At 66.8% G+C, this 55839-nt stretch carries 56 protein-coding genes (1 of these 56 only partly in view); 20 read left to right on the plus strand and 36 right to left on the minus strand.

The genetic code is table 11. The features are described from left to right. From CRM90_RS21290 to CRM90_RS21320, 7 genes are all read right to left on the minus strand, one after another. The coding region (locus tag CRM90_RS21290) for an SDR family NAD(P)-dependent oxidoreductase (protein ID WP_102808928.1) at positions 1-825 on the minus strand (825 nt) is incomplete at its 3' end. A gap of 30 nt (positions 826-855) precedes the next feature. Continuing rightward, a complete protein-coding gene (locus CRM90_RS21295; protein WP_102808929.1) occupies positions 856-1647 on the minus strand; it encodes an SDR family NAD(P)-dependent oxidoreductase in 792 nt (263 codons plus the stop codon). Positions 1648-1737: 90 nt separating this feature from the next. Beyond that, a complete protein-coding gene (locus CRM90_RS21300; RefSeq protein WP_102808930.1) occupies positions 1738-2307 on the minus strand; it encodes a TetR/AcrR family transcriptional regulator in 570 nt (189 codons plus the stop codon). A gap of 35 nt (positions 2308-2342) precedes the next feature. Continuing rightward, positions 2343-2654, minus strand: coding sequence for an NIPSNAP family protein (locus CRM90_RS21305; RefSeq protein ID WP_142391415.1), 312 nt, complete (start codon positions 2652-2654; stop codon positions 2343-2345). Positions 2655-2683: 29 nt separating this feature from the next. Then, positions 2684-3541 carry a 4,5-DOPA-extradiol-dioxygenase gene (gene ygiD / locus CRM90_RS21310; protein ID WP_102808995.1) on the minus strand — a complete coding sequence of 286 codons (858 nt, stop codon included), beginning with the start codon at positions 3539-3541 and terminating at the stop codon, positions 2684-2686. 32 nt (positions 3542-3573) lie between these two features. Further along, complete coding sequence (locus CRM90_RS21315) at positions 3574-4461, minus strand: phytanoyl-CoA dioxygenase family protein (RefSeq protein ID WP_102808932.1); 888 nt, start codon at positions 4459-4461, stop codon at positions 3574-3576. A 56-nt stretch (positions 4462-4517) separates the two neighbouring features. Beyond that, the gene (locus CRM90_RS21320) at positions 4518-5231 is read right to left on the minus strand and encodes a LysR family substrate-binding domain-containing protein (protein WP_102808933.1); all 714 of its coding nucleotides are present in this window, start codon (positions 5229-5231) and stop codon (positions 4518-4520) included. A 28-nt stretch (positions 5232-5259) separates the two neighbouring features. Between CRM90_RS21320 and CRM90_RS21325 the strand changes: the two genes are divergently transcribed. Beyond that, positions 5260-5640 (plus strand): DUF5997 family protein, encoded by a 381-nt coding sequence (locus tag CRM90_RS21325; RefSeq protein WP_102808934.1) that lies wholly within the window; start codon positions 5260-5262, stop codon positions 5638-5640. Positions 5641-5645: 5 nt separating this feature from the next. Here the strand turns inward: CRM90_RS21325 and CRM90_RS21330 are convergent, their stop codons facing one another. Next, positions 5646-6038: a VOC family protein gene (locus CRM90_RS21330; protein ID WP_102808935.1), complete on the minus strand. Its 393-nt coding sequence runs from the start codon at positions 6036-6038 to the stop codon at positions 5646-5648. Positions 6039-6214: 176 nt separating this feature from the next. On the opposite strand from CRM90_RS21330, the gene CRM90_RS21335 reads away from it, so the two are divergent. After that, positions 6215-6739 (plus strand): hypothetical protein, encoded by a 525-nt coding sequence (locus tag CRM90_RS21335; protein WP_102808936.1) that lies wholly within the window; start codon positions 6215-6217, stop codon positions 6737-6739. Positions 6740-6745: 6 nt separating this feature from the next. Here CRM90_RS21335 and nrdE read toward each other — a convergent pair whose 3' ends face one another. The 4 genes from nrdE to CRM90_RS21355 form a co-directional block, all read right to left on the minus strand. Then, positions 6746-8914: a class 1b ribonucleoside-diphosphate reductase subunit alpha gene (nrdE, locus tag CRM90_RS21340; RefSeq protein ID WP_102808937.1), complete on the minus strand. Its 2169-nt coding sequence runs from the start codon at positions 8912-8914 to the stop codon at positions 6746-6748. After that, the gene (gene nrdI, locus CRM90_RS21345; protein WP_102808996.1) at positions 8881-9363 is read right to left on the minus strand and encodes a class Ib ribonucleoside-diphosphate reductase assembly flavoprotein NrdI; all 483 of its coding nucleotides are present in this window, start codon (positions 9361-9363) and stop codon (positions 8881-8883) included. The genes nrdE and nrdI overlap by 34 nt, the downstream gene beginning before the upstream one ends. Positions 9364-9391: 28 nt before the next feature. Then, positions 9392-9631, minus strand: coding sequence for a redoxin NrdH (locus CRM90_RS21350; protein WP_102808938.1), 240 nt, complete (start codon positions 9629-9631; stop codon positions 9392-9394). A 447-nt stretch (positions 9632-10078) separates the two neighbouring features. After that, positions 10079-10621, minus strand: coding sequence for an NAD(P)H-dependent oxidoreductase (locus CRM90_RS21355; RefSeq protein ID WP_102808939.1), 543 nt, complete (start codon positions 10619-10621; stop codon positions 10079-10081). 87 nt (positions 10622-10708) lie between these two features. Between CRM90_RS21355 and CRM90_RS21360 the strand changes: the two genes are divergently transcribed. The 3 genes from CRM90_RS21360 (at position 10709) to phoA (ending at position 13976) form a co-directional block, all read left to right on the plus strand. Beyond that, positions 10709-11311 (plus strand): TetR/AcrR family transcriptional regulator, encoded by a 603-nt coding sequence (locus CRM90_RS21360; protein WP_199189986.1) that lies wholly within the window; start codon positions 10709-10711, stop codon positions 11309-11311. After that, complete coding sequence (locus CRM90_RS21365; RefSeq protein WP_102808997.1) at positions 11308-12354, plus strand: DNA polymerase IV; 1047 nt, start codon at positions 11308-11310, stop codon at positions 12352-12354. Before CRM90_RS21360 ends, CRM90_RS21365 begins: the two co-directional genes overlap by 4 nt. A gap of 95 nt (positions 12355-12449) precedes the next feature. After that, entirely contained in the window at positions 12450-13976 is a 1527-nt protein-coding gene (phoA, locus tag CRM90_RS21370; RefSeq protein ID WP_102808941.1) for an alkaline phosphatase, read from the plus strand. A gap of 26 nt (positions 13977-14002) precedes the next feature. Here phoA and CRM90_RS21375 read toward each other — a convergent pair whose 3' ends face one another. Continuing rightward, complete coding sequence (locus CRM90_RS21375) at positions 14003-14872, minus strand: SDR family oxidoreductase (RefSeq protein WP_102808942.1); 870 nt, start codon at positions 14870-14872, stop codon at positions 14003-14005. A gap of 3 nt (positions 14873-14875) precedes the next feature. Further along, positions 14876-15514: a TetR/AcrR family transcriptional regulator gene (locus CRM90_RS21380; protein WP_102808998.1), complete on the minus strand. Its 639-nt coding sequence runs from the start codon at positions 15512-15514 to the stop codon at positions 14876-14878. Between the two features lie 138 nt (positions 15515-15652). On the opposite strand from CRM90_RS21380, the gene CRM90_RS21385 reads away from it, so the two are divergent. After that, positions 15653-17134, plus strand: a complete 1482-nt coding sequence (locus CRM90_RS21385; protein ID WP_102808943.1) for a cytochrome P450 — start codon at positions 15653-15655, stop codon at positions 17132-17134. A 7-nt stretch (positions 17135-17141) separates the two neighbouring features. On the opposite strand, the gene CRM90_RS21390 is transcribed toward CRM90_RS21385, so the two are convergent. Further along, positions 17142-17609, minus strand: coding sequence for a homocitrate synthase (locus CRM90_RS21390; protein WP_102808944.1), 468 nt, complete (start codon positions 17607-17609; stop codon positions 17142-17144). A gap of 201 nt (positions 17610-17810) precedes the next feature. On the opposite strand from CRM90_RS21390, the gene CRM90_RS31580 reads away from it, so the two are divergent. Continuing rightward, positions 17811-17948, plus strand: coding sequence for a DUF8730 family Cys-rich protein (locus CRM90_RS31580; protein WP_502693297.1), 138 nt, complete (start codon positions 17811-17813; stop codon positions 17946-17948). On the opposite strand, the gene CRM90_RS21395 is transcribed toward CRM90_RS31580, so the two are convergent. The 5 genes from CRM90_RS21395 to CRM90_RS21415 form a co-directional block, all read right to left on the minus strand. Continuing rightward, positions 17945-19018, minus strand: a complete 1074-nt coding sequence (locus tag CRM90_RS21395; protein WP_199189990.1) for a phosphotransferase family protein — start codon at positions 19016-19018, stop codon at positions 17945-17947. The genes CRM90_RS31580 and CRM90_RS21395 overlap by 4 nt on opposite strands. After that, entirely contained in the window at positions 19015-21183 is a 2169-nt protein-coding gene (locus CRM90_RS21400; protein WP_102808946.1) for a SpoIIE family protein phosphatase, read from the minus strand. Before CRM90_RS21400 ends, CRM90_RS21395 begins: the two co-directional genes overlap by 4 nt. An 85-nt stretch (positions 21184-21268) precedes the next feature. Continuing rightward, entirely contained in the window at positions 21269-22285 is a 1017-nt protein-coding gene (locus CRM90_RS21405) for an NAD-dependent epimerase/dehydratase family protein (protein ID WP_102808947.1), read from the minus strand. Between the two features lie 181 nt (positions 22286-22466). Continuing rightward, positions 22467-24632: an acyl-CoA dehydrogenase family protein gene (locus tag CRM90_RS21410; protein WP_102808948.1), complete on the minus strand. Its 2166-nt coding sequence runs from the start codon at positions 24630-24632 to the stop codon at positions 22467-22469. 79 nt (positions 24633-24711) lie between these two features. Continuing rightward, on the minus strand, positions 24712-25470 hold the full coding sequence (locus tag CRM90_RS21415) for an SDR family NAD(P)-dependent oxidoreductase (protein WP_102808949.1): 759 nt from the start codon (positions 25468-25470) through the stop codon (positions 24712-24714). A 162-nt stretch (positions 25471-25632) separates the two neighbouring features. On the opposite strand from CRM90_RS21415, the gene CRM90_RS21420 reads away from it, so the two are divergent. Next, entirely contained in the window at positions 25633-27186 is a 1554-nt protein-coding gene (locus CRM90_RS21420; RefSeq protein ID WP_102808950.1) for a molybdopterin-dependent oxidoreductase, read from the plus strand. 51 nt (positions 27187-27237) lie between these two features. Next, entirely contained in the window at positions 27238-28773 is a 1536-nt protein-coding gene (locus tag CRM90_RS21425) for an ATP-dependent DNA ligase (protein WP_102808951.1), read from the plus strand. Here the strand turns inward: CRM90_RS21425 and CRM90_RS21430 are convergent. The 3 genes from CRM90_RS21430 to CRM90_RS21440 form a co-directional block, all read right to left on the minus strand. Further along, positions 28770-29444 carry a maleylpyruvate isomerase N-terminal domain-containing protein gene (locus CRM90_RS21430; protein WP_102808952.1) on the minus strand — a complete coding sequence of 225 codons (675 nt, stop codon included), beginning with the start codon at positions 29442-29444 and terminating at the stop codon, positions 28770-28772. The two genes, CRM90_RS21425 and CRM90_RS21430, sit on opposite strands and share 4 nt — an antisense overlap. A gap of 13 nt (positions 29445-29457) precedes the next feature. Further along, positions 29458-31080, minus strand: coding sequence for an NAD(P)/FAD-dependent oxidoreductase (locus tag CRM90_RS21435; RefSeq protein ID WP_233209440.1), 1623 nt, complete (start codon positions 31078-31080; stop codon positions 29458-29460). 190 nt (positions 31081-31270) lie between these two features. Then, positions 31271-32548: an ATP-binding protein gene (locus CRM90_RS21440; protein ID WP_102808953.1), complete on the minus strand. Its 1278-nt coding sequence runs from the start codon at positions 32546-32548 to the stop codon at positions 31271-31273. Positions 32549-32743: 195 nt separating this feature from the next. Here CRM90_RS21440 and CRM90_RS21445 point away from each other — a divergent pair, with 195 nt between their 5' ends. Beyond that, positions 32744-35038, plus strand: a complete 2295-nt coding sequence (locus CRM90_RS21445) for a carbon starvation CstA family protein (protein WP_199189987.1) — start codon at positions 32744-32746, stop codon at positions 35036-35038. Then, positions 35038-35175: a CstA-like transporter-associated (seleno)protein gene (locus tag CRM90_RS21450; protein WP_502693298.1), complete on the plus strand. Its 138-nt coding sequence runs from the start codon at positions 35038-35040 to the stop codon at positions 35173-35175. Before CRM90_RS21445 ends, CRM90_RS21450 begins: the two co-directional genes overlap by 1 nt. On the opposite strand, the gene CRM90_RS21455 is transcribed toward CRM90_RS21450, so the two are convergent. Beyond that, positions 35172-35792 carry a nucleoside/nucleotide kinase family protein gene (locus CRM90_RS21455; RefSeq protein WP_233209441.1) on the minus strand — a complete coding sequence of 207 codons (621 nt, stop codon included), beginning with the start codon at positions 35790-35792 and terminating at the stop codon, positions 35172-35174. The genes CRM90_RS21450 and CRM90_RS21455 overlap by 4 nt on opposite strands. Positions 35793-36025: 233 nt before the next feature. On the opposite strand from CRM90_RS21455, the gene CRM90_RS21460 reads away from it, so the two are divergent. Further along, positions 36026-37258 (plus strand): acyl-CoA dehydrogenase family protein, encoded by a 1233-nt coding sequence (locus CRM90_RS21460; RefSeq protein ID WP_102809001.1) that lies wholly within the window; start codon positions 36026-36028, stop codon positions 37256-37258. After that, on the plus strand, positions 37258-38394 hold the full coding sequence (locus CRM90_RS21465) for an acyl-CoA dehydrogenase family protein (RefSeq protein WP_102808956.1): 1137 nt from the start codon (positions 37258-37260) through the stop codon (positions 38392-38394). Before CRM90_RS21460 ends, CRM90_RS21465 begins: the two co-directional genes overlap by 1 nt. Here CRM90_RS21465 and CRM90_RS21470 read toward each other — a convergent pair. Further along, entirely contained in the window at positions 38391-39230 is an 840-nt protein-coding gene (locus CRM90_RS21470; RefSeq protein WP_102808957.1) for an SDR family oxidoreductase, read from the minus strand. The genes CRM90_RS21465 and CRM90_RS21470 overlap by 4 nt on opposite strands. A gap of 120 nt (positions 39231-39350) precedes the next feature. Here CRM90_RS21470 and CRM90_RS21475 point away from each other — a divergent pair, with 120 nt between their 5' ends. Further along, complete coding sequence (locus CRM90_RS21475; protein WP_102808958.1) at positions 39351-39983, plus strand: SOUL family heme-binding protein; 633 nt, start codon at positions 39351-39353, stop codon at positions 39981-39983. Between the two features lie 19 nt (positions 39984-40002). On the opposite strand, the gene CRM90_RS21480 is transcribed toward CRM90_RS21475, so the two are convergent. Next, positions 40003-40485: a hypothetical protein gene (locus CRM90_RS21480; RefSeq protein ID WP_142391416.1), complete on the minus strand. Its 483-nt coding sequence runs from the start codon at positions 40483-40485 to the stop codon at positions 40003-40005. 313 nt (positions 40486-40798) lie between these two features. Between CRM90_RS21480 and CRM90_RS21485 the strand changes: the two genes are divergently transcribed. Both CRM90_RS21485 and CRM90_RS21490 read left to right on the plus strand, forming a co-directional pair. After that, a complete protein-coding gene (locus tag CRM90_RS21485) occupies positions 40799-41488 on the plus strand; it encodes a PAS and ANTAR domain-containing protein (RefSeq protein ID WP_102808960.1) in 690 nt (229 codons plus the stop codon). A 1-nt stretch (position 41489) separates the two neighbouring features. Further along, complete coding sequence (locus CRM90_RS21490) at positions 41490-42158, plus strand: M15 family metallopeptidase (protein WP_102808961.1); 669 nt, start codon at positions 41490-41492, stop codon at positions 42156-42158. Between the two features lie 11 nt (positions 42159-42169). Here CRM90_RS21490 and CRM90_RS21495 read toward each other — a convergent pair whose 3' ends face one another. The 4 genes from CRM90_RS21495 to CRM90_RS21510 are packed head-to-tail and all read right to left on the minus strand — an operon-like array spanning position 42170 to position 46959. Next, positions 42170-43360 (minus strand): cytochrome P450, encoded by a 1191-nt coding sequence (locus CRM90_RS21495; RefSeq protein WP_102808962.1) that lies wholly within the window; start codon positions 43358-43360, stop codon positions 42170-42172. Then, on the minus strand, positions 43353-44894 hold the full coding sequence (gene mhpA, locus CRM90_RS21500) for a bifunctional 3-(3-hydroxy-phenyl)propionate/3-hydroxycinnamic acid hydroxylase MhpA (protein WP_233209442.1): 1542 nt from the start codon (positions 44892-44894) through the stop codon (positions 43353-43355). The genes CRM90_RS21495 and mhpA overlap by 8 nt, the downstream gene beginning before the upstream one ends. Then, positions 44891-45829, minus strand: coding sequence for a fumarylacetoacetate hydrolase family protein (locus tag CRM90_RS21505; RefSeq protein WP_102808963.1), 939 nt, complete (start codon positions 45827-45829; stop codon positions 44891-44893). Before CRM90_RS21505 ends, mhpA begins: the two co-directional genes overlap by 4 nt. Further along, positions 45826-46959 (minus strand): VOC family protein, encoded by a 1134-nt coding sequence (locus CRM90_RS21510; protein WP_102808964.1) that lies wholly within the window; start codon positions 46957-46959, stop codon positions 45826-45828. Before CRM90_RS21510 ends, CRM90_RS21505 begins: the two co-directional genes overlap by 4 nt. 112 nt (positions 46960-47071) lie before the next feature. Here CRM90_RS21510 and CRM90_RS21515 point away from each other — a divergent pair, with 112 nt between their 5' ends. Next, positions 47072-47734, plus strand: coding sequence for a TetR/AcrR family transcriptional regulator (locus CRM90_RS21515; protein ID WP_502693301.1), 663 nt, complete (start codon positions 47072-47074; stop codon positions 47732-47734). Here CRM90_RS21515 and dmpG read toward each other — a convergent pair whose 3' ends face one another. The 4 genes from dmpG to CRM90_RS21535 are packed head-to-tail and all read right to left on the minus strand — an operon-like array spanning position 47735 to position 51139. Beyond that, positions 47735-48766: a 4-hydroxy-2-oxovalerate aldolase gene (dmpG, locus tag CRM90_RS21520; protein WP_502693299.1), complete on the minus strand. Its 1032-nt coding sequence runs from the start codon at positions 48764-48766 to the stop codon at positions 47735-47737. Next, positions 48757-49725: an acetaldehyde dehydrogenase (acetylating) gene (locus tag CRM90_RS21525; protein ID WP_102808966.1), complete on the minus strand. Its 969-nt coding sequence runs from the start codon at positions 49723-49725 to the stop codon at positions 48757-48759. Before CRM90_RS21525 ends, dmpG begins: the two co-directional genes overlap by 10 nt. After that, positions 49722-50510 (minus strand): 2-keto-4-pentenoate hydratase, encoded by a 789-nt coding sequence (locus CRM90_RS21530; RefSeq protein ID WP_102808967.1) that lies wholly within the window; start codon positions 50508-50510, stop codon positions 49722-49724. The genes CRM90_RS21525 and CRM90_RS21530 overlap by 4 nt, the downstream gene beginning before the upstream one ends. Beyond that, positions 50507-51139: a TetR/AcrR family transcriptional regulator gene (locus tag CRM90_RS21535; protein ID WP_102808968.1), complete on the minus strand. Its 633-nt coding sequence runs from the start codon at positions 51137-51139 to the stop codon at positions 50507-50509. The genes CRM90_RS21530 and CRM90_RS21535 overlap by 4 nt, the downstream gene beginning before the upstream one ends. A 106-nt stretch (positions 51140-51245) precedes the next feature. Here CRM90_RS21535 and CRM90_RS21540 point away from each other — a divergent pair, with 106 nt between their 5' ends. Genes CRM90_RS21540 through CRM90_RS21550 form a run of 3 tightly spaced genes read left to right on the plus strand, consistent with a single transcriptional unit; the run spans position 51246 to position 54681 of the window. Further along, on the plus strand, positions 51246-52820 hold the full coding sequence (locus tag CRM90_RS21540) for a bifunctional 3-(3-hydroxy-phenyl)propionate/3-hydroxycinnamic acid hydroxylase (protein ID WP_102808969.1): 1575 nt from the start codon (positions 51246-51248) through the stop codon (positions 52818-52820). Beyond that, positions 52817-53683 (plus strand): alpha/beta fold hydrolase, encoded by an 867-nt coding sequence (locus CRM90_RS21545; RefSeq protein ID WP_102808970.1) that lies wholly within the window; start codon positions 52817-52819, stop codon positions 53681-53683. Before CRM90_RS21540 ends, CRM90_RS21545 begins: the two co-directional genes overlap by 4 nt. Beyond that, a complete protein-coding gene (locus CRM90_RS21550; RefSeq protein ID WP_102808971.1) occupies positions 53680-54681 on the plus strand; it encodes a VOC family protein in 1002 nt (333 codons plus the stop codon). The genes CRM90_RS21545 and CRM90_RS21550 overlap by 4 nt, the downstream gene beginning before the upstream one ends. Positions 54682-54714: 33 nt before the next feature. On the opposite strand, the gene CRM90_RS21555 is transcribed toward CRM90_RS21550, so the two are convergent. Together CRM90_RS21555 and CRM90_RS21560 are read right to left on the minus strand one after the other, a co-directional pair. Next, on the minus strand, positions 54715-55563 hold the full coding sequence (locus tag CRM90_RS21555) for an alpha/beta fold hydrolase (RefSeq protein ID WP_102808972.1): 849 nt from the start codon (positions 55561-55563) through the stop codon (positions 54715-54717). Beyond that, positions 55560-55839, minus strand: partial view of a flavin-containing monooxygenase gene (locus CRM90_RS21560; protein ID WP_102808973.1) — the 3' portion only. The gene runs 1247 nt beyond the window's last position; only the last 280 of its 1527 coding nucleotides appear in the window; the start codon falls outside the window, past its right edge; the stop codon is at positions 55560-55562. Before CRM90_RS21560 ends, CRM90_RS21555 begins: the two co-directional genes overlap by 4 nt.

The raw sequence follows: 55839 nt of genomic DNA on the forward strand, positions 1-55839 counted from the left end.
CACCGGCCAGTCAGGCCGCGTGACCGAAACTGTCACCTGATCGTGCAGCAGACCCAGATCACGACCGGCAGCGGTGGCATAACGGTAGGCGTCGGGGCCGACCAGCAATCGAGCGGGCGGCGCGTCCATGTCGACGATATCGAGAAGCAGGGCAGCGACTTTCACCGGATCACTGGCGCCGAGATTCGCGGACTGGCTCAGCTCGGCGGCAGCGCCCACGGTTGCTTCGTACTCGGGGCGGACCGGTGCGATGCGCATCGACGAGCCGGCCCAATCGGTGCGCATTCCCCCCGGTTCCAGAACGGTCACCTTGATGCCGAGCGGGGCGACCTCCTGGGCGAGGACCCCGGAGTAACCGGTGACAGCCCACTTGGCCGACTGATAGGCGGCCAGCCCAGGTCGCGCCAATCGACCGCCGACGGAGGAGATTTGAATGATGTGGCCCGTGTGCTGTCGACGCATGACGGGCAGCACGGCCTGTGTGAGCCGGACGACGCCGAAGAAGTTCGCCTCGACCTGTGCGCGAAAGTCGTCGAAATCGACGTCTTCGGCGGCAGCCATGTTGGCGTATCCGGCATTGTTGACCAGAACGTCGAGGCGCCCCCACCGTTGGATCGCGGTGTCCACGGCGGCGCGGACCTGCTCGTCGTTGGTGACGTCCAGTTCGACGACGGCCAGGCTCTCGGGTGCGCCGGCCGCGAGGTCGTCGAGCGACGTTGTGGAACGAACACCCGCGACGACGCGATGCCCGGCGCTCAGAGCCGCCTCGGTGATGGCGCGCCCGAGCCCGCGAGATGCTCCGGAGATGAGAACGACGTGCGACATGACGATGACCTTTCGTTGCAGTGGTGGGGTTCAGTTGACGTTGCGGATGGTGCCGCCGTCGACGCGAAGGTCGGCACCGCTGATGTATCCGGCATGCGTGCTGGCGAGGAAGCACACCGCGGCCGCGATCTCCTCAGGCCGCCCGAGCCGGCCGATGTCGTTGGGGAACCACGTTGTGGCCGCTGCATTTTCGATGTCCGGCCAGGTGGGTCCCCAGCCGTTGGTGGCCGCAGCCTGCAACACCATGTCTCGGGTGCTGTCGGTGAGGATCACTCCCGGAGCGACGATGTTGGCTGTGACGCCGGTGCCGGACAACTCCCGCGCGAGCGACACGGTCAGGTTGTGCCTAGCGGCCAGAGTGGCACTGTAGTGAGGCTGCTCCGCGACCGGTTGAACGGCCAGACCGCCGCCGATCTGGATCACCCTGCCCCAGCCCCGTCTCCGCATGCCAGGTACCACGTGAGCGATCATCCGCACGACGGATACGACGTTGCTCTGGTGGATGCGAGTCCACTCGTCGGCCGGGAGGTCTGCCCACGATGCAGCGTCGTAGTAGCCGGCATTGTTGACCAGGATGTCGATGTCCCCCGCCGCTTGCGCGACCGCGGCAGCCCCCTCGTCGGTCGAAAGATCACCGAGTACGGCGTCGGCATCGCCGTGGTTCGCACGGATGGCGGCCACCACGGCGTCGGTTCGGTCGGCGTCGCGCCCGTGCACCACAACGGACACGCCCTCGGCAGCAAGCATCTCGGCGATCGCGCGGCCGAGGCCGGCGCTCGAGCCGGTCACCAGCGCCCGCTTGTGGGCCAATCCCAGTTCCACCGCGGCCTCCTTGTCTACACCTGTATACCTTCCGATGTATACGAACGTAGACTTACGCTGGTTGATTCCCGGCGTCGCGGTTTGGGCTTGCTAACCTTCGATCAGCGCGGCGATTACCGGCTCGACCAGCTTCTCCAGCTCCGCAGACTTGCTGGTGCGCAGCGCGCGGGTTCCGATCAGCCCGCGCATCATGAGCAATCCACTGATGACCGCGAGCAGCATCTCGCTGCGAAGCTCGCGATCAGCCGAGTCGAGTTGCCGGGCCAGGCGTGCGCCGACGTGGCGTTCGATGGCCTTCCGCACGATCGCCACGGCGACCGGATTCGACGCAGACTTCAGCATGATCAGGAACGGCTGCGGCGCCTCGGCCCGCGGCGCGCTCTTCGCCACCAACGCCTTGACGGTGTCACCGATCAGGTCGTCAGACTGCTCACCGATGAACACTGGTGTGGCGAAGGCAGTTTCGACGGCCTCGGTGAACAATCCCTCCTTCGAACCGAAATATCTGTTCACCAGCATGGCGGTGACTCCGGCGTCGTGAGCGATCTGACGCACTCCCACGCCGTCATAGCCGGCGCGGGCGAAGTTGTCGATCGCCGAGCGCAGAATCGCCTCGCGGGTCGCCGCCGCGTTGCGTGTCGGTGACGTGGACGCCGTCATGAGAAGTCTCCGTCCTGTCGAGGAGCTGAGGGTTGCTACTGCAGCGGGGAACCCGCGATGGGTTCGAGGGTTCGCGTGTGAGTCGCGACGATGAGCGATGGGTCGAATTGCCGGTGGTCTTCGATGAAGTCCTCGCTGTTGGCATAACGCTCCGCCAGAGCGCCCGGGTCGCCGCTCGAATAGTCGACGAGCGCGAGGACGCGTGGCTCTGCGACAGACGGTTCGGTCCACACGCCGTGCACAATGATGCCGTACTTGCCCAGCGTGCGAATGTGGCGAGGCCAGAACTCGGAGACGTAACCCTCCAGGGCCGCGGTGTCGGCCAATGCGTACGTTCGCAGCTCCATCACGGTGCAAGTCTACGGGCGTAGATCGGCTAGATGTTCGACTCGTCAACCGGAACGCCGCGGGCCGGCGCGGCGGCGCCACCGTCGTCATCCACTGGCGGCACGACGTCGAGGCCCAGTGTGTACGACGTCATCGACAGCGAACCGTAGGCGCAGCCATCGGTGAGCACGCCGACCTTCTCCGCGTGATCGGCAGCCACTCCCGCGAAGTACAACAGCGGCAGAAAGTGGTCTGGCGTCGGCACCGCGGCCGCGTAGTCCGGGTGCTCGCGCAGCCGGACCGCGTCGGCCGGATCGGTCAGCACCTGCGCCCGCGACTGATCGTCGAAGCGCTGCGCCCAGTCAAAAGCCCTGTCCTGCAGCGTCGGATCCATCCCGGCCAGGTTATGCACGACGTTGCCGCTGCCCAGGATCAGCACTCCCCGCTCACGTAGCGCGGCAAGCTTGGCGCCCAGCGCGAGGTGATACTCCAGCGGTTTATAGGCGTTGATCGCCAATTGCACGACCGGCACCGATGCCTCCGGGAAAGCGTGCACGAGCACCGACCAAGTGCCGTGGTCGATCCCCCAGCTGTCGACGTCGGCTCCCACCCACGTCGGCTCCACGACATCGGCGATCTCCTCGGCAAGCTCCGGCAGGCCCGGTGCCGGGTACTGCACGTCGAAGAGTTCGGTGGGAAAGCCGTAGAAATCGTGGATGGTCCGCGGCACCGCCATCGCGGTGACGGCGGTGGCGTTGATGTACCAGTGCGCACTCACGACGAGGATCGCCCGCGGCCGCCCGGCTGATGCGTGCACCGCCCGTCCGAACGCCTGCCACGCCGAGGTATAGCGGTTGAGCTCCAGGGCGTTCATCGGACTGCCGTGCCCGATGAACGCGGCCGGCATGAGTGCGGACATGGCTCTAGTTAACCGCGATATCACTCACTGTGGGTGAGCTGGTCAGCGAAGGCCGCGCCCGCATCGCCGGTCAGCTTGGCCGCATCGAACGCGTAGGCAACACGGTCACCGCGAATCGCGCGCAACGGATCCTCGAAGTCACGGAAGTACCCCATGGCCCACGCGCCCTCCTGATAGCCGATCAGCTTCAGCAGATCGTCCTCGAGGTCGCGTGCGACTTCCAGTGGTACCGAGAGGAATTGGTTCTCCTCCTGACGGACCCAGCCGACGCTGTAGTTCACGTTGATGGCGCGCCGCACCTGGTCACTGCGGTTGGCGGCACCGCTGTGCACGATCTTGCCGGAGTAGAGCAGCACCGACCCCCGCGACATCTCCGCCTGCACGCATTCGTCGTCGGCATAGTCGGTCGGCTTCTTGTCGCCCACCTGACTGCCCGGCACCACCCTGGTCGCGCCCATCTCTGCGGTGTAGTCGGTCATCGCCCACAGCGTGTTGCACTGCACGTGGTAGTCGTCCGGGAATGGGTAGAAGTCGAAGGCGTTCTGGTCGCGGTGCAGTGACTGGTCGGTTTCGCCCGGCTCGATCGAGATCACCTGGGTGAGCATCAGCTGAAATGCGCTGGCATGGCCGAGGAAGTCCTCGCAGACCCCGAGGATGGACGGATTCTGGATCAGCGTGCGGCAAGCCGGGGACCGGGCGATCAGCGCACCGGTTCGCCGGGTCTTGCGACCGATCATCGCGTTGTAGCCCATCGGCGTCGCGTCGAGGTAGGGCGCGAGTTCGTCGCCGATCGTGTCCATCAAGGAGTCCGGAACCAGGTTGTCGACGATCACGTAACCGTCGCGGCGCAGATGGTCGGCAAGGTCCGCCGGGGATGTGGTGGCCGGAACATGCGTCAGCACGGTCATGGTTCGAGTATCGGGGAACGTATGTGTTGACCAGGTAAAAAGGCGTCACACGACGGTTAAGGCCGCCGCCGCTTGGGGGCGTCCGGCTTACGGGCGACCTTTCCGGCGGCGGCGCGAGCGGCTTGCTTGGCGAGCGTCTTCTCTCGCGCGGTGCGCTTCGGAGTCGGCTGCGTCTGCCCGCGCGACGAACCCGGTTTGCGCCCCCGCACGATCCCGGTGAACTCTTCGACCAATGCCGACGGTTGTCCCGCTGGGAAGGCAAGCGCCACTGGACAAGTCGGCGCGTCGACAATCAGGCGGTACGTGAGGTCGCGACGGTGGTACAGCCGGGCCAGCGACTGCGGGACGATCAGCACGCCCAACCCCGCGGCGGCGAGTTCGATTGCAGCCTCGGTGGTTTCGGGGCGGTGATCGATCGCAGTGCCCGGAGTGTCCGCCCAGCAGACGACGTCGTCGAGTGGCAGCAGTATCGGTTCGTCGGTGAGGTCGGCCGCGGTGATCTCGTCGGCGGCGCTCAGGAGGTGATCGGTCGGCACCACGGCCACCGTCGTCTCCTTGTAGAGCGGGATGATGGACAGTCCCGAGGTGTCGGCCCGCGGGCGCAGCAACGCGACGTCGACGGTCCCGTGGCGCACCCCGGCGGCCGCGTCCGCCGCGGTGACGGCACGCAGCGTCAGCGGAACATCGGGATGGCGCTCGGCCCAGGTCCGCGCCCACTTCGCCGGCGTCGCTCCGGGCACATACCCGACGGTGAGCGAGGACTGGGTCACCGACTCAGGCTACCGATAGGCTCGTGCCATGAGCAGGCCGAACGCGCAGTCGATGAAACCCGCCACCGCGGCGAAGAAGCTGGACGTGTACCTGCCGGCGACGCCCGCGGAGTTCCAGGCGAATGCGATCACCCGCGACGAGCTGGCAGCTCTACAGGCCGACCCGCCGCAGTGGCTGACCGATCTCCGCAAGAACGGGCCGCACCCGAAGAACCTGGTGGCGGCCAAGCTGGGCGTGTCGATCGCGGGGCTTGCGCGCGGTGGAGTGACCGATGCGCTGACCACCGAGCAGATCGATGCGCTGCTCGCCGAGAAGCCGGACTGGCTGGTCGCCGAACGCGAGAGCTACCAGAACGTGCTGGCCGAGCAGCGGCGGCTGAAGGCGCTGCACGCGGACAAGGCCCGCTGAAGGCGTCACGCCGCGTCGTCGGTCCAGAAGATCTGCCAGGAATGGCCGTCGAGGTCGTTGTAACTGCGTCCGTACATGGACCCATGATCTTCGGAATCCCCGTCGGTCCCGCCCGCGGCGATCGCTCGATTCACCAAAGCATCCACCGCGCCACGACTGTCGACGCCGAGGCAGACCACGCATTCTTTGACCTTGGCCGCGTCGGCGGTCTCTAGCGGGTGCAGCGAGTCGAAGGCGTCGCGCTGCAGCAGCATCGCGAACTGGTTGTCCCCCAGTACGAGCGTGACGGCGGTCTCCCCACTGAACTGTTCGTTGATCGCATATCCGAGGCCGGCGAAGAACTTTCGCGAGCGCTCGACGTCGGCGACGGGCAGGTTGACGAACAGCATTGAGTGCATGGGTGCCTCCGGGGCGTCTGCGGGATCCGGCTGAATGCCGTCGGAGACTTAGACCGGCCGGGCGCGCGAAACTCATCGTGGATGGAACGTCGTCGATACAGAACTGAGAGCGACGATGTCGCCGTCAGTCTCGCTCTCAGTTCTGAGTCGATGCGACGAGCCGTACCCTGCCCTCCATGACCTACCTTCCAACGTGGGTGCGTGAGCACCCGATCGCAGTGGCCACCGCGGGCTATGTGGGCTATTCCGCGGTGATGCTCCGGTTGGATCGTCAGATGCAGGCCACCGGCGGACCCGGCATCATCCCGTTCGAACTCGCGGGCTCAGCCGCCAAGGCGGAAGGCATCATGGCCCGGTGGGGCGAGGAGGGCATACACGCGGCCCGCAGGTCGATGTGGCTCGACTTCGGCTACATGACGAGCTACGGAATCCTGTTGGCATTGCTCGTCGACCGTCGGCGTCGACGCCGGGGTCATCCGGCCTGGCTATCAGCCCTGGCCGCCGGTGCGGTCGCGGGCGATGCGGTCGAGGGCGTCGCGCTGCTGCGAGTGCTCGACCACCGGGACGTCGCCGTCAACGCGCGGCGCGCCCAGGTGGCAGCGTCGATCAAGTTCGCCATCCTCGTGGCGACTCTTGGATACACCGTCTACCCGGGAAAAAGTCAGGCCAGGGGTAATACCCCTGGCCTGACTTTTACTTAGCTCAGCTTACAGCATGCAGCTGACGCAACCCTCCACTTCAGTCCCCTCCAGCGCCATCTGGCGAAGGCGGATGTAGTAGAGCGTCTTGATCCCCTTGCGCCAGGCGTAGATCTGCGCCTTGTTGACCTCGCGGGTATCGGCGGTGTCCTTGAAGAACAGCGTCAGCGAAAGCCCTTGGTCCACATGCTGAGTGGCGGCGGCGTACGTGTCGATGATCTTCTCGTAGCCGATCTCGTACGCGTCCTGGTAGTACTCCAGGTTGTCGTTGGTCATGTAGGGCGCCGGGTAGTAGACGCGGCCGATCTTGCCTTCCTTGCGGATCTCGACCTTGCTCGCCACCGGGTGGATCGACGATGTCGAGTGGTTGATGTAAGAGATCGATCCGGTCGGCGGCACCGCCTGCAGGTTCTGGTTGTAGATGCCGTTCTTCTGCACCGATTCCTTGAGCCGCAACCAATCCTCTTGGGTCGGAATGCGAATGCCCGCCTTGGAGAAGAGCTCGCGCACCCGCTCGGTTGCCGGCTCCCACACCTGATCGGTGTACTTGTCGAAGAACTCACCGCTGGCGTACTTCGACTTCTCGAAGCCCTTGAACGTGGTGCCCCGCTCGATGGCGAGCTTGTTCGACGCGCGCAGCGCGTGGTAGAGCACCGTGTAGAAGTACATGTTGGTGAAGTCGATGCCCTCTTCAGATCCGTAGAAGATCCGTTCGCGCGCAAGGTATCCGTGCAGGTTCATCTGGCCCAAGCCGATGGCGTGCGAGTCGTTGTTGCCCTGCTCGATCGAGGGGACCGACCAGATGTGCGTCTGATCGCTCACCGCGGTCAACCCGCGAATGGCCACCTCGATGGTCTGCGCGAAGTCCGGTGAGTCCATCGCCTTGGCGATGTTCAGCGAACCCAGGTTGCAGGAGATGTCCTTGCCCACCTTGGAATACGACAGATCCTCGTTGAACACCGACGGCGTCGACACCTGCAGGATTTCCGAGCACAGGTTGGAGTGCGTGATCTTGCCATCAATGGGATTAGCTCGATTGACCGTGTCCTCGAACATGATGTAGGGGTAGCCCGACTCGAACTGCAGCTCGGCCAGCGTCTGGAAGAACTCGCGAGCCTTGATCTTGGTCTTGCGGATCCGCGCGTCGTCGACCATCTCGTGGTACTTCTCGGTGACCGAGATGTCGGCGAACGGAACGCCGTACACACGCTCGACGTCGTACGGCGAGAACAGGTACATGTCCTCGTTCTTCTTGGCCAGCTCGAAGGTGATGTCGGGAATCACCACACCCAGCGAGAGGGTCTTGATGCGGATCTTCTCGTCGGCGTTCTCCCGCTTGGTGTCCAGGAAGCGGTAGATGTCGGGGTGATGCGCGTGCAGGTAGACCGCGCCGGCACCTTGACGGGCTCCGAGCTGGTTGGCGTAGGAGAACGAGTCCTCCAGCAGCTTCATGATCGGGATGACGCCCGAGCTCTGGTTCTCGATGTTCTTGATCGGTGCGCCATGCTCGCGAATGTTGGTCAGTAGCAGGGCAACTCCGCCACCGCGCTTGGACAGCTGCAGCGCGGAGTTGATCGAACGGCCGATCGACTCCATGTTGTCCTCGATGCGCAGCAGGAAGCAGCTCACCGGCTCGCCGCGCTGCGCCTTGCCCGAGTTCAGGAATGTCGGGGTGGCCGGCTGGAACCGTCCGTCGATGATCTCGTCGACCAGCTTCTCGGCCAGCGTGGTGTCACCGGCGGCCAGCGTCAGCGCAACCATCACCACGCGGTCCTCGAACCGCTCGAGGTAACGCTTCCCGTCGAACGTCTTCAGCGTGTACGAGGTGTAGTACTTGAACGCGCCGAGGAAGGTCGGGAACCGAAACTTCTTGGCGTACGCGCGGTCGGTCAGCGTCTTGACGAAGTTGCGCGAGTACTGATCGAGAACCTCACGCTCGTAATAGTTCTCGCGAATCAGGTAGTCGAGCTTCTCGTCCTGATTGTGAAAGAACACGGTGTTCTGGTTCACGTGCTCGAGGAAGTACTGACGCGCGGCCAGACGATCCATGTCGAACTGGATCTTGCCGTCGGCGTCGTACAGATTCAGCATCGCGTTGAGCGCGTGGTAGTCGGTCTCCCCCGGCAACGCGTGCCCTGACGTCGTTACAGGCTCAGCAGCTGTGACTGTAGGTGGCACGTGTCCTCGTCCTTCCAGAATTTCGTTAACTCCGCACGGACGGCTTCGACGTCCTCAGCGGTGCCCATCATTTCGAAGCGATATAGATTCGGCACCCTGCACTTGTGCGCGACCAGCGTCGCCGCGAAGCAGTATTCGGCACCGAATTGAGTGTTGCCTGCCCCGATCACGCCGCGGATCAAGGACCGATTGTGCGGATTGTTTAAAAACTTGATGACCTGCTTGGGGACGTATCCCTTGGCCTCGAGGTGTGGGCTGTCCCCCCGCCCCCTGCCGTAGGTCGGCAGGAGCAGGACGTAGGGCCCGTGCACCTCGATGTGCTCGTGAAGGGGAATCCGGATGGCCGGCACGCCCAGCTTCTGCACGAAGCGGTGGGTGTTCTCCGAAACGCTCGAGAAGTACACCAACCGCTCCGGGCCCGCCAGGCTGGGGCCGCCATCCGGATTCATCACATCTCTTTCCGTGGCGCCCAGACCGCTAAGCGCTCAGTGCGGCACCGGAGAGGGCCTTGATCCGATCCGGCCGGAAGCCCGACCAGTGATCGCCGCCGGCAACGACGACCGGAGCCTGCAGGTAACCCATCGCCATCACGTAGTCGCGGGCCTCCGCGTCCTCGGTGATGTCGACGACGTCGTAGGTCAGACCCGACTTGTCCAGGGCCTTGTAGGTCATGTTGCACTGCACGCAGGCGGGCTTGGTGTAGACGGTGATGGTCATCTGCGGTATGGCTCCTCAGCGAAACATAGAGATGTACTCAGGCGGACTGGCTGTGCGCAGGCACTCATGAACATTCAGCGAGCTGTCGGACCGTGAAATTCCTGACCGGCGGAGCCGCTCGGACCGACATCTCAGCTTCGGTTCCGGCGATCCGGCGGACCTGTGACTTTTTGGTCTGTCGGCCTGTCGAACACTACACCTAGTGTCCGACAGCACGAAGAGATACAACATGTTCTGAATAACAATTCTGAAATTCCCTGGTCGTAAGCCCTTCACCCCTTCCCCGCCCGGCGTGTCGCATGTCACAACACGCCGTACGGCACCAACGAGGCCTAGATGTACCACTGGGCACCGACACCGCGGCCGGGCGCGGCCATGACGGGACGTCGAATAGCAAAAGGCCACCGGTGCACAGCACCGGCGGCCTCGTGCGAGCGGGGTGGTGTATCAGCCCACCTCGGCGGCGAGCTTGCCGACCACGTCACGCACCGCGGCGGACACGTCGGAGTTCTCCCGCGGATGCTTGCCGTCGAAGGTCGTGGACGGCACCGACAGCTTCAGCGACTCCACCACCCTGGGGCCGGCGATACCGAACGACTTGCGGGTCTCGTCGTGCGCCCAGACCCCGCCGTATTGACCGAGGGCCGACCCGATGACCGCCAGCGGCTTGTCCTTCAGCGCGCCGTTGCCGTACGGACGCGACAACCAGTCGATCGCGTTCTTGAGCACACCGGGAATGCTCCCGTTGTATTCCGGGGTCACCACCAGTGCCGCGTCGGCCTGCGCGGCCGCGGCCCGCAACGCCACCACGGGAGCGGGGGCATCCTCGGTGTCGAGGTCCTCGTTGTAGTGCGGCAGGTCTCCCAGCCCGTCATACACGGTGACGGTGACACCGTCCGGCGCCGCTTCCGCCGCGAGCTCTGCCAGCTGGCGATTGACCGAGGCCGCCCGCAAGCTGCCTACGAGTGCCAGCACATTGATGTCCGCCATGTCGCAATCCCTTCAGTCGTTCGCGATCCTCCCACGGCAGAACCGGACCATGGTCCGGTTTATTTCCCGCTGAGCTAAAGTGTGAGAGTGAGCGCGATCTCCGGGGCCAATGAGCTGCCCCTGTCCGCGCCGCAGGAACGGGGCGACGCCGCCCGAAACCGGCTGCTGCTGCTCGACGCGGCCCGCACCCTGATCGCCGAACGAGGCGCCGATGCGGTCTCCATGGACGACATCGCCGCCGCCGCGGGTGTCGGCAAGGGCACGTTGTTCCGGCGCTTCGGCAGCCGCGCCGGGCTGATGATGGTCCTGCTCGACGAGGACGAGCGCGCGATCCAGCAGGCCTTCCTGTTCGGGCCGGCTCCACTGGGCCCGGAGGCCCCACCGCTGCAACGACTTCTGGCCTTCGGGCGCGAACGGCTGCGCTTCGTGCAAACCCACCGCGACCTGCTTCTCGACGCCAACCGCGATCCCGATTCCCGTTACAGTGCGCCGTTCGCGGTGATGCACACCCACATCCGGGTGCTTCTGCAGGCCGCAGGCAGCACCGGCGATCTCGACGCGCAGGCCGATGCGCTGCTCGCGCTGCTCGACGCCGACTACGTCAGCCGCCAGCTCCTCGATCGGGGCCGCTCGCTGGACACCCTGGGCGATGCGTGGGACAGCGTTGCGCGCAAGCTGTGCGGGACGTGACTGCACCACCCGCCCGCGACTGGGTCCTGCACGTCGACCTCGATCAGTTCCTGGCCTCGGTCGAACTGCGCCGCCACCCCGAACTCGTGGGCCTACCGGTGATCGTCGGCGGCAGTGGCGATCCCACCGAGCCACGCAAGGTCGTGACCTGTGCGTCGTATGAGGCCCGCGGCTTCGGCGTGCACGCGGGGATGCCGTTGCGTAGCGCAGCACGCAAGTGTCCGGATGCGACGTTCCTGCCCTCGGATCCGCCCGCCTACGACGAAGCCTCCGACCAGGTGATGGGTCTGCTCCGCGATCTCGGCCACCCGGTCGAGGTGTGGGGCTGGGACGAGGCCTACGTCGGCGCCCGGGTCGCCGACCCGGTGGAGCTGGCCGAGCGGATCCGCACCGTGATCGCCGCCGAGACCGGGCTGGTCTGTTCGGTGGGCATCAGCGACAACAAACAGCGGGCCAAGGTCGCGACCGGCTTCGGCAAACCGGACGGCGTGTACACCCTCACCGATACCAACTGGATGGAGCAGATGGGCGCCCGCCCGGTGGACGCGCTGTGGGGTGTCGGACCGAAGACCACGAAAAAGCTTGCCGCCCTCGGTATTACGACGGTGCGAGAGCTCGCGTCAGCCGATGCCGAATTGCTCACCGCGACGTTCGGACCGCGCACCGGCCTCTGGCTGTTACTGCTGGCCAAAGGCGGCGGCGACACGACGGTCAGCGCCGAGCCGTGGATTCCGCGGTCCCGCAGTCACGTCATGACATTTCCGCGCGACCTGACCGAGCGCGCCGACATGGACGCCGCGATCGTCGATCTCGCGCGCCACGCGCTCACCGACGTCGTCGCCCAGTCGCGCATCGTCACCCGGGTGGCGGTCACGGTGCGCACCAACACGTTCTACACCCGCACCAAGATCCGCAAACTCGACGAGCCGACCGTCGCCGGCGAGGTGATCACGACCGCTGCACTGCGCGTGCTCGACCTCTTCGACCTCGACCGGCCGGTGCGCCTGCTCGGGGTGCGCCTGGAACTGGCCTCACCCGCGTAGCCAAACCTGGCCGAACCGTTTGCTTCCTGGTCGATCGGCGTTCACCTGAACCCCGTTGAATCCCCAGGCAATACACAGCAGACAAGGAGCATCGGGTGGCCGCCAGCAGATACGGGAGAGTGACAGCGATCGTCGGCGTCGTGGTGGTCCTACCACTGGCGGCATGCGCCGGCACCGATCAGAAGAGTTCCGTCGGGGACACGGTCAGCCGTGCCGCCCACGGTGACATCGCGGCCCCTGGTGGGGCCCGCAGGTTGTCCGGCGACCAGTCGAAAGCCCTGAGCGCGAACATCTCTGACGCCAAGGCGAAAAACATCATCCTTCTCATCGGCGACGGTATGGGCGATTCGGAGATCACCATCGCCCGCAACTACGCGAAGGGTGCCGCGGGCGCTTTCGACGGTATCGACGCACTCCCGCTGACGGGGCAGTACACCACCTACGCCTTACACAAGAACGGCAAACCCAACTACGTCACCGACTCGGCGGCAAGTGCCACCGGCTGGTCCACCGGCGTCAAGACCTACAACGGGGCGCTCGGCATCGACATCAAGGGCGCCAAACACGCCACCATCCTGGAGCTGGCCAAGGCCCAGGGCTTCGCCACCGGCGACGTGAGCACTGCCGCAATCCAGGATGCCACCCCTGCGGCGCTGTTCTCCCACATCAGCGAACGGGATTGCTACGGGCCCGAGGAGACGGCGAAGGACTGCAAGACCGAGACGCTGGAAAGCGGCGGCCCGGGATCGGTGACCGAGCAGATGCTGGCGGCGCGGCCGGACATCACCCTCGGCGGTGGCTTCGAGACGTTCAACCAGACCGCGGCCGGAGGAGATTTCGCGGGCAAGACGCTCGAGGTCCAGGCAAAGGAGCGCGGTTACCAGATCGTCCGCACCGCAGCCGAATTGGCCGCCGTCACCAAGGCGGACAAGGATGCACCGGTGCTGGGGCTGTTCGCCGACGGCAACATGCCGGTGAGCTGGACGGGTGGACCGGCCGTGCGGCAGGGCTACCTGCAGCCCGCGTCGACATGCACTGACAATCCCAAACACACTGCGAGCGTGCCGAAGTTGGCCGATATGACGCAGAAGGCCATCGACGTCTTGTCGACGAACCAGGCCGGCAAGGACAAAGGCTTCTTCCTCCAAGTGGAAGGCGCATCGATCGACAAGCGCGACCACGCCGCCGACCCGTGTGGCCAGATCGGCGAGACGGTCGACCTGGACGCCGCGGTGTCCAAGGCGCTCGACTTCGCGCGCAAGGACGGAAACACACTGGTCATCTTGACCGCCGATCACGGGCACACCAGCCAGATCGTCGAGGAGTACAGCGAGGACGACCTGCGGGCCTTGTCGGAGGATTCCAAGCAGCCCATCGAGCGGGTGCGCGACGTGATGTATCCGGGCCTCACCAGGGTGCTGACCACTGCCGACGATGCACCGATGATCGTCAGTTATGGCACGTCGGCGGATGTCGGCGTCGAGGACGAGACCCACACCGGCACCCAGGTGCGGCTGGCCGCCTACGGTCCACGAGCAGGCAACGTCGCCGGGCTGACGGATCAGACCGATCTCTTCGTCACAATGACCGACGCACTGGGAATCGACCGGAACACCAAGTAGGACAGTCCCGCTCGGATGACGCCGGTTCAGCCCGGCGGACTCGATGTCGCTCCACGCGGGCGCAACACGCGCGTGAAGAACACGTTCACCCGTCGCATCGCGACGCTGTACGGCCACCACGCCAGCCGTTTGAACGCGTAGAAGGCGCGAATATCGACCGAGGTGTAGATCAGGAAACGGTTCTTGGTCACACCGACCAGGATCTTGTCGGCGACTTTCTCCGGCGAGACAGCGTGCCCACTGAACCGCTTGACCCACCGCTGCACCTTGGGATGGTCGCGATCCACGCCGGCGATCTGGACCGTCTGCACCAACGGGGTGTCGACGGCGCCGGGCACCACGAGTGAGACCCCGATGTCGTGGCGGGCCAGATCGAAACGCAGTACCTCCGAAAGTCCGCGCAGGCCATACTTGCTCGCGCTGTAGGCGGCATGCCACGGCAGTGCGACCAGTCCCGCTGCCGATGACACGTTGACCAATTGGCCGCCGCGGCCGGCGGCCACCATCGGCGGCAGGAACGTCTCGATGACGTGGATCGGGCCCATCAGGTTGACGTCGACCATCGACCGCCAGTGGTGGTGGGTGAGCTGATCGACGGTCCCCCACGCCGAGATCCCGGCGATGTTCATGACGATGTCCATCGCGGGCCGGCGGGTGTGGATGTCGGCGGCGAACCCGGCCACCGCGTCGTAGTCGGAGATGTCCAGCGCGCGATGCTCGGGAACCTCGGCGCCAAGCGCACGGGCCTCGGCAACGGTCTGTTCCAGGCCGTCGGCGTTGATATCGGTCAGATACAGCTCGGCCCCGTCGCGGGCCAGCCGAAGAGCGGTGGCCCGGCCGATGCCGCTGGCTGCGCCCGTGATGAACACCCTCTTGCCCGCGAAGCCGTCAGCCATCGATCAGTCGCCGACCCGTCCGCCCCACAACGCGTGCAGCCACAGCTTTTCCAGGATGCGCACCGCTTTGTCGAGGTCGCGGTGCGGTCCGACGAATGCGGTCTCCACGGAGAGCGTCATCGCGGTTGTCGCCGTGAGGATCCGGACCAGCCCGTGAATGTCGTCGCTGATCGGGTCGGCGGTGCCGTTGCGGATCTCGGCTTCGACGATCGGCACGATCTGATCGATCACCGCGTCGTTGTAGCGGTCCAGGATCTCGCGGATCTCGGCGTCGGTGTGGCGGGCGGCGTTGCAGGCCGACATCACCGGATCGTTGTGCGCATAAACCACGGCGGCGCTGCGCACCATGCGTTCCGCGAACGCCGTCGGGGTCTCGGCGGGTCCGCGCGGGGCGAACGAGTGGGTGAGTTCCTCGAGTTCGTGGGCGGCCTCGCCGACGATGTGGGCCAGCACGGCGTACTTGGAGTCGAAGTAGAAGTAGAAGCCGGAACGCGCGACCCCGGCCCGATCGCTGATCGTGCTGACCGAGAGCTCGGCGAACGGCTTCTCTTCGAGCAGCTCGCGAACCGCCTGGACGATGGCGTGCCGCTGCTTGTCGCCACGGCGACGCGGCGCCTCGACGGGGTCTTGCTGAGCGGTCACCCGTTCACCTTGCACCACGCCGGGGGCGAAGTGAAACTTGACATGCGTCAAGAAAGTTGGCCAGGATGGAGCAAACCTGTGGTGCCGGCCACATCCGGCCGGCAAGAATGCCTGTTCTCTGTTTCCCGAGGAGCGTCGATGGCGACCATCAGTACCCCCCACTACCTGCTGGATCAGGCTCGTCGCCGATTCACGCCCACCCTCAACACCATCCCCGGCATGGGTGCGGTCGAAAAGCGGCTCCGTGAGCGCGATTGGCCGCAGTTCGAGCTGGCCAAGGCGCCCGCTGGCAGCGGCCTCAAGACGGTCATGGGCGATTCGGGGCTCCCGCTGCTCGGCCACATGATCGAGACCTTTCGCGGCGGCCCCGAATATCTGATGCAGGTCTACCGCAAGTACGGACCGATCCACTACGCCTACTCCCCGGCCCTGCCCGCGGTCACCGCATTGGGACCCGACGCCACCCAGGCGGTGTTCTCCAACAAGAACAAGGACTTCTCCCAGAAGGGCTGGCATCCGGTCATCGGGCCGTTCTTCAACCGCGGCCTGATGATGCTCGACTTCGACGAGCACATGTACCACCGGCGCATCATGCAGGAGGCGTTCACCCGCACCCGGCTGTCCGGCTACGTCGAGCACATCGACCGGGTCGCCTCGCAGGTCATCGCCGACGACTGGGTGGCCAACGACCCGCGCTTCCTGTTCCACCCGGCGGTCAAGGAGCTCACCCTGGACATCGCGTCGGTGGTGTTCATGGGCCACGAGCCCGGATCCGACCATGACCTGGTGACCAAGGTGAACGCGGCGTTCACCATGACCACCCGCGCCGGTGGGGCGATCATCCGCACCTCCGTTCCGCCGTTCAAGTGGTGGCGTGGACTGCAGGCCCGCAAGGTACTGGAGGACTACTTCAGCGAGCGGCTCAAGGAACGCCGCAACGCCGAGGGCACCGACATGTTGACGGTGCTCTGCCACACCGCCGACGACGACGGCAACACGTTCACCGACGACGACATCGTCAACCACATGATCTTCCTGATGATGGCCGCACACGACACTTCGACGTCGACGCTGACGACGATGGCCAACCAACTCGCCGCGAACCCCGAATGGCAGGAACGCTGCCGCGACGAGTCCGACCGGCTCGGCGACGGGCCGCTGGATATCGAGGCGCTGGAGAAGCTGGAAACCCTCGACCTGGTGATCAACGAGTCGCTGCGGATGGTCACTCCGCTGCCGTTCAACGTGCGCCAGGCGGTGCGCGACACCGAACTGCTGGGCTTCTTCATCCCGGCCGGCACCAACGTCAACGTCTGGCCCGGACTGAACCACCGGCTGCCCGAGCTGTGGACCGATCCGGAGAAGTTCGACCCTGATCGCTTCGCCGAGCCGCGCAACGAGCACAAGCGGCATCGCTACGCGTTCGCTCCGTTCGGCGGCGGCGCGCACAAGTGCATCGGGATGGTTTTCGGGCAGCTGGAGATCAAGACCGTCATGCATCGCCTGTTGCGCAAGTACCGCCTCGAGCTCCCGCACCCGGGCTACCAGCCCCACTACGACTACGCGGGCATGCCCGTGCCGATGGACGGCATGCCGATCGTGCTGCGTCCGCTGCACTGATCGGCGGTCAGCCGATCAGCCGGTTCGCGCAGGCGATGACGGCGCGCAGCGCCGACTGGGTGGGATCCTCCGCCCAGCCCATCGCCCATTCCCGGCGTCGTCCGTCGCTGCCCTGCACAAAGGTCGCGGTGTGCGACCCGGCGGCCAACTGGTGGAATCGGGTCATCTCGACGCCGATACCCCGGTCGTAGAGCATCGCGGTCAGCGCTGCGACCGGACCACTGGCGTGCACGGTCGCACTCTCGATGCGGTCGCCCACGGCAAGCGTCGCGCAGAATCGGTGCGGCTGCGGACCCGACCGGGAGGAGCGGTTGTCGCACTCCCACGACCCCAGCCGAACGGGTCCGCCGCTGGGGCTGAATGTGTCGGTGAATGCGCTCCACGACATCGTTTGGGCGTGTTGGCGCAGTTCCGCGGGCAGCGGAGCGCAGAAGCGCGGAGCAGGTTCAAAGATTGTGGTGCTGTGCGGACTCATGTGAATCGGTCTTCTCGTCCAGAGGAGGCTGACCGACGGCGTAGTTTTCGACCCACAGCGGGGGGTCGGTCTGGATCAGACCCCGCTGCGGGCGGTTACTACGGCAAGCACACGGTGCATGGTCGCCAAGGTTAGACCTGCCCGGGCAGGCGACGCAAACGGGTTATCGTCGCCCTAAGCTTTCACCCCAGAGGAGTTGATATGTGCTATCCCGTCGAATGCCCACGCTGTCACAAAACCACTTGGGCGGGTTGTGGCGAGCACGTCGACCAGGTGATGCGCGACGTGCCACCCGCCCAGCAGTGCACCTGCGGGCAGGGCAGCCAGCCCGGCCGCTAGACGAACGGGTTGTCGCCCGTCGCGACCTGTACGCCGAGGGTGATCAGCCGGCTCGCCGAATCATGCGGCCGCTCACCGGCTTCGCGGTGTGCCTGGCCGGCCAGATACCGCGAGTACGTGCCCTCGATGACGATCGCCAGCTTGAAGCACGCCATTGCGATGTACCAGTTCAGGTGTCCGGTGGGGCGGCCTCCGGCGTCGGCGTACGCGGCGACCAATTCGGTGCGCGACGGCAACCCGCCGAGTGCAGCCAACTCCCGGCCGGCATTGATCGGGTCCGGATCGTCGGGCCAGCACACCAGGATCCAGCCCAGATCCAGCAACGGATCACCGATGGTGCACATCTCCCAGTCCACGAACGCCGCGACCTCGGGGGCGTCGCGACGTAGCAGCACGTTGTTGAGGTGTGCGTCGCCGTGCATGATGCCTGGCTCACCGTCGGGCGGCCGGTGTTCACCGAGCCAGTCCGCGAGGCGGCTGACCTCCAGCATCTCCGGCCGGTAGCTCTCGTGCCGGTAGCTGTCGAGCAGCGCGAGGAAGTTCGGAACCTGGCGCGCCAGAAAGGAACCCGGACGGTGTAGCTGCTGCAACGGGCGACCCCGCCACGGCGCTGCGCTCAGGCGGGCCAGGTCTGCCGCGTAATTCAGACCCACCTGATGCCGCAGCCGTGGGTCGGCGGCGTACGCGGGGGCCACCTCGGTCGCCGGGTTGAAGCCGTCGACATCCTCCATCAGGTAGAAGACCACACCCAGCACGCCGAGGTCGTCGCAGCCGGCCACGAATTCGGGATGGGGCACCGAGCTTCCGGCCAACGTCTGCAGCACCGCGATCTCGCGCTGCATGGTGCGGTTGCTGTTGGGACGCGGGTGGGGCGGCGGCCTGCGCAGCACAAGGCGGCGGTCGTCGACACGCATCCGCACCACCACGTTCTGGGTTCCGCCGGCCAGCGGTTCGACATCGCTGACCCGCGAACCGATTCCGTTGTCCCGCGCCCAGGTGGTCAGCGCACCGACCGCGGCCGAGTCAAGCGTTCCGGGAACTTCGGCGGCCCGGTCCTCGATGTTGCTCAACGGTCGGTTGATTCCCGAAAAGCATTGCTGCTCATGCCAACTCCAAAGCGGATCGCGACGGCGCAGACATCGTCGTTGCGGGGCGGCGGCGCGAGGGTCTGGGTCAGTTCCCGGCATGCCGACGGCAGAGCCTCGTCTCCCCGCCAGTCGGCGACGATGCGCTCGACGCGCACCATTCCTGATTCGATGTCCTGGCCGCGACGTTCGATGAGCCCGTCGGTGTACATGACGAGGAGGTCACCCTCCCCCACCTCGACGTCGCCCTCGCTGTAGGACGCCCGCTCGATCGGGCCCAGTACGGGGCCGTGCGCACCGGCCAACCGGATGACCGTCCCGGTCGACGCCCGCCGCAGCAACAGCGGCGGATGCCCGGCCGAGGCGTAGCACAAGGTCGACGAGGACGAATCCAGCAGCGCCACAGCCATTGTCGCGAATTTTCCGTTGCTGGCGTGACGGGTGAACGCGTTGAGTGCCGACAGCAACTGTGCCGGCGCCAACCCCTGTAGCGCCAGCGCCCGCCCGGCGCTGCGCAGTTGAGCCATGTCCTCGACGGCGGGCAGCCCGTGGCCCACCACATCGCCGACCGCCAGATAGGTTCGGCCGTGCGATAATTCGAGCGCGTCGTACCAGTCGCCGCCGAGGCCCTGCACCAGATCGGCCGGTTCGTAACTCACCCCGACGTCGACTCCGTCGATCCGAATCGGGCTGGTCGGCAGAACAGCCGCCTGCAACACCGCCGCGCGGGCGTGTTCGTCGGCGTACATGCGTGCCCGCACCAGCGCCTGACCGATCATCGTCGCGACTGCTGAGGTGTACGCGAGTTGCGCGGTGTCCAGCGGTTGGGTGTCGGCCCAGGCCAATACCAGCGCGCCGATTGCCTTGCCGCCCACGGTCAGCGGCCAGCTCGCTACGGCCGCGCCGCCGCTTGCGACCATCCACTTGGCGTTGTCGGGGTATCGCCGGCGATATTCGGCGACGGTGCGGATCACCACCGGCTGCCCGGTGCGGACCGCGTCGGTGGCCGCTGTGGACTCACTGACCGCCACACGTTCGTGGAACTGATTGACCACGAATTCGGGATAGCCACCCATCGCCACCCACTCGAGGTCGGCGCCTTCGTCACTGACCAGGCCGACCGCGACTGCTTGCGCGCCTGCGTCATTGATCACCTGACTGATGACCGCGTCACCGATCTGTTTCTGGGTGAACGCCCCCGACAGCAACCGGCCGAGGTTGGCGAGCGTCTCGAGGCGGGCCCGTTCACGCTGTTCGGCCTGGTGTCGCCTGACCGCAGTGACACGCCCCCCGGCTTCCTGCGCGGTCAACATCGCGACCAGCACCACCACCGCGATGAACGCCTGAGCGATCGCCAACTGGCCCGGGCGGTGCAGATCGAGGTTCTCGAAGGTCGAGTATCCGGCGTTGGCCATGCCGTTGGCGGTGAACGCCAGCGCGCCGCCGCAGAGGGCCGCGCCGATCATGTCCAGACGTAGGGCCGCCCACGCCATCACCGGTAGCAGGAACAGCGCGGGGGGAAGCGAGAGGCGGAACGAGACCACGGTCAGCACGGCCATGCCGGTCAGGACCAGCACGGTCTCCAGCATCCGCGATCGAAGGATGTGGGATTGCACTGGCCACAACAGGATTGGTGCGCCGATCATCAAGACACCGACCCCGTCGCCGGCCCACCAGTGCAGGACAGCCATGCCCCAGTCGACCTGGGTGCGCAGAGAGCTGGTCAGCCCGCCGACCACGCCGCCCGCCAGCGGGCCCAACACCATGGCTCCGGCCACGAATCGTGCGAGGTCCTCACGCTTGCGCAGATCAGGCGGTCCCTTGCACCACGCCAGCACCAATGAGGCCCCGACCAGCGGCTCCACCGAGTTGGCCACCGCGAATCCCACCGCCGATTGCCACCCCGCTCCGTAGCGAAGGTCGACGGCGAGCTCGGCGACCACGATCGCTGCGACGATCACCGGCCACATCGTCCGGCGGGTCAGCAGCATGGCCGCCACCGTCACCCCGGCCGGCGGGAAGAACGCGGGTCCGATACCGGCACCAAAGGTCTGCCACGACAACACCGACCCGGCCAGGTAGGGCAAGGCGACCCAGCCGAACAAGCCGGCGGCGAATCCGATCCGGTCGCGAGTACGCGAGACGCTCACGCGGCCCCGCTTCGTGATCCGTGGATCAGCCGGGCCGCAGGCACGTCACGAGCGTAGTCACCCGTCGGCAAACACGAGGGATTCTTCAGCGAGCCCGCTGGCGTCGTCGCTGATCGAAGAACTCGACCGCTTCCCGGATCGACTCGTGTACGTCGCGCGGGTGCCACCCGAGTTCGCGGGTTGCCTTGCCGTGATCCATCGGTGCCATGACCCCCATCAGCCGCACGGTGGTCGGATTCAGCGGCAGGTCACGTCGGCTGAGCGCGGCGGCTGCACCGCCGAGGACCCCGATCGCGTTCATCACCGGTTTGGGGATTCCCACCCGGGGCGCCCGCCGACCGGCCGCGCGGGCTGCCGTCTCGTAGAGCTCGCGGTAGGGCAGATAGCGCTCGGAGATGATGTAACGCTCCCCCACCCGGCCGTGGTCGGCGGCCAGCAACAGTGCTCGGGCGGCGTCGGTGATGCCGACTACCTCCGTCGCCATCCCGGCCATATAGAAAGGCAACTTGCCGGCCGCGGCGGCGGCCACCAGCGACCCGTGCGGAGTGGGCTGCCAATCGCCTGCGCCGTACGTGTTGGATACGCACAGCGCCACCGCAGGCAACGCCTTGTCGCGGCTGTAGTCCAGTACCAACTTCTCGGCCGCGATCCGCGAGCCGATGTAGCCGCCGCCCTTGCCGCCCCAGTTGACCGGGGTGTCCTCGTTCACGACTCCACCGGTGCCCAATCCGATCGTCCCGATGGTGCTGGTGAAGACGAACTTGCGCAGATCGGCGTTCACGGCGGTATCGAGAACGTGACGTAAACCTTCGACGTTGGTGCGGTACAGCGGTGCCGGATCGCGCAGGTGTGCCCGGGTGTCGACGACGCAGTAGTAGACGACGTCGCAGCCGTCCATCGCCTCCTTCAGCGCGGCGTCATCGAAGATGTCGCCGTAGAAGCGCCGTACGGGCAGGTCGTCGATGCCGCGCGTGGAGCTGGACTTGCGGAGCATGACGCGGACGCTGTCGCCGCGCTCCACCAACTGCCGCGTCACATGCGAGCCCAGGAAACCGCTCGCGCCCAGAACCAGTGAGTCGGTGCCTGCCACGCCCCGCAGCATGCCCGAAACCGGTCTCGGCGGACAAGATTGCGGATCTGTTCACCGGGACATCGCGGTCGGCGCTGGCAGCCGATCGCCGCGAAATCGACATCATGGTCGCGATTGAGGCGCAACCATGACCATGAGGTAGATCTCGGCGGTTGCCCGCGGCACGCTCAGTCCCTCAGGCAGGTACCCGCGACTACTTGATCAGCGGGTCACGCGGCATGCCGAGGATGCGCTCGGCGATCTGGTTGCGGGTGATCTCCGAGGTGCCGCCGGCGATGGACAGTGCACGCGACCCCAGTGCCGCCCGGCCCGCCAATTCACCCTCGCCACCGTCGAGCGCCGCCTCCGGCCCGACGAGGGCAGCGGCGATGGTGCCCTGCTCCTGGAACTGCTCGGCCAGAATGAGTTTGGTGATGTTGCCTTCCGGGCCGGGCCCGGCGCCCTCCAGCGCGCGAACCACGCGGCGCAGGTTCAGCAGGCGCAGCGCCTGGTCCCGAGCCAGGAACCGGCCGACCCACTGGACCGCGCCGGCGACCCGGTCGCCGTGAGCCTTGGTCAGCGACACCAGCCACGCCGCCGCGGGCGCGATCGTGCCTGCGCCGCCGCCGATGCTCACCCGCTCGTTGCCCAGCGTGGCGCGCGCGACGGTCCACCCGGCGTTCGGCTCGCCGACGACATCCTCGTCGGGGACGAACACGTCGTTGAAGAACACCTCGTTGAAGTCCGCGCCGCCGGTGATCTGACGCAGGGGCCGGACCTCCACGCCCGGCGCTTCCATGTCCAGGATCACCGTTGTGATGCCGGCATGCTTGGGCACGTCGAAATCGGTACGCACGGTGGCCAAGCCGCGCTTGCAGTAGTGCGCCCCGCTGGTCCATACCTTCTGGCCGGTGATCTTCCATCCGCCGTCCACGCGGGTGGCCCGGGTCTTGACCGCCGCGGCGTCCGAACCCGCCGACGGTTCGGAGAACAGCTGGCACCAGATCTCATCTTTGCGCAGTGCCTTCTCGACGAATCGCTCAATCTGAGAGGGGGTTCCGTGCTGAACCAGGGTCAGGATCACCCAGCCGGTGATGCCGTAGTCCGGCCGCTTGACCCCGGCGGCGGCGAACTCCTCTTCGATCAGCAGCTGCTCGACGGCACCGGCAGCACGACCCCACGGCTTGGGCCAGTGCGGCATGACGTAGCCGGTGGCGATCAGCTCGTCGAGCTGCGCCTTGTCGTCCAGCTTGGCGAGTTCGGCTGCATCAGAGCGGATTTGAGTGCGCAGCTCGTCGGCCTCGGGTGGCAGGTCCAGGCTGTTGGCGCGGCCGTGGCCGGCGTCGGTCAGGGTGAACACGTCGGTGGCCGGTCCGTCCCCGCCGAGGATCGCCTGCACGGTCAGTGCCCGACGCAGATGCAGATGCGCGTCGTGCTCCCAGGTGAAGCCGATGCCGCCGTGCACTTGAATGTTCAACTCCGCGTTGCGAACATAAGCCGGGAACGCCAATGCAGCCGCCGCGGCGGCGACCAGTTCGAACTGCTTCGGATCGTCGGTGAAAGCACGGGCGGCATCCCACACGACGGCGACCGCAGACTCGGAGCCGACGACCATGTCAGCGCAGTGATGCTTGATCGCCTGGAAGGTCGCGATGGTACGGCCGAACTGCTCACGCACCTTGGCGTATTCGACGGCGGTGTCCACACAGTCCGACGCTCCGCCCGCGGCCTCTGCCGCGAACAGGGTGCGCGCCAGGGCCAGCGCCGCGGTGCGCGCCCCGGCCAGCACATTGCCGGCCACCGAGACGTCGCGCAGCGTCACCCGCCCGGAGCGGCGCGCCCGGTCAAGGCTGCCCGGCAGTTCGACCGAGACCCCGTCGGCGCTTCGCTGCACCAGCAGCACGTCGTCACCGGCGACGAGCACCAGCAAGTCGGCGAGTCCGGCGCCGAGGACCACGCCGGCGTCGCCATCGGCGGTGTCACCGGTGACGGTGAGGTCGCCACCGAATCCGACTGCGGCAGTGACGGATCCGTCGACCAGACCAGGAAGGAGTCGCGCCTTCTGCTCGTCGCTGCCCATCGCCGACACCACCGCGGATGCGACGACGGTCGGCACGAACGGACCGGGCGCCACCGCGCGTCCGAGCTCGTCGATGACGACCACCAGTTCGGGCAACCCGAAACCCGAACCGCCGTACTGCTCGTCGACGTGCAGTCCGAGCCAGCCCAAGCCGGCCAGCTCGGCCCAAAACGGCGGTGTCGTCTCCTCGGCGTCGTCGGCGAGCAGTGCGCGCGCCGCCGCCCTGGCCTTCTGCGTGCTCAGAAATGAGCGCGCCACCTCGCTGAGTTCACGGTGGTCGTCGGTCAGTGCGATACCCATCGGATCCTCCTCGAGGCGGCGGTGCCCATTCCTCTAATGCCTTACCACAGCCGGTCGAGACCGCAGTACGGCGGCCGGATCACTTGGGGGCGAAGCGCTGCCCGGCGTCGAGACGGATGCACTGGCCGTTGAGCATCGGGTTGTCGACGATCGCGGCGACCAGCTTGGCGAATTCCTCGGGGCGGCCGAGCCGCTTCGGGAAGGCGGCGTCCTTGGTCAGCGCCTTGGCGAACTCGTCGGGAATGCCCTTGGTCAGGCCGGTGGCGAACAGGCTCGGTGCGATCGCGAGCGCGCGAATGCCGACCGGGCCGAGGTCACGGGCCATGGTCAGGCACATGCCGGCGATGCCGGCCTTGGCTGCGGTGTAGGCCACCTGGCCGATCTGGCCTTCGAACGCGGCGATCGAGGCGGTGTTGATGATGACGCCGCGCTCTTCGTCTTCGGGCTCGTTGTTGGCCATGTGCGCGGCCGCGAGGCGGCTGATGTTGAAGCTGGCGATCAGGTTGAGGTTGATCGTGCTCTGGAAGGTCTCCAGGGCGTGCGGGCCGTTCTTGCCGAACGTCTTCTCCGCGACACCGCCGCCCGCGGTGGTCAGCACGACGTGCAGGCCGCCCAGCGCCTCGACCGCCTCGGCAAGCACCTTCTCGGTGCCCGCGAAGTCGGTGACGTCGACCGGCATGAAGGGGCCGCCCACACTGGACGCGACCTCGGGGCCGTCGGTGCCTTCGCGGTCGAGGATCGCCACCTTGGCGCCGTGCGAGGCCAGCAGCTCAGCGCTTGCCCGTCCGAAGCCCGATGCGCCGCCTACGACGACCACCTTTTTGCCCGAGATCTCCATCCGATACTCCTGTCCGTTGACGCGGCACGGTTCCCGTGCCGCTTACAGTTCGCAGTTCAATTCGCGGGGACACCTCGGTGGCGCCCAAGCCGGTACGCACGTTACCGCTCGTCATCGAACGGTAATGACCAAGGGTGCCTACCCAGCGGTAGGTTGGCTGGCATGGCCCGATCCACGATCGGTCTGCGGATGGGAGCGGGGGTGGCTGCGGCCGCCGTCGCCCTCGGTGTAGTCCAACTGACAGCTGCGTTCTTCTCGCCGGCCGCCGACGCGCGTACCGCCGTGGGCACCGCGGTCATCAACGCGACGCCGGGTCCGGTGAAGGAATGGGCGATCCTGACCTTCGGCACGGCCGACAAACTGTTCCTCTCGGTGGCGGTCATCGCCGTGATCGGGCTGCTGGCCGCCGTCGCCGCAATCTGGGAACGATCCCGCGTCCCGGTCGGCTCCGTGGCGTTCCTGCTCGCGGCCGCAGCCGGAAGCGCGGCAGTGCTGGCCCGGCCGGGTGCACGGCTGGTCGACATCACCCCCACCCTGCTCGGCGCGGTCTGCGGGATCGCGGTCCTGCGGCTGCTCACCTCCGGCCGCATCGTCGACGGCCGCTCCGGCGACGGCCGCGCCACCGACGCCTCCGACGACGCCGGGGTGGATACCGGGCGCCGGCTGTCGCTGGCGACGCTCGGGTTCGCCGGACTCGGGTTGCTCGGCGGCGTCGCGGGTGTGGTGGTCACCCGACGACTGCACTCGGTGTCCGGCGACCGGGACACCTTCGCACTGCCCTCGGCCGCACCACCGTCTCCGGTTCCCGCCGACGTCACACCGGCCGGCGTCCAACTGCCGAGCTTCATCACCGGCAACGGCGACTTCTACCGCATCGACACCGCTCTGAGCGTTCCGCAGCTCTCCCGTGCCGACTTTCGGCTGCGCATCCACGGGATGGTCGACCGCGAAATCACCTACACCTTCGACGATTTGAAGAAGTTCGAGCCGATCGACAAGGTCGTGACGCTGACGTGCGTGTCCAACCCGGTCGGCGGCGACCTCATCTCGAACGCCACCTGGACCGGTTACCGGGTCAGGGACCTGTTGCGGGACAGCGGTATCCACACTGATGCCGACATGGTGCTCTCGACGTCAGTGGACGGGTTCACCGCGGGCACCCCGGTGGAGGCGCTCACCGATGCCCGCGACTCGATCCTGGCGATCGGGATGAATGGCGTTCCCCTGCCGGTCGAGCACGGCTACCCCGCCCGGCTGGTGGTGCCCGGGCTATACGGCTACGTGTCGGCCACCAAGTGGGTGGTGGACCTTGAGTTGACCCGCTTCGACCGGGTGCAGGCCTATTGGACCAAGCTCGGCTGGTCCGAACGCGGCCCGATCAAGACCGAGTCGAGGATCGACGTGCCGCGTGACGGTCAGAAGGTGGCCACGGGTCCGGTGACCTTCGGCGGGGTGGCGTGGGCGCAGAACCGGGGGGTGAAGGCCGTCGAGGTCCGTATCGACGACGGTCCGTGGCAGCCTGCGCAGCTGGGTTCGGCCTACTCGAATGACACCTGGCGGCTGTGGAGCTTCCCGTGGACCGCCACCCAGAGCGGGTTCCACACGATCACGGTCCGCGCCACCGACAACACCGGTGCGGTACAGACTCAGGACCAGGCGCCACCGGCGCCCGACGGCGCGACGGGCTGGCACTCGGTGTCCTTCGAAGTCGCCTGACACCGTGGTTGTCCCGAGCTGGTTGTCGTAGTGCCGTGCCACGCTGGAGCCATGTTGCTCGGCGATGTCGTGGCCGCCTCCGCCGTCGTGTCGGCGACGTCATCGCGGCTGGCCAAGGTGGCGCGAATCGCCGAACTGTTGTCAGGCATCGGGGATCCGCGGACGGTCCAGGTCGTGGTGTCGTGGCTGTCCGGGGAGCTGCCCCAGCGACAGATCGGGGTGGGCTGGGCGGCGCTTCGGTCGCTGCCCGCACCAGCTGACGAATCCACGCTGACGGTGCACGCAGTCGATGCGACGTTCACCGAGATCGGTGCCGTCGCGGGCAAGGGCTCCCAAGCCCGACGGTCCGAGCTGCTCAGCGGACTGTTCGGCACGGCCACCGACGCCGAGCAGGTGTTCCTGCGCCGATTACTGGGCGGCGAGTTGCGCCAAGGCGCCCAGGCCGGGGTGATGGCTGACGCGGTGGCGAAGGCGGCAGGCCTGCCCACCGCGGCCGTTCGCCGAGCGGCCATGCTCGGTGGCGATCTGCCCGCGGTGGCGGCCTCAGCGCTTGCCGGCGGGGCCGACGCCCTCGGCGACTTCACCCTCACGGTGGGCAGGCCGGTCGGTCCGATGCTGGCTCAGACCGCGACCGGTGTGACGGACGCGCTCGAACGCCTCAGTGGCGACGCGATTTTCGAGGCCAAGCTCGACGGAGCTCGCGTGCAGATTCACCGCTCGGGCGATGACGTGACCGTCTACACCCGCAGCCTCGACGACGTGACGGCCCGGTTGCCCGAGGTGGTGGACGCCGCGCTGGCACTGCCGGTGACGTCCCTGATCGCCGACGGCGAGGCGATCGCGCTGCGCCCCGACAACCGTCCGCACCGATTTCAGGTCACCGCATCCCGGTTCGGGAAGAGCACTGATGTGGCCGCAGCCCGGGCGGCACAACCACTTTCGGTGTTCTTCTTCGACATCCTGCACCTTGACGGCGTCGACCTGTTGGACGAACCGACGCATGCCCGGCTCGCCGCGCTGGACGCGATCGTGCCTGCCGACCAGCGCGTCGACCGGCTGGCGACCACGGATGCCGCTGCCGCACAGCAGTTCCTGGACGTGACCCTGGCCGCCGGACACGAAGGTGTGATGGCCAAATCGCCCGCCTCCCCCTACGAGGCGGGCCGCCGCGGTGCCAGCTGGCTCAAGGTCAAGCCGGTGCACACCCTTGATCTGGTGGTGCTGGCGGTGGAATGGGGTTCGGGCCGGCGGACCGGCAAGCTGTCGAATATCCATCTGGGGGCCCGCGATCCGGACACCGGTGACTTCGTGATGCTGGGCAAGACGTTCAAGGGCATGACCGACGCGATGCTGGAGTGGCAGACCGCACGGTTCAGCGAACTGGCGACCGGTCCGCTCGACAAATATGTGGTGCCGGTGCGGCCCGAGCAGGTCGTCGAGATCGCGTTCGACGGCGTGCAGGGCTCCAGCCGGTATCCCGCGGGGATGGCGCTGCGCTTCGCGCGGGTGCTGCGGTATCGCGACGACAAGAGCCCGGCCGAGGCCGACACCATCGACACCGTGCGGGCGTTCTACGAGCGGGACTAGCTTGCCGGCACGGGCTGATCATCGATGCGCGTGCCGAACACGCCGAATCCGTGGATCATCTCCTCGGTGGGCGCCGGCGTCCATTCCCACGCAGCGATCTGATTCAACGAGCGGCGACTCAGGTTGGCGCGCAATAGTTCATAGCCGTCGGCACGCAGCAGCGTCATCGGCTCCCCTGAGCCGCAACACCACTGCAGGTCTTGGTCATCCACGATGAGCAGGGTCGTGCTGCGCCGCAGTTGCCTGCCGAGATAGAGCATCGTCACGTCCAGGAATGGCTGCCAGTGCTCGCGGTTCACTCGCGGAAATCCCAGCGCCTCATGCAGATCCGCCTCGTGGCAGATGGTGTCGATGGCCAGGTTGGGTCCGTAGAGTTGCTCGTCGGTCAGGGTGGCGTCAGCGGCCCCACCGATCCGGTCCCATTCGGCCATCAACTCTTCGATCGAGTTGCGCCGACGTTCCCGGACGTGACGTGCCGTCCACTGATCGCTCGTCACTGCGTCCAAGCGTCCGCTGACGGCGTCGGCCGCACATCCGACCAGGTGCGCCATCAGCTCGTGCACAGTCCATCGCGGAGTGGCAGGTACGTGTGATTGAAGCTGCTCGCCAGTGAGCGTGGCGGCAAGGTCTTGCACCCGACCCCGGGCTGTGCGATAGATCGTCTCGAGCATGACTGTCCCGCTTTCAGTGAGCCGCGTTCTGCGAAAAAGCCAACGACCAGCCGTCGCCGGTACGCACCGCGACACTGGTGTTGCGACGGGGCCGCCGGCGGATCGGTCCCGTGATCGCGGTGCGGGCTTGGATCAACGCCACATCGGGTGTGAGATAACGCAGTCGGGTGATGTGGGTGGGCGCCCGGCGGCGACGCGCCTGACGGTCGACAAGCGCACGAATGGCCTGTTCGTCGCTTCCATTGAGCGACGAATGCGACGTGGCGGGCTGGGTGAAGAGTGTCGCTCGCGGATGGCGCAGGTCGGCGAGCAGGACTCGCGCGAGAAAGCGCCGGTCCCGCAGCCTTGCGGGCGGATCGATGAGGCCACGGACTCGTAAAATCTGTTCCGCCACAGCGATATCGGTGCCGGCAGCGCGCAATACCGCACGCTGCAGCCACGCCTGCGTGCGGTGCACCGAGGCGAGCTGGGGCTGATCGATGGTCCGGTTGACCGCCCACACCGGTCGGATGGATTCGGCCGCGGCTCGATAGAAGCGCCGGGGCAGGTCGGCGGAGCCCGTACCCAGGCAGTCGCGTAACGAAAGGGCCTGCAGGGCAGCCATGGTCATGCCTTGTCCATGGAGCGGGTTTAGGCTGCACAGAGCGTCGCCGAGGACAACCAGGCCCGGCGGTAGATCCGGCAATTGTTCATAGCGTCGCCACACCGCGCGGGTGTTGCGTGAGATCGAGATCTCGCCGATACAGGTGGCGTCACGTAGTCCGGCCACCATCTCGGCGGGCAACATCCGCTCGACTGTTCGCATCATCTCGGCGTATGTGCTTGGTGGCGAGCCACATTCATCTGAGCAGGACACCGCCAGCATCCAGGTGTCGCGTTCGTACGCGACGAGCATCGCTCCCGGCGCCTGCCTGCCCTGATTGACAAAGACCAGCCGCTGCCGAATGCGTCCCGGCGGGATACGTAAGAGCTGACTCGAGTACCCCCCGGTCGACGGGACCCGGTCCTCAGGCATCGCACCAAATCCCTGGTTCGTCAGGAAGCGTGCCGAGCACGCCGCGCGCCCGGTGGCGTCGACCACCAGATCGCCGCGGAGGATTGTCGCGCTGCCGGTCGCGCGGTCGATGATCCGCACGCCGGTGACCGAACCGTCCGCGAGCACCGGCCCCACGATGTTCCGCTGTCCGATGACGGTGACGTTCGCCAGCCCCGTCACGCGCCGGCGCAGATGAAACTCGAGGAACGGCCGACTGGCTTGGTAGGCCGCGACGGCTTGCGGATCTGCCAGGCGGCCAACGGGATTGATCTCATGATTTCCGATCCGGACATAGACCCGCGACAGGTCATCACCGTCGTCGACGACGGCCCCGTCCGCTCCCATCTCCTCGAGCATCCCGGGAAACAGCTCTCCGATCGCCTGCGTCCCGCGACTGAGCAGGCTGTGCAGATGGCGTCCCTGCGGCACGCCGGTCCGCTGCTCGGCGCGATCAGGCAGCGTGTCGCGTTCCACCACGGTGACCGACGCATAGAACTCCGAGAGCACCCGCGCGGCGAGCAGTCCCGCCATACCGGCGCCCAGAACAACCGCGTGCGAACCCAATTCGGCCATCTGATCGCCTCCGTCCCGCTGCGCCATGCGGTGGCATCCGCAGCCATGAGAAGTGACCCTACACCAAGATTAAGAAAAATAAGGGAAACTTATGGAAATTCTAAGGAGCTGCCGCAACCGGTGCCACTCGCGCTCACCGAGCCTGTTGTTACCGCGCCCTCTTCTCGCAGTTCTTCTCGGTAACAACAGCGTCGACGACGTCATCGCCGCACCCGCACTACACGCGAGCGAAATCGGTTTTGCCGCGCTCGAATTCGGCCAGCATGTCGGCGGTCAGGGTCGGTCGGACCTCGCCGATCGCAGCGAGGTAGTCCTCGGTGGTGGCCGGCTGGCCGAGGCCGTGGCGCATCTCGCGCTCGAAGGCGGCCTGTGCGCCTTTGCGCGCCGCGAACTCGATGTCGGCCGGGGTGAAGAACTCCGAGGCGCCGACCAGACCGTCGACGTCGACATGGACAAGCGCCTTGCCGAGGTAGCGCTGCCACACCGCCCTGCGGGCCGGTTGGTCCGGCGGACCGACGGGGATCACGTAGTCGAAGCGGCCGGGCCGCAGAAACGCCGAGTCCAGGGAGTGGACGGCGTTGGTCGCGCACACCAGAAGCCGGTTGTCCTTCTGCCGGAAGGCCGGGATCAGCTTCAGGAGTTCGTTGGTGACCCCCAGCTCGGCGGTGCTCGCGCCGGAGCGTGCGGTCGCGATCTCCTCCACCTCGTCGATGAACAACACCAGTTCGTCGAGTTCAGCCAGTTCGGCGAACGCCTCCCGCAGCGAGGCCGCCAGCCCACCGTTGCCGGTGGCTGCCAGCCGCGACGGGAAGAGCTCCACGAACGGCCAGCCGAGCCGCGACGAGATCGCCTTCGCGAAGCTCGTCTTCCCGGTTCCGGGCGGTCCGAACAGGATCACCGCTTTGGGCGGCTGCACCCCGTAGCGCTCAGCGACGTCCGGGTGCGCCAGCGGGTCGACGATGCGCCGCTCGATGATCTGCTTCTCCTGCTCCATGCCGGCCATCTCGTCGAATAGGCCGGGCGGCAGGAACTGACCGCCGAGTTCGTCGAGCAGATTCGCCTGGTCCAGGCCCAGATGCTCGACCATCTCGAAATAGACCAAACCCTCCCGGCGGGCGTAGCCGGAGTTCTCCATCGCCGCCGCACCGGTGGCCCCGTCGGGCAACACCGCGCAGATGCGTCGCACCCCCTGCGCACGCAGCCGTCGCTCCAGGTCACTGAGCAGAGCGCTGCCGATGCCGCGGTAGCGCCACCGCGAGCCGAGCGCGACCAGCAGAATCCAGGCCCGTTCGCCCTGGGTCTGCGCCACGGCCATGGCGACCACCTCGTCGCCCACTTCGGCGACCACGGCCGGCTGCCCGGAACGCGCGGCGGCCATCACCTCGGCAACGGTGAACACCGGCTCACCCGACCCGGGCGCACGGCTCTGATCCCACACCTGGATCGCTTGGTCGATGTCATCGTCGCGGTAGTCGCGCAAACGCCATGGCGGCATGGCCCACCTCCTCGGTTGCGATAGAGGGTGACGGCACAAGCCGCGAGGGGCATCCCCCAAGCGGGTGGTTTCGGGATGGGACCGACTGGTCGCAGACCCGCCGAAATCCGCCCCAATTGGAGGCCCGCCGAACCTGTGAATGAAAGGATCACCGCACGGCCCGACACTGCACATCTGGCGCAAGGGAGAAACACTGTGGCTGCACCGACCGGCGCGCCGTCGGAACACATGGAAGAGACCAGGGGCGACGTCACCTACATCCGCACCGACCCTGAGCTGCCGCCGGTGGCCATCGTCGACCGGTCACCGATCACGCTCCGGCACAAGCTGATCTTCGGTGCCGTCGCGGTCCTGGGCGCGATCGCATGGGCGATCATCGCGTTCTTCCGCGGCGAGACCGTCAACGCGGTGTGGTTCGTCATCGCCGCGATCTGCACCTACGTCATCGGATACCGGTTCTACGCCCGGCTCATCGAGATGAAGATCGTGCGCCCGCGCGACGAACACGCCACTCCCGCCGAGATCTTCGAGAACGGTACCGATTACATGCCCACCGACCGGCGGGTGCTGTTCGGTCACCACTTCGCGGCGATCGCCGGGGCGGGCCCGCTCGTCGGACCGGTGCTGGCCATGCAGATGGGATATCTACCCGGCACGATCTGGATCATCCTCGGCGCGGTCTTCGCCGGCTGCGTCCAGGACTATCTGGTGCTGGCGATCTCCACCCGCCGCCGCGGACGGTCTCTCGGCCAGATGGCCCGCGACGAGCTGGGGGCGTTCGGCGGGGCGGCGGCGATCATCGCGGTGCTGGCCATCATGGTGATCCTGCTTGCGGTGCTCGCGCTGGTCGTGGTCGGCGCGCTCGCCGAAAGCCCATGGGGGGTGTTCTCCATCGCGATGACGATTCCGATCGCCATCTTCATGGGTCTCTATCTGCGTTTCCTGCGGCCGGGACGAGTCTCCGAAGTCTCCGTGATCGGCGTCGCCCTGCTGCTGCTCGCCGTCGCCAGCGGCGGATGGGTGGCCGGAACCGATTGGGGCGCAGACTGGTTCACCCTGTCCAAGGTCACCCTGTCGTGGTGCATCATCATCTACGGCCTTGCGGCCTCGGTGCTGCCGGTGTGGTTCTTGCTGGCGCCGCGCGATTACCTGTCTACGTTCATGAAGGTCGGCACCATCGCGCTGCTGGCGGTCGGGATCTTGCTGGCCCGGCCGATCATGGAGGCCCCGGCGGTGTCCAAGTTCGCCGAGAGCGGCTCCGGTCCGGTGTTCGCCGGATCGCTGTTCCCGTTCTTGTTCATCACCATCGCCTGCGGCGCGCTGTCCGGTTTCCACTCGCTGATCTCATCGGGCACCACGCCCAAGCTTCTGGAGAAGGAAAGCCAGATGCGCTTGATCGGCTACGGCGGCATGCTCACCGAGTCGTTCGTGGCGATCATGGCGTTGATCACCGCCGCCATCCTCAACCAGCACCTCTACTTCGCGATCAACGCGCCATCTGCCCAGACCGGCGCGACGGCCGAGACGGCCGCCAAGTACGTCAACGGCCTTGGCCTGTCCGGCGCCCCGATCACCCCGGCGGAGATCAATGACGCCGCCGCGAGCGTCGGTGAGCACTCGATCATCTCGCGCACCGGTGGGGCACCGACGCTGGCGTTCGGCATGTCCGAGGTGCTGCACCAGGTGTTCGGCGGACCGGGGTTGAGGGCGTTCTGGTACCACTTCGCGATCATGTTCGAGGCGTTGTTCATTCTGACCACCGTCGACGCCGGCACCCGGGTCGCCCGGTTCATGCTCTCCGACGGACTGGCCAACCTCGGCGGCCCGTTCACCCGGTTGCGCAATCCGAGCTGGCGGGTGGGGGCATGGATCTGCAGTGTCGTGGTGGTTGCCGGCTGGGGTTCCATCCTGCTGATGGGTGTCACCGATCCCCTCGGCGGAATCAACACGCTGTTCCCGCTGTTCGGCATCGCCAACCAGCTGCTCGCCGCGATAGCGCTGACCGTCGTGACCGTGGTGGTGATCAAGCGGGGTCTGCTGAAATGGGCGTGGATTCCGGCGATCCCGCTGCTGTGGGATTTGACGGTCACGCTCACCGCGTCGTGGCAGAAGATCTTCTCGGGTGATCCGAAGGTGGGCTACTGGACTCAGCACTTCCAGTACCGCGCCGCCGCGGAGGCGGGCAAGACAGCGTTCGGATCGGCCAAGAACGCCGACCAGCTGCACGCCGTCATCCGCAACACCTTCATTCAGGGCACGCTGTCGATCGTGTTCGCCGCCGCGGTGGTCATCGTGTTCACCGTCGGCGTGATCGTGGCGGTGCGGGCCATCCGGGGCGGCGGCCCGCCGCTGAGCGACGACACCCCGGTGCCGTCGAAAATCTTCGGGCCGTCCGGGTTGATCTCCACCTCCGCGGAGAAGGAGGTGCAGAAGGAATGGGACGCGCTACCCGCGCAGCACGCCAAATCCGTTGGTACGTCGGCGCATTGATGGGCGATAGTCACTACCGCCGCTACGTCGAGCATCGCGTCCGCACCCACCCGGGCGAGCCTGTGCTGAGCGAGGCGCAGTACTGGCGCAAGCGGCACAGCGACGCCGACGCCAACCCGAGCGCCCGCTGCTGCTAACAGCCGTCGACGACGAGATCGCAACGCGGCCTTGCAGTCGCGATCAGCCGGGCGTTCGATTCGTCGACGGCGTCCACCCACTCCGCCGCGGCCTGCGGGGTGCGGCCGCCCTCGACGTGCCGCCGAACCAACCGCACCCGCCGCTGCCGCGCCGGGCAGTCGACGTAGTACAGCCGGTTCAGCAGCGGCCGCACCTGCGCCCACGCGCCGTCGGGCAAACCCAGATAGTTGCCTTCGGTGATCACCAGCCGACTGGTCGCGGGCACCACATGACCTGCGGCCACCGGTTCGTCGAGGCGACGCTCGAAGGCAGGCACATAGACATCTTCACGGCCGTACTCCTCGACGATGCGACGCAGGACGGCCAGATAACCGGCGGCGTCGAAGGTGTCGGGCGCGCCTTTGCGGTCACGTCGGCCCAACTCCTCGAGCACCGCGTTGGACAGATGAAAGCCGTCCATCGGGACGTAGGACGCGCCGTCGAAACGGCCCAAGAGCGCTTGCGCCACCGTCGACTTCCCGGCGCCCGGCGGCCCGGTGATGCCCACCAGAACCCGGCCCGGCGCCGTGTCGAGCAGCCCGGCGACGTCGGCGGCGAGTATTTCAACAGCGGACACGATGGACTGAAACCTACCGTGAACAGACGAAAGGCCCGGTCCCTTGTCCAGGGACCGAGCCTCTCAGTGTCACGTGTGGGGGGACGCCCGACGGCGTCCTCCCGACCTGTTCCCCGGGTTGGGGCACCTCAAACCCGAGAGCGCAGAATGAGTGACACCCAGCGCAAGCCCGCCACCGACGACGGGCTACGGTTACTTCTGAGAACGGCCGTGTGCAGATGGAGGAACAGCTGATGGACCTGTCGTGGTCGGCGAAAGATCTCGAGTTCCAAGACGAGGTGCGGGCGTTCCTGGACGAGAAGCTCACTCCTGAACTGCGGCAGGCCGGCCGCCTGATGACCAGCGTCTACGCCGACCACGAGGCCAGCATGGCCTGGCAGGCGATCCTCCACGAGCGGGGCTGGGCCGCTCCGGCGTGGCCGGTCGAATACGGCGGCTGCGATTGGACCCTGACCCAGCACTACATCTTCAGCCGCGAGTCGACTCTCGCCGGGGCTCCGGCGCTGTCGCCGATGGGGATCTCGATGGTCGCCCACGCCATCATCGCCTACGGCACGCCTGAGCAGAAGGACTACTTCCTCCCCCGCATCCTCACCGGCGAGGTCTTCTTCTGCCAGGGCTATTCCGAACCCGAGGCCGGCTCGGACCTGGCGTCGCTGTCGATGTCGGCGGTGCGGGACGGCGACGACCTGGTCTGCACGGGCAGCAAGATCTGGACCACCCATGCCGGCGAGGCCAACTGGATCTTCGCCCTCGTTCGTACCTCGCGTACGGGCCGCAAGCAGCAGGGCATCACCTTCGTGCTGATCGACATGAGCACTCCGGGCATCGAGATCCGGCCGCTGGTGATGACCTCCGGCGAGCAGGTGCAGAACCAGCTCTTCTTCGACGGGGTGCGGGTGCCCACATCGAATGTGATCGGCCAGATCGACGACGGCTGGACGGTGGCCAAGTATCTGCTGGAGTTCGAACGCGGCGGCGGCGCGACGGCACCGGGGCTGCAGGCGATGGCCCGGGCCATCGCCACGGCGGCGACCGAGCAGCCCGGGCCCGACGGCGGCCGGCTGATCGACAACCCGGCGTTCGCCGCCAAGCTCGCCGATGTCGGGATCCGCGCGGAGGTACTCGAGATCCTCGAATTCCGGGTCCTGACAACGGTCGCCGAAGGCGGCCACCCGGGCGCGGCGTCGTCGATGCTGAAGATCCTGTCCACCGAACTCTCGCAGGCGATCACCGAGCTGGCGATGGAAGCGGCCGGCCCGCACGGCCGGGCATACCAGCCGCACGCCACCAAGCCGGGCGGTCCGGTCGCCGACTTCGAGCCGCCGGCAGACGGCTACGTCAGCGGCCAGCCGTGGCAGGCGGTGGCGCCGCTGCGGTACTTCAACGACCGGGCCGGCTCGATCTACGCGGGCAGCAACGAAATTCAGCGCAATATTCTGGCCAAAGCGACCCTGGGGCTGTAATGGACTTCAACCTGAACAAAGAACAAGAGCTCCTGCGCGACGGCCTTGGCAAGTTCTTGGCCACCCGCTACGACCTCGAGAAGAGCCGCACCGCGGCCAAGATCGGACCAGGCTGGCAGCCCGAGATCTGGCGTGCTCTGGCAGACGACCTCGGCATCCTCGGCGCCGCCTTCCCGGAGTCGGTCGGCGGGATCGGCGGCGGCCCCGTCGAAATCATGGTGATCGCCGAGGAACTCGGCCGCGCACTGGTGATCGAGCCCTTCATCGACACCGTCGTGGTCGCCGGTGGCCTGCTGCAGCGCGCCGACCACCCATCCGCTGTCGCGCTGTTGGAGCGCATCGCGGACGGCAGCGCGATCGTCGTCCTGGCCGGCACCGAGCCGGACAACGGTGACCACGCGGTGTCCACCACCGCGGTCCGCGCGGGCGACGAGTGGGTCATCACCGGCAACAAGATCGTCGTCACCGCCGCCCCGCTGGCCACCCATCTGCTGATCACCGCCCGAACCTCAGGTGAACCCGCTGACCCGCATGGGGTTTCGCTGTTTCTCACCGAATTCGACCCCGCCAGCCCGCCGCCCGGAGTCGAGGTGCACGGCTACCGCACCATCGACGACCGGAGCGGAGCCGACCTCACATTCGACGGCCTGCGCCTGCCCGCCGACGCGCTGCTCACCGAGGACGCGGCCGGTTCGCTGGCCCGCGCTCGCGACGAAGGCGCGGCGGCGGTGTGCGCAGAGGCGGTCGGAAGCATGCGAAAAGTGTTGTCCGACACGGTCGAGTACTGCAAGCAACGCCAGCAGTTCGGTCAGCCGATCGGCACGTTCCAGGTTCTGCAACATCGCATGGTCGACATGTACATGGAGCTCGAGCAGTCCGTCGCCGCGGTCTACCTCGCGGTCCTGAACATCGAGGCCGAGCCGAAGGTTCGGGCCCGGGCGGTCTCGGCGGCCAAAGCGACCATCGGGCGAGCCGCGCGGTTCATCGGCCAGAACGCCGTCCAACTCCACGGCGGCATGGGGATGACCGAGGAATTGGCGATCGGCCACTACTTCAAGCGACTCACCGCGCTGCAATACGAGTTCGGCTCCACCGACGAGCACCGCGCTCGGTACGCGAAACTGACTCGTCCTTAGGCGTTTTGGGCGGCCACCCGGGCCCGTTCGCGCATCGAGGCGATCACGCCGCCGTCGTTGAGGATGTCGGTTCCGGTCAGATAGGTGGCCCGGTCGCTCGCGCAGAACGCGAACAGTTCGGCCATCTCCTCGGCCTTCCCCCAGCGGGGCACCGCGGCGTTGGCGACCATCGCGCCGGCACCGGCGTCGGCTTCCAACAGACCCATCTCGGTGTCCACAGATCCCGGCGACACCGAGACGATGCGCAGGCCGCGGCCGTTGAACCGCTCGGCCTGTGCGGAGCTGTACCACCTGACGAAGGTCTTGCTCACGCTGTAGGCCAGCCCGGAGCGCATCTCCTCCCCCGCGATGTCGCACGCCGCCAGCATCTCGGTCAGGAACCGTGGTTCATCGGTGAAGGCCAGATCGAAATGTTGGGCGGGGACGATTTCGTCGGGCAGCATGTGCGACGCCATCGACGCCACGTTGACGATCGCCGATCCGTCGGCGGCCGTGGCGAAAAACGCTTCGTTGACCCGGAGAGTGCCGATGGCGTTGGTGGTCATGACGTAGTCGGCGTCGCCCATACTCGGGCTGACACCCGCGGTGTGGATCACCGACGCGATCGGCCCGAGGCCGGCGGCGGTCTCGAACAGTCGCGCGACGGCATCGCGGTCGGTGACATCGCCGTGCACCGGTGTCGCCGAGATCCCCAGGCTCTCCAGCTCCGCGACGGCGCCGTCGAGCCGGTCCTGCCGGACGTCGCAGAGCACCACCGTGTGATCCCGGCCGACGATCCTGGCGGTGGCCCGACCCATGCCGCCCGCGCCCCCGGTGATTACCGAAACCCGTGTCATGCCCGGACGATATCTGGCCCGTTCGCGCGGGCCGACAGCAGGGGAGAAAGTGCGTCAGAAACAGGTAATCGACTTTCACCTGCCGGGAGGGTATGCCTGCAATAGAACAAGGAGGCGCTCGTGTTGAAGACTGTTGCGACAGCGGTGGTGCAAGTCGCCGAGGGCGTGGGCAACATCGTGGGAATTCGGGTTGGCACCGAGGAGCCGGCCTTCACCGTCGAGCGCGTGGTCGACGGTGTGGAGATTCGCCGGTACGGACCCCGCGTCGCGGCCGAGACGGCGATCGATGCCGATGAGGAGTCAGCCCGCAATCAGGGATTCCGGTTGCTGGCGCGCTACATCTTCGGCGGCAATTCCGGCAGCGCCAAGATCGCGATGACCGCGCCGGTGGCCCAACAGCCCAGCGAGAAGATCGCAATGACCGCGCCGGTCGCGACGCAACGCAACGCCTCGGGCGAATGGGTGATCCGTTTCTTCATGCCATCGAAGTACACCCTGGAGACCTTGCCCACCCCGAATGACGACCGGGTGCGGCTCGTGGTGGTTCCCCCCGAGACCGTCGCGGTGCTGCGGTTCAACGGCAGCATCGGCCCCGACGCGGTCTCCGAGCGCACCAGCCAGCTCATGAAAGCCTTGCACCGCAACGACATCGAGCCCACGGGTGAACCCCTGGCGTGGTTCTACGATCCGCCGTGGACGCTGCCGTGCCGCCGCCGCAACGAGGTGGTGGTCGGCGTCGCCGACAGTGCGTGATGGGCTGCGGCGGCCGGCCCTAACTCGCCGGCGCGCCCGCGTCGGCGACGGGTGGCGCGGCTGATGTTCCGACCGGCCCGGTCGGGGTCGACGACATGCCGGGCGGCGGCGCCGCGTTGGCGTCGAGCGGTCGTTGGGTGAGCAACAGCAATGCGTCGCTGCCCGACACCTCCTGGGTGCGCATCGCATGCAGCAGGTCCCGCAGGTAGCTCAACCGGCCTTGCGGCGCGGTGTCGGTGCCCGTGGTGGTGGTGCCCGGCGGCGGGTTGTCCGGGCTGGACAGATGCTGCACCGGCGCCGGCGTCGGCGCGGTCGTTGGCGCGGGGGCCGATACATCTGCCGGCGGGGCGCTGGTGTCGCCGGCCACGACCGTCGGTACGACAGGATCAGCGGGATCGGCCGGGTCGGCGCCCGCCATCGGGGCCGACAAGATGGCCGCGGACACGCCCACCGCGCCGATCCCCAGACAGGCGCTGCGGACCCAGACATGTGCGTTCGTCATGCGCTTCACCGTCATATCCTCCGCGGCTCGCAGGGCGGCGTCCCCATGCCGTGAACGCCCTGTACCGGTGTTGTCGGACCAGAACGCATTTTGTTACATCCGTCACTTGTGTCACCGGAGCCTCAGAAACCGTCAGTTGTTCATGCACGCCAAGAAGCCGCTTGAAAACGAACCGGTGGACGGTGTAGAAAAAAATGCCCGCAGAACCTGGGATGGCGATGGGTTCTGCCTACACGGCACTCGTCGGCGTCCAGGTTCCTGCGGAGAATCGTGGAGGGCGACAACCGAACGGGTTGTCGGACGAGGGGTGTCAATGGTTGCGGATCAGAATCCGGCGACAGACAGCGACGACGGCGTGGCCGGCGTCCGTCCGCAGCAGGTCGGACAGTTTCGGTTCTACTTCGCCGACGAGCGCTGGGAATGGTCGGACGAGGTCCAGATGATGCACGGCTACGAGCCGGGCACGGTCTCGCCCACCACCGAGCTGGTGCTGTCCCACAAACATCCGGACGACTACCAACAGGTGGCAACCACGCTGGACGACGTCCGACGGCACCACCAGGCCTTCAGCACCCGGCATCGGATCGTCGACACCACCGGCCAGATCCATCACGTGATCGTGGTGGCCGACAAGCTGCTCGACGACAGCGGCGAGGTGGTCGGCACCGAGGGCTTCTACGTCGACGTCACGCCCACCGAAGACCGTAATCAGAAGCAGTTCAGCCAGGCTATCGCCGAGATCGCCGAGAACCGGGCGACCATCGAGCAGGCCAAGGGCATGCTGATGGTTGTGTACGGCATCGAGTCCGAGGCGGCGTTCGAACTGCTGCGCTGGCGGTCCCAGGAGGCCAACATCAAACTGCGACTCTTGGCCGAGCAGGTGGTCGCTGATTTCGTCGCCCTCTCCCAGTCGGACAGTTCACCGTCGCGGGCGGCCTACGACAACCTGTTACTCACCGCCGACCGGCGGCTGGAGACTCCGCCGCAGACCCAGTCGTCCTGACATGAGCGCGATTCGGACGGTGCCGACCCTCGCAGCGGCGGTCGTGATCGGCATCGGGGCGGCGGTGCCGGCCGGTGCAGCACCCGGCGCCGAGGTTCCGCCGGTGAGCCCGCAGGCCGCGGCGGCCGGCTTCGTCGATGTGCGAACGGTGGTGCCTGACGCGGTCGTCGATCTGCGCTATGCGACCCCGAACAACTTTGTCGGTGTGCCGCTCTACCCCGCTGACGCGCGGTGCCTGGTGCACAACTCGATGGCGCCGGGGCTGGCGAAGGCCGCCGACGATCTCCGAGCGCAAGGAGACGTGCTGGTGTTCTGGGATTGCTACCGCCCGCACGACGTTCAGGTCCGGATGTTCGACGAGGTGCCCAATCCGGCGTGGGTGGCCAAGCCCGGTCCGTATGCGCGCAGCCACGAGGCGGGACGGTCCGTCGACGTGACGATCGCCGAGCGCGGCCGGCTCGTCGACATGGGCACGGACTTCGACGACTTCTCCGCCCGCGCGCAGGCATACGCCACCGCCGGGGTCAGCGCGGCGGCACAAGCGAACCGCGCCCGGCTGCGTGCCGCGATGGCCGACGGCGGCCTGGCGGTCTATTCCGGTGAGTGGTGGCATTTCGACGGCCCCGGCGCCGGGGTTCAGCGCCCGATCCTCGACGTACCGGTCAACTAGCGCGCCGCCGGTCAGGCCGCCACGAGTCGCAACGGAAGCCGCTCATAGCAGCGGATGATGTTGTTCACCGCCCACGTTGGCGGGCCGGCGAGTTCGATCCGGCTGACGCCGTCACACAGCGCGCGCAACATCGCCTGCATCTCCAGGCGCGCAAGCGCCTGGCCCGCGCAGGCGTGTGTTCCGTGGCCGAACCCGAGGTGTCGGCCCGCATTGCGACGGATATCGAACTCATCGGGCTGCTCCCATTCGTGCTCGCAACGATTGGCCGAGGCATAGAGCACCAATACTCGTGATCCGGAGGGCAATTCGACGCCGGACACCTCGGTGGTGCGACGGGCTTTGCGACTGAACGCGCGCAGTGGCGATTCGTAGCGCAGCACCTCGTTGACGGCACCAGGAACCAGCGCCGGGTCAGCGCGAAGCAGATCCCACTGGCCGGGGTGGCGCGCGAACAACGCCAGTGCGCTGGCGATTCCGCTGATGGTGGTGTCCAAGGATGGCACCAGATAGTCCACCATGAGCGCGGAGCATTCCTGCGCGCTCATCGCGCCACCCTTTGCCGCCTCGAGGATTTCATGACCCATGCTGCCGGGCAGCACAGTGCGGTCGCGGACCACGGCGCGCGCGAACCGCAGCATCTGGAGGCTGGCCGGCACCGACCGCGCGGCGTGCCGATTCAACGGACCCAGCACATCGAACGTTGCACCGCCCCAGCGCAACAGGTGCTGTCGCCGATCCCGGGGCCAACCGACCAGGTCGGGTACCACTGAAACCGGAAGCGCCGTAGCGAGATCCGCGACGCCGTCGACGTTGCGCCGGCGAACCGCACTCGCGACGAGATCCCTGGCTTGGCTGTCGATGACCTCGTCGAGCTCTCGCAGGGCTCTGGGGAGCATCCGGTGGGCCAGCAGCTTGCGCCGTCGGTCGTGCTCCTCACCGTCGCTGTTGAGCGTTGTGCCCCGCGAGAGCTTGTTGAACACCGCGGAAAGACCGACGCCGTCGCCGGAGATGAACCCGTCGTCGTCGCGCAACACCGTCTTGCATTCGGTGTAGCGAGCGAGCGCATACACCCGCTGTTTGGGCAACCAGACCACCGGGCCCAGCTGTCGCAGCCGCGCGTAGTGCGGGTATGGGTCGAGGATCGCCTGCGTCGAGTACAGGTCCGGCTCGTAGGTCGGGACCGCGATGGCCGGCCTAGACATGGGCGGCCTGGACGTGCGGCGCGAAAGCCGGCACTGCGTCAAGCACTTTCGCCACGCTCCGGCCCGCTGTCAGCACGGTACGGTCCGGACGGACCACCGCCACCGCGGCCCGCCCGGCGCGTAGCCATGACGCCAATTCCGTACCGGGCTGCGCCGCTATCACGACGGCGCCACGGCGATCCATCTCGTCGCGTTGCGCTGTGGTGATTGGCACCGCGGTGACCACCGCGAATGCGCGGCCCACGATCTCGTCGAATCGTTTGCCGTTCGACACAATCGGGTTCGGGCAGAGTCTGCCGGCAAGCTGTCGCCGTCCCGGCGACCTCATGACCAGGCCACTGGCGCGCAGTCCCGGTGTCGCACTGTCCACGGCCTTGTCTCGTACGCCGGGGATCAGGTGCAACCGGGGCACGACGATTCTGCGCAGCGCATCTCCGACGCGACCCCCTGCGGTCATTGCCGCTCCCACAGCCAGCGCGAAGCGGATGAGATTGCGGGCGTGCGGCTTTCGCTCGTCCTCGTAACTGCCGAGCACCGCCTCGGGCAGCCAGCCGCTGATCACGCCCGCCAGCTTCCACGACAGATTCATCGCGTCGCGCAGTCCCGCACCCAATCCCTGGCCGATGAACGGCGGGGTCAGGTGAGCGGCGTCGCCCAGGATGAACATGTTCGACCGGCGCCACCGGGTGGCGATCTGAGCCCGGAAGGTGTACTCGGCGACCCGCACGAGATCCAGTTCGTCGGGGGCCACTCCGTCCACCCAGGGACGGATCAGCGGATACAGCGCCGCAAGCGTGGCATAGTCGTCGGCGGTTTCCTCCTCGAGCAACCGGAACTCCCACCGGTAGCGGGATGGTCCGATGCGCATGTAGGTGGCGGCGCGGCCGGGGTCGCAGACTTGGTGCACGCCGTCCCACTGGCCCAGGTCGGCGTCGGTCATCACGTCGGCGACGAGCCAGCGTTGCTGAAACTTCAGGTCGTCCATGGCCGAACCGATCGCCTTGCGCACCAGACTGTTCGCGCCGTCGCAACCGAGCACATAGCGCGTCTCGACACAGTGCTGCTCGCCGGTGGACCGGTCGGTGACGGTGACGCGTGCACGGTCGGCGCTGATCGGCACGACGTCGATAACTTCGGTGTTGCCCCGTAATACGGCGTTCGGATGCTTCTCGAGGTTGTCGCGCAGCAGTCGTTCCAGATCCGGCTGGTCGAACATGTTGGCCTGCGGATAGCCGTTGGCGCTCAGCGCCTCTTCACGGCGGAACTCGGCCAGCACACGCATGTCCGGATCGCGGAGCTGAAGCCCACGGGCCGGGCGTGAGATCGCCGCGAACTGCTCGCCGACTCCCAGTCCCGCTAACAGCCGGAACACCTCGTCGTCGAGGTGGACCGCGCGCGGCTGAGGATAGACATCAGTCCAGCGGTCCAGCACCAGGCAGTCGACGCCGTATCGGGCGAGTGCGGTCGCCGCCGATACGCCTGTCGGGCCGGCACCGACGATCACCACAGGCATGAAGGCGGGCAGCGCCGTCATGCGAATCTGATTGGGTTGCGCTGAGTTCCGAGGTCGATCTTGCCGTCGTCGGTTCCGACCGTGGCCTCGACGATGTCGCCATCATGCAGATAGTTGGTGTTCTTGGCCTGGCCCGCGAAGAACAGTTTCCACTTCAGTTCGTCAGGCAGCAGGGCGGAGAGCTTCTGCACCGCTTTGGGGGGTGCGGACAGTGCTGTACCGACCGGGGTGCCGGTCAGTATCAGGTCACCGGCGGACAGTGCCTGGAAGCGGGTCAGCGCCGCCAGGGCCTGGACCGGCTTGTAGATCATGTCGGCCTTGACCGTGCTGTCCTGCCGGAGTTGCCCGTTGACCTTGAGTCGTAGCCGCAGGTCGTCGAAGCGGGCCAGTTCGTCGCGGTCCACCAGCACCAGGGCTGGTCCCACCGGGGTGAAACCTGGATACGACTTGCCTTCGTAGAACTGAGTTTTGGTCAACTGGACATCCCGCGCGCTGACATCATTGGTCACCACAAGTCCGCAGATATAGTCGGCGAGGTTGTCCGCGGTGACAGTGGTGCCGACGGGGACGTCGGCACCGATCACCAGGCCGATCTCCACCTCGTAGTCCAGCAGTCGGACGTGGGCGGGCTTGACGATGTCGTCGACGGGCCCGGTGATGGACCCCGATGCCTTCCGAAAGAACGTCAGCGGCACCGACTTCGGGTCGCCTCCGGTGTCGATGACATGCGACGCGAAGTTCGTCATCTGCGCAACGACGCGACATGGGGCGGTGACCGGCGAGAGCAGTTCGAGCGTCGCCGGCGCCACCGTCTCGGTGTTGGCGACCGCGGCATCGATGGCCGTCCGGTCGGCCAGCAGCGCAGCGGTGGTGGTTGCCGTGGTGGCGATCCGGGCGACTGAGTCGGCTGTGCCGGCCCACCATCCGTCAGCTGTGCGATAGACCGAAATCGTCATGAGCGTGCCACTTTCAGTAGTCCCCGCAGGCGGGTGAGGTCGAATTCGTTGTCGTCGCGGACAGCGTTCAGCATCGAGCGCAGCTCGCGTAGTGATTCCTTGCCGGGGGCGATGCCGAGGAAGTCTTTGGTCACCGGCGGCCCCCACTGGGCGAGCCCGGAGGCCGTCATCGGCGCCCATCCTGGTTCCAGGGTGTTGTCGAACAAGTCGCCGTCGCTGAAGTGTTCGACCAGGAAGCCGTCCGGATCGCGCCAGTAGTCGAAGATCTGACTTCCCTGAATATGACGACCGATACCCCATGACCTGCGAAAGCCGCGCTCTCGCAGGTACTCGCCGCCGGCGGCGATCGCATCGAGATCGCTTACCTGATAGGCGGAGTGGACATAACGGTCCGCCGGTCCGAGCACCATGGCCATGGTGTGATGGTCGGTGGGTGTCGCCCCCTGGTCGCACCGGATGAAACTCATGGTCGGCCCCCGCTCGCGCTGGCCGGGGTAGTAGAGAAAGTCACTGACGATCAGACCGAAGTGCTCCAGATACCAGTCCAGCGACCGCCGGTACGTGGTGCTCTGCAGCACCACGTGTCCGAGTCGCTGAATCCGCGCCGGCTCGCGCACCGGTCGCTGAGTCGCGTTCGTACGCAGCACCTCTCGACCGAAATTGAACGTATGAACGGGCTGGGCCGGCTGTTCCGGAAGGTCACGCATGCCGGCCACGACGCGCACCGGCATTCCGGCCGGGTCCACGAGTTCGACGGTCACGCCGCCGATGCTGTCCGGCGACTGACGGGTCAGTGTCCCGGTGGCCGCCGCCAGCCGCTCGACGTCAGCGACGTCGTGCGCGGCGAACGCGGGACCCACGAATCGTGAGCGCGGCCCGCGACGGATGATCACGCACACCGTGCCGCCGTCCGCGCCGCGCAGGTGCAACTCCCGATCGGTGCGCAGCTCGGTGGTGAACCCGAATGCGTGCGCGAACGTCTCGGCGCGGGTCAGGTCCGGCTTCTCGAACTCCAACCACGCGAGATCACGCACTTTGATGATGGGGTTCTTCGCCCGGCCCGGGTGTTCGCCGCGCAACGCACCCTGGTCGCTGTGCAGATTGCGATGGGTGTCGAGGTGCTGCGTCACAGCGTCCCCTTTCCTCGACTGTCGAATACTGACGAAATCATCACTTACGAGGACATCATCAGTCAAGACTTCTGACGAAATCATCAGAAATGACATTTGCTGCTAATATCTGCTGATGGCAAGTGATGCCGCGGCGGGAAACCGCCTGGAACGACGCAAGATGCAGACCCGGGCTGCGCTCGTTCGCGCAGCTCAAAGCTTTATCGCCGCCGGAAAGCTGAATGCGCCGGTACTGGAGATCACCCAGGCCGCCGATGTCGGGATGGGCTCGTTCTACAACCACTTCGATAGCAAGGAACAGCTGTTCGAGGCCGCGGTCAACGACATCCTGGATGCACTGGGCGCACTGTTGGACAGGCTCGCGGTGGACGGCGAGGACCCGGCACTGACCTTCGCCCGCAGCTTCCGGATCGTCGGGCGCTTATTCCGCCAGCGACCCGAGACCTCGCGCGTGCTGCTCAACGCGGGCCTGACGCTGATGTTCGCCGACCGGGGGCTGGGCCCACGGGCGCTGCGCGACATCACTGTCGCGGCCGAAGCGGGTCGGTTCACGGTGACCGATCCCGAGCTGGCTCTGTCCGTCGCCGCAGGGGCACTGATGGGCCTGGGCCAGCTCCTGCAGAATCAGCGCGAGCGCGACGGCGCCGAGGCCGCGGACAGCGCCACCCGCAGCGTCCTGATGATGCTCGGTGTCAGCCCGGGCGAAGCCGAGGACATCTGCCGCCTGCCGCTCCCCGATCTCGACGAACTGATGGGGTCGGACTCGGCTGCGTGATCAGCCGTGACCTCGGGGTGCGCCGGCGAGCACATCGAGTGCGATGTCGACGAGCATGTCTTCTTGCCCGCCGACCATCCTGCGACGCCCCGCCTCCTCGAGAAGAGTTCGGGCATCGACGCCGTAACGCTCGGCGGTGGCCTCGGCATGCCGCAGAAAGCTCGAGTAGACCCCGGCATAACCGAGGGTCAGCGTCTCCCGGTCGACCCGCACCGGTCGGTCCTGCAGCGGGCGAACCAGATCATCGGCGGCATCTTCGAGTGCATGGAGGTCGCAGCCATGCGACCAGCCCATCCGGGACGCAGCCGCGATGAACACCTCCAGCGGAGCGTTACCGGCGCCGGCGCCCATCCCCGCCAACGACGCGTCGACGCGGCAGGCCCCGTGCTCCACGGCGACAAGCGAATTCGCCACGCCCAGAGACAGATTGTGGTGGGCATGGATGCCGATCTGTGTGCTGGGCAGGAGCGTCTGGCGAAGCGCGTCGACCCGGTCGGCGACGGCGGGCATCACCATCGCGCCACCCGAGTCCACAACGTAGATGCAGCTCGCCCCAAAGTTCTCCATCAGCTTGGCCTGACCAGCCAGCGCGTCGGGAGTGGCCATGTGGCTCATCATGAGAAACCCGACCGCATCCATGCCGAGCTCGCGCGCGACGGTGATGTGTTTGGCGGCGGTGTCCGCTTCGGTGCAGTGGGTGCCCACCCGCACCACGGTGGCGCCGGCCCGGTGCGCGTCTCTGAGGTTGCGCACGGTCCCGATACCGGGCAGCACCAGGGTCGCGACCCTGGTGCTGCGCACCACCGACGCGACGGTTTCGATCCACTCGAGATCGGTATGCGCACCGAAACCGTAGGCGCACGTCGAGCCGGCCAGACCGTCGCCGTGGGCCACTTCGATGGAGTCCACCCCGGCGTCATCGAGCGCCCCGGCGATCGCCGCGACCTGGTCGAGGCTGTACTGGTGGCGGACGGCGTGCATACCGTCCCGCAGGGTGACGTCGCTGATGTACAGCTGGCCATTCACGCCCATGCTCCGGCGGTTCTGTTGGTGTGCAGAGCAATTCGCTCGGCCGTCGCTTTGGCGGCTGCGGTCATGATGTCGAGGTTGCCCGCGTAGGCAGGCAGATGATCGGCGGCGCCGGTCACCTCGATCAGCGTGGTGACTCGAGTACCGACGAACGTGCCCGTCTCCGGAATGAACAGCGGGTTGTCGGCGGTGAAGAACTCGAACTGGACCCGCTGCTTGAGCCGGTAGCCGGGGACGTACGCCCGCACCCTGTCGACCATGACCTCGATAGACTGCTCGATCGCGCCAGGGTCGACGTCTCCGTCCACCAGGCAGTACACGGTGTTGCGCATCATGACCGGCGGGTCCGCGGGGTTGAGGATCATCATGGCGCGTCCTCGCTGGGCTCCCCCGACCGAAACCACCGCGGCCGCAGTGGTTTCAGTGAACTCGTCGATACTAGCCCGAGTTCCGGGGCCGGCCGACTTCGAGGCGATCGCGGAGACGATCTCGGCATACGACACGTGGCCGACCTGCCCCACCGCTGCGACGATCGGCACCGTCGCCTGCCCACCGCAGGTCACCAGGTTGAGATTGGGCACGTCGAGGTGATCGTCGAGGTTGACCACCGGCACGGCGTAGGGGCCGACCGCTGCCGGAGTCAGGTCGAGCACGCGTACACCCGTGTCGGCCAGCCGGTCCCAGTTCGCGTAGTGAGCCGAGGCCGAGGTCGCGTCGAAAACCAGCCTGATGTCCGGAAATTCCGGCATTTGCACCAGTCCGTCGACACCTTCCGCGGTCGTCGGCACGCCCAGTTGCCTCGCGCGAACCAGACCCTCGGAATCCGGGTCGATACCGACCATCGCTGCCAGTGCGAGCGGCCCGTCGCTGCCCTGGATCTTGACCATCAGATCCGTGCCGATGTTGCCGGAGCCGAGGATCGCGACCGGCCAGCGCGGTCCCGGGGAGACGGCTCTACTCACGTGAATCTCACGGACACGGCACCCAAACCGGTAATCGCGGCAGAGGCGATATCACCGGAACTGACAAACGCGGCCGCGGTGAAGGAGCCCGACATCACGAATTGCCCTGCCGCGAGCTCTGTTCCGAACTCGCTGAGCGAATTGGCCAGCCAGGCGACCGCGGCTGCCGGGTCACCGAGGACGGCCGAACCCAAGCCGGTGTCGACCTCATGCCCGTTGAGCCGCAGGGATGCTCGGCTGGCGGCCAGGTCGAGGTGTTCGGAGTACGGAACCCACTCACCGACGACCACAGCACCGGAACTCGCGTTGTCGGCCACCGTGTCGCGCAGAGTCAGCTTCCAGTCGCGGATTCGGCTGTCGACGATCTCGAGGGCCACCGCCACCGCGCTGGTCGCTGCACGCACGTCGCGGACGGTGACGTTCGGGCCGCGCAGCGGAGCCCGCAGCAGGAAGGCCACCTCGGGTTCGACCCGGGGCGCGCAGAACCGGGCACACTGCGCCGTCGAGTCGTTGGCCAGCACCATGTCGTCGAGGATGTAACCGAAGTCGGGTTCGTCCACACCCAGAAGGGTTTGCATCGGCTCGGAGGTCAAACCGATCTTGTGGCCGACCACGCAGCGGCCGGCGCCGAGGTGGCGAGCCAGGTTCACCTTCTGGATGGCGTAGGCGTCCCCGACGTCCATTCCGGGATAGCGACCGGTCAGCTGATCGGTCGGGCGGGCCTGCTCGGCAGCAACCGCGAGTATGCCGGCAGCGTCTTCGATCTCACTGCGCGACAGCATCATCGAGCGTTCTCTTCGACCATCCGCATCGCGGTCGCATACAGGGCTTGCCCGTGCAGGGTGAACAAGGACACCAGATCGACCGCGTCTCCCCCGATCTCCTTGGCGATGAACAGCCCGTCGGCACCGGCGATCGCATACGTCGCGAGCTCCCGGACCTGCCCCTCGGTCAGTCCGATCGCCAGACGATCGAGGCTTCGACTCATCGCGTCGAAGGCTTCTTCGCGGACCTTGACGAACATCGCCCGCGCCCTCGGTTCGACCGGCCGGCGCTCGAGCGCCAGCATGAGGCCCAGGCGCAGGAAGTCGGGTGACTCCATCAGCGCCTTGGCGGTCCCCGTTGCGACATCCATCAGACGGTCGACCGCAACCAGATCCTCGGGCAACTGCCAGACCGCCATCCAGTTGTTGAAGCTGCGTTCGATCACCGCGGCGATCAGGTCGTCCTTGTCGGCGAAATGCCAGTAGATCGAGCTGGCGGGCAGTCCGCACTTTGCGCTCACCGCACCGATACTCGTTCCCTCGTAACCGCGTTCGGCTGCGATCTCGGTGGCGGCGTCGAGGATTCTGGTGCGCGACAGTTCGCCGTCCACCCGCTTGGCACGGCGCTTCGGCTTGTCCGCTGTGGCCATTTCCGCCTCATCTCTTGACTCTGTAGTGATCACTACACTACCGTAGCGATCACTACGGAACAAGTGCCCGTCACCGTGGACGTGGCAGCCGGGATCGGAGACAGCTATGAACAGCGCCTCGACGTACGACGTCGCGATCGTCGGCTACGGCCCGGTGGGTGCGACCGCCGCCAACCTGCTCGGCCAGCTGGGCCTGAGAGTTGTGGTGGTGGAACGCGACCCCGATGTCTACTTCCGGGCCAGGGCCATCTCCACTGACGAGGAGGTGCTGCGGATCTGGCAACAGGTCGGGTTGGCTGACCAGCTCAACGCCGACATGCTGCCCGGTGCCGGCGCTGACTTTGTCGACGCCCGCGGCGTGAGCATTGTCAAACTGCTCCCCGCGGATCGGGGCAACGGCCACCCGCCGCAGCAGTTCATCTACCAGCCGGCGGTGGAGGGCGTCCTGCGAAAGGGCGTGGCCCGATTCCCCAACGTGTCGCTGCTTCTCGAACACGAGTGTCTACGTCTGACCCAGCGGTCCGACTCGGTCGAGTTGATGCTGGCCGACCTCACTCACGACCAGTTCAAACGCATCAGGGCCAGCTATGTGATTGCCGCAGACGGCGGCTCGAGCGCGATTCGCGGACAGTTGGGCGTCGGTTTCACCGGCCGAACGTATTCGGAGCGCTGGATCGTCATCGACACCAAGGTGATCGAAAGCTGGCCGGGTCACGACCAACTCCGCTTTCACTGCAACCCCGAACGTCCGACGGTCGATTGCCCCACTCCGCTGGGCCACCACCGATGGGAATTCCCGGTGCGCGAGCACGAAGACGAGGATGACCTCCTCACCGAGGATGCGATCTGGAAAGTATTGCACCAACAGGGAATAACGCGAGCGAACGTCCAGATCATCGGCTTCGCCTGCTACAACCACCACGTCCGATTCGCCGACCGGTGGCGAGTGGGCCGGGTCTTTCTCGCCGGGGATGCGGCGCATGCGATGCCGCCATGGATCGGCCAGGGTATGTGCGCGGGCATCCGCGACGTCGCGAACCTGTGCTGGAAACTGCACGCCGTGGTGACCGGTTCTCTTCCAGATTCAGTGCTCGATACCTATCAGGAAGAACGGCTGCCGCACGTCAAGGAAGTCACCAGTCGCGCGGTGAAGGTCGGCAACATCATCATCGAGCACAACCCCTTTCGAGCGGCCGTGCGCAGTCGATTCTTCCGATTCGTAGGGAAGCTCCCCGGCTTCACGGCGTGGTTGCGTAATCACCGATGGCTTCCGGATGCGCGCTACCGGGCCGGCCTGCTCGCGCACAACGGCACCGCGGCCACCGGCTGGCTGATGCCTCAGCCGTGGGTCCTCGACGAGCACGGTGCCAGCGTTCGCCTCGATGACCTCATCGCAGGCAAATGGACGATCGTGCACACCGGCACCGAACAATCCTGGCTGCCTTGGCGCTTGGCGGGCGTCCCGGTCGTGAAGATCGCTGCGCCAGGTAGCGCCCCGGGTGCCGACGGCATCGTCGACCGCGACGGCAGGCTCATCGACTGGCTGGCCAAGAAGACGGCAACGGTCCTGGCGGTGCGGCCCGACGGGTTCGTCTACGCGGCCGGCGACGACGCCCACCCCCTGCCCGCTCCCCCGACCGGGCTCACCGTACGAGCCACCCGAGTGAAGGACCACGCATGACCACTGTGCAATCCGAGTACCACGTCCGCGCCAACGGCGCCGATATCTTCGTGACGGACACCGGCGGTGACGGCCCGCCTGTCGTGCTGCTGCACGGTGGTGGTCCCGGGGCGTCGGGGTTGTCGAATTTCTCGCGCAACATCGACGCGCTGGCCCGCCGTCACCGAGTCGTGGTCCCCGACATGCCCGGCTACGGCCGGTCGAGTAAGTACGTCGATCATCGTGATCCGTTCGGCTACCTGGCCGACACCTTGCGCGTCCTGCTCGACGAATTGGGATTCGACACAGCTCATCTGGTGGGCAACTCCTACGGCGGTGCGGCCGCGCTTCGCCTGGCGCTGGACACCCCGCACCGAGTCGGCAAGCTGGTCCTCATGGGCCCGGGCGGGATCGGCACCACCCGCGGCCTGCCCACCGCCGGATTGAAGAACCTGCTGTCGTATTACCCGGGTGACGGACCCAGCCGCGACAAGCTCGCCACGTTCATCCGCGACTATCTGGTCTTCGACGGCGCGGCAGTCCCCGACGAGCTGATCGATCTGCGGTATCAGGCGTCGATCGATCCTGAGGTGGTCGCCAACCCGCCGCTGCGCCGGCCGTCCGGGATACGCACCCTGTGGCGAATGGATCTGACCCGGGACAAACGACTGCGCCGGCTCGGCACCCCCACCCTGGTGTTGTGGGGCCGCGACGACAAGGTCAACCGCCCCACGGGCGGGCCGATGCTGGCCAATCTGATGCCCAACGCCGAACTCGTCATGACCTCGCACACCGGGCACTGGATGCAGTGGGAGCGAGCTGATCTGTTCAACGATCTGGTGGCCGAGTTCCTGTCCCCCGCATCGAAGCTGGCCCTGGCATGAACACCGACGTGTTCGGCCGAGTCCATCTGGGCTACCTCGTCGTCGAAACCGAGAAGTTCTCCGACTGGGCCAGATTCGGCCGCGACGCCATCGGCATGCACCTCGACGACGCGCTGCCCGACGTGCTGCGGTTCCGCCTCGACGACAACGCCTGCCGCTTCCTGGTGCAGCGCGGACCCGCTGAAGACACCGTCGCCCTGGGCTGGGAGGTCGACGACCACCGGTGCTTCGAGACCATCGAAGCACGGGTGCGCGGCCACGGAGTGCTGGTGACCCAGGGTTCACCGGAGGAATCCGCATTGCGCGGTGTCGAGCGTTTCATCCGCTTTCCGGGTCCCAACGGGCTGACCCAGGAGGTGTACGTCAGGTCCGGCTCCGCGCATACGCCGCTGCAACTCGGCACCAGTGGATTCGTCACCGGCACAGGTGGACTCGGCCATGTCGCGATCGCGACCAGTAAGCCACACCAGATGCGCGGGTATTACAGCACGGTGTTCGATGCGCGTCTGTCCGACTACATCGACGAGACGATCAGCGGACTGAAGTTCAAGATCCGGTTCCTGCGGGTCAACGAACGTCATCACAGCGTCGCCATCGCCTCGGTGAACCGACTGCCGGTCAACCCCATCCGTACCCGGATCCAGCACTGCAACGTCCAGGTCGCCGAACTCGACGACATGACACTGGCCTACCAGAGAGTGAAGGAACTCGGATTCGACATGGCGCTGTCCATCGGCCAGCACACCAACGACAAGGAGCTGTCGTTCTATGCGGTGAGCCCGTCGGGCTTCGAATGGGAAGTGGGCTGGAACCCCATCGTCGTCGACGAATCCACCTGGGAACCAAGTACGCACGCAGGCATCAGCATCTGGGGCCACACCCCGGAGGGCAGCACGGTCGTCCAGCTGATGGAGCGCTTCAAGACGGGTGCGCACTCGATGCTGCACCGCGAAGCCACCATGCCCGCTCTGGCCGGAGCCGGCATAGCCGATGACTGAGCAAGGACAGCACGCGACTCGCATGCGCTGAGATCACGCGTTGGCGCGCTCCAGGAATGGCAGCAGCAGGTCGGCGAACCGCTTCGGGCATTCGAGCTGCGGCATGTGGCCGACGCGGTTGAGCAGGTGGACCTCGGCGTGGGGATATACCTTCATCGCCGTACGGATGTGGTGTGCGGGCAGGATGCGATCCCGGGTGCCCCAGACGATCAGCGTCGGACGCGGCGTCCGGGCCACGCCCGCGGCGAGCTCACGGCGCCACTCTGGACGCACCCCGCGTGGCGTGCCGAGCGCCAGCGCGGTCTCGCGCATCACCTCGCCGGCACCGGGCACAGACCCGACGGCGAACGCGTGGTCGATGCGCTCTTTGGTGGCGATTGCCTTGTCCCCGTGGATCAGACGCTCCATCAGCACGGCACTCGCGCGGGTGGGTCGCCGGATGCTCATCGGGCCGAGTACCGGCATCGTGAGCATCCGCAGCAGCATGGTCACCTCGCTGCCGAAGCCGGCGCTGTTGACCAGAGCCAGGCTCGCGATCCGCTCCGGCTGATCGACGAGCAGCTGCTGGGCGATGGCGCCGCCGAGCGAGTTACCCACCACATGGACGGGCCTGTTCTCCCCCAACGCATCGAGGGCGGCGGTGACGCCCTCCGTCAGCACCGGCAAGGTGATGGTTTCTTGCGGGCGCTCGGAGAAGCCGAAACCGGGCACGTCGAGCGAGATCGTCCGGTACGACTTGGCCAGCCGTTCGTGCTGCGGCGCCCAATCCTCCAGGCTGCGACCGATCCCGTGGATGAGCAGAACCGGTGGGCTTCCGGGATCACCGTCCACCCGGACCCGGGTGCGACGACCCTCCACCTCCACGAAGGCGGTGCGACTCATGCCCGGGCCAGGCCTGAAACCGCCTCCGCGCCAACGGCTGTGCTGAACCGCAACGCCGGATCCTCGACGGAGCCCTTACGCAGCCGGTCGTGATCCGCCCAATAATCCATCTCGACCGTCCAAGGACCGGACGACCCCTGCTGGGGGAACAGGTCGACCGACCGCTGCACGTAGCCGGCCGAGAAGTCGAGCATCGGGCGCTTGTCCATGTGCGGGTCATCGACGATGGGAACCACCGTCGTATAACCATGCCGATCCATGTACGCCATCAGGCGG

The organism is Mycobacterium sp. ENV421, assembly GCF_002887815.1.
GTDB lineage: Bacteria > Actinomycetota > Actinomycetes > Mycobacteriales > Mycobacteriaceae > Mycobacterium.

What these genes read in the sequence shown, in the direction of transcription:
- CRM90_RS21300 (WP_102808930.1), bottom strand. Translation starts at nt 2,307, where the DNA reads ATGACGGCGTCCACGTCACCGACACGCAACGCGGCGGCGACCCGCGAG.
- CRM90_RS21305 (WP_142391415.1), bottom strand. Translation starts at nt 2,654, where the DNA reads ATGGAGCTGCGAACGTACGCATTGGCCGACACCGCGGCCCTGGAGGGT.
- ygiD (WP_102808995.1), bottom strand. Translation starts at nt 3,541, where the DNA reads ATGCCGGCCGCGTTCATCGGGCACGGCAGTCCGATGAACGCCCTGGAG.
- CRM90_RS21315 (WP_102808932.1), bottom strand. Translation starts at nt 4,461, where the DNA reads ATGACCGTGCTGACGCATGTTCCGGCCACCACATCCCCGGCGGACCTT.
- CRM90_RS21325 (WP_102808934.1), top strand. Translation starts at nt 5,260, where the DNA reads ATGAGCAGGCCGAACGCGCAGTCGATGAAACCCGCCACCGCGGCGAAG.
- CRM90_RS21330 (WP_102808935.1), bottom strand. Translation starts at nt 6,038, where the DNA reads ATGCACTCAATGCTGTTCGTCAACCTGCCCGTCGCCGACGTCGAGCGC.
- CRM90_RS21335 (WP_102808936.1), top strand. Translation starts at nt 6,215, where the DNA reads ATGACCTACCTTCCAACGTGGGTGCGTGAGCACCCGATCGCAGTGGCC.
- nrdI (WP_102808996.1), bottom strand. Translation starts at nt 9,363, where the DNA reads ATGAATCCGGATGGCGGCCCCAGCCTGGCGGGCCCGGAGCGGTTGGTG.
- CRM90_RS21350 (WP_102808938.1), bottom strand. Translation starts at nt 9,631, where the DNA reads ATGACCATCACCGTCTACACCAAGCCCGCCTGCGTGCAGTGCAACATG.
- CRM90_RS21355 (WP_102808939.1), bottom strand. Translation starts at nt 10,621, where the DNA reads ATGGCGGACATCAATGTGCTGGCACTCGTAGGCAGCTTGCGGGCGGCC.
- CRM90_RS21375 (WP_102808942.1), bottom strand. Translation starts at nt 14,872, where the DNA reads ATGGCTGACGGCTTCGCGGGCAAGAGGGTGTTCATCACGGGCGCAGCC.
- CRM90_RS21385 (WP_102808943.1), top strand. Translation starts at nt 15,653, where the DNA reads ATGGCGACCATCAGTACCCCCCACTACCTGCTGGATCAGGCTCGTCGC.
- CRM90_RS21390 (WP_102808944.1), bottom strand. Translation starts at nt 17,609, where the DNA reads ATGAGTCCGCACAGCACCACAATCTTTGAACCTGCTCCGCGCTTCTGC.
- CRM90_RS31580 (WP_502693297.1), top strand. Translation starts at nt 17,811, where the DNA reads ATGTGCTATCCCGTCGAATGCCCACGCTGTCACAAAACCACTTGGGCG.
- CRM90_RS21405 (WP_102808947.1), bottom strand. Translation starts at nt 22,285, where the DNA reads ATGCTGCGGGGCGTGGCAGGCACCGACTCACTGGTTCTGGGCGCGAGC.
- CRM90_RS21410 (WP_102808948.1), bottom strand. Translation starts at nt 24,632, where the DNA reads ATGGGTATCGCACTGACCGACGACCACCGTGAACTCAGCGAGGTGGCG.
- CRM90_RS21415 (WP_102808949.1), bottom strand. Translation starts at nt 25,470, where the DNA reads ATGGAGATCTCGGGCAAAAAGGTGGTCGTCGTAGGCGGCGCATCGGGC.
- CRM90_RS21420 (WP_102808950.1), top strand. Translation starts at nt 25,633, where the DNA reads ATGGCCCGATCCACGATCGGTCTGCGGATGGGAGCGGGGGTGGCTGCG.
- CRM90_RS21425 (WP_102808951.1), top strand. Translation starts at nt 27,238, where the DNA reads ATGTTGCTCGGCGATGTCGTGGCCGCCTCCGCCGTCGTGTCGGCGACG.
- CRM90_RS21430 (WP_102808952.1), bottom strand. Translation starts at nt 29,444, where the DNA reads ATGCTCGAGACGATCTATCGCACAGCCCGGGGTCGGGTGCAAGACCTT.
- CRM90_RS21435 (WP_233209440.1), bottom strand. Translation starts at nt 31,080, where the DNA reads ATGGCGCAGCGGGACGGAGGCGATCAGATGGCCGAATTGGGTTCGCAC.
- CRM90_RS21440 (WP_102808953.1), bottom strand. Translation starts at nt 32,548, where the DNA reads ATGCCGCCATGGCGTTTGCGCGACTACCGCGACGATGACATCGACCAA.
- CRM90_RS21450 (WP_502693298.1), top strand. Translation starts at nt 35,038, where the DNA reads ATGGGCGATAGTCACTACCGCCGCTACGTCGAGCATCGCGTCCGCACC.
- CRM90_RS21460 (WP_102809001.1), top strand. Translation starts at nt 36,026, where the DNA reads ATGGACCTGTCGTGGTCGGCGAAAGATCTCGAGTTCCAAGACGAGGTG.
- CRM90_RS21465 (WP_102808956.1), top strand. Translation starts at nt 37,258, where the DNA reads ATGGACTTCAACCTGAACAAAGAACAAGAGCTCCTGCGCGACGGCCTT.
- CRM90_RS21470 (WP_102808957.1), bottom strand. Translation starts at nt 39,230, where the DNA reads ATGACACGGGTTTCGGTAATCACCGGGGGCGCGGGCGGCATGGGTCGG.
- CRM90_RS21480 (WP_142391416.1), bottom strand. Translation starts at nt 40,485, where the DNA reads ATGACGAACGCACATGTCTGGGTCCGCAGCGCCTGTCTGGGGATCGGC.
- CRM90_RS21485 (WP_102808960.1), top strand. Translation starts at nt 40,799, where the DNA reads ATGGTTGCGGATCAGAATCCGGCGACAGACAGCGACGACGGCGTGGCC.
- CRM90_RS21490 (WP_102808961.1), top strand. Translation starts at nt 41,490, where the DNA reads ATGAGCGCGATTCGGACGGTGCCGACCCTCGCAGCGGCGGTCGTGATC.
- CRM90_RS21495 (WP_102808962.1), bottom strand. Translation starts at nt 43,360, where the DNA reads ATGTCTAGGCCGGCCATCGCGGTCCCGACCTACGAGCCGGACCTGTAC.
- mhpA (WP_233209442.1), bottom strand. Translation starts at nt 44,894, where the DNA reads ATGACGGCGCTGCCCGCCTTCATGCCTGTGGTGATCGTCGGTGCCGGC.
- CRM90_RS21505 (WP_102808963.1), bottom strand. Translation starts at nt 45,829, where the DNA reads ATGACGATTTCGGTCTATCGCACAGCTGACGGATGGTGGGCCGGCACA.
- dmpG (WP_502693299.1), bottom strand. Translation starts at nt 48,766, where the DNA reads ATGGGCGTGAATGGCCAGCTGTACATCAGCGACGTCACCCTGCGGGAC.
- CRM90_RS21530 (WP_102808967.1), bottom strand. Translation starts at nt 50,510, where the DNA reads ATGATGCTGTCGCGCAGTGAGATCGAAGACGCTGCCGGCATACTCGCG.
- CRM90_RS21535 (WP_102808968.1), bottom strand. Translation starts at nt 51,139, where the DNA reads ATGGCCACAGCGGACAAGCCGAAGCGCCGTGCCAAGCGGGTGGACGGC.
- CRM90_RS21540 (WP_102808969.1), top strand. Translation starts at nt 51,246, where the DNA reads ATGAACAGCGCCTCGACGTACGACGTCGCGATCGTCGGCTACGGCCCG.
- CRM90_RS21545 (WP_102808970.1), top strand. Translation starts at nt 52,817, where the DNA reads ATGACCACTGTGCAATCCGAGTACCACGTCCGCGCCAACGGCGCCGAT.
- CRM90_RS21550 (WP_102808971.1), top strand. Translation starts at nt 53,680, where the DNA reads ATGAACACCGACGTGTTCGGCCGAGTCCATCTGGGCTACCTCGTCGTC.
- CRM90_RS21555 (WP_102808972.1), bottom strand. Translation starts at nt 55,563, where the DNA reads ATGAGTCGCACCGCCTTCGTGGAGGTGGAGGGTCGTCGCACCCGGGTC.